At 73.5% G+C, this 57,088-nt stretch carries 49 protein-coding genes (1 of these 49 cut by a window edge); 20 read left to right on the plus strand and 29 right to left on the minus strand.

The genetic code is table 11. The annotated features are described in order from the left end of the window. Positions 1–124: 124 nt before the first annotated feature. Positions 125–514, minus strand: a complete 390-nt coding sequence (locus AVW11_RS12775) for a GntR family transcriptional regulator (protein WP_030855284.1) — start codon at positions 512–514, stop codon at positions 125–127. 81 nt (positions 515–595) lie between these two features. On the opposite strand from AVW11_RS12775, the gene AVW11_RS12780 reads away from it, so the two are divergent. The 3 genes from AVW11_RS12780 (at position 596) to AVW11_RS12790 (ending at position 3,316) form a co-directional block, all read left to right on the plus strand. Continuing rightward, positions 596–1,549: a GNAT family N-acetyltransferase gene (locus AVW11_RS12780; protein WP_076044042.1), complete on the plus strand. Its 954-nt coding sequence runs from the start codon at positions 596–598 to the stop codon at positions 1,547–1,549. Further along, positions 1,534–2,016 (plus strand): ribonuclease FAU-1 family protein, encoded by a 483-nt coding sequence (locus AVW11_RS12785; RefSeq protein WP_060179979.1) that lies wholly within the window; start codon positions 1,534–1,536, stop codon positions 2,014–2,016. The genes AVW11_RS12780 and AVW11_RS12785 overlap by 16 nt, the downstream gene beginning before the upstream one ends. A gap of 232 nt (positions 2,017–2,248) precedes the next feature. Next, positions 2,249–3,316: a lytic polysaccharide monooxygenase auxiliary activity family 9 protein gene (locus AVW11_RS12790; protein ID WP_060179978.1), complete on the plus strand. Its 1,068-nt coding sequence runs from the start codon at positions 2,249–2,251 to the stop codon at positions 3,314–3,316. 213 nt (positions 3,317–3,529) lie between these two features. On the opposite strand, the gene AVW11_RS12795 is transcribed toward AVW11_RS12790, so the two are convergent. From AVW11_RS12795 to AVW11_RS12805, 3 genes are all read right to left on the minus strand, one after another. Then, positions 3,530–4,390 (minus strand): esterase/lipase family protein, encoded by an 861-nt coding sequence (locus AVW11_RS12795; protein WP_030855279.1) that lies wholly within the window; start codon positions 4,388–4,390, stop codon positions 3,530–3,532. A gap of 156 nt (positions 4,391–4,546) precedes the next feature. Then, positions 4,547–5,551 (minus strand): DinB/UmuC family translesion DNA polymerase, encoded by a 1,005-nt coding sequence (locus AVW11_RS12800; protein ID WP_030855277.1) that lies wholly within the window; start codon positions 5,549–5,551, stop codon positions 4,547–4,549. Then, positions 5,548–9,129: a DNA polymerase III subunit alpha gene (locus AVW11_RS12805; protein ID WP_076044043.1), complete on the minus strand. Its 3,582-nt coding sequence runs from the start codon at positions 9,127–9,129 to the stop codon at positions 5,548–5,550. The genes AVW11_RS12800 and AVW11_RS12805 overlap by 4 nt, the downstream gene beginning before the upstream one ends. 163 nt (positions 9,130–9,292) lie before the next feature. Between AVW11_RS12805 and AVW11_RS12810 the strand changes: the two genes are divergently transcribed. Beyond that, the gene (locus AVW11_RS12810; protein WP_060179976.1) at positions 9,293–10,327 is read left to right on the plus strand and encodes a YhgE/Pip domain-containing protein; all 1,035 of its coding nucleotides are present in this window, start codon (positions 9,293–9,295) and stop codon (positions 10,325–10,327) included. 625 nt (positions 10,328–10,952) lie between these two features. On the opposite strand, the gene AVW11_RS12815 is transcribed toward AVW11_RS12810, so the two are convergent. The 3 genes from AVW11_RS12815 to AVW11_RS12825 all read right to left on the minus strand — a co-directional run bounded on the left by AVW11_RS12815 (position 10,953) and on the right by AVW11_RS12825 (position 14,509). After that, positions 10,953–11,375, minus strand: coding sequence for a hypothetical protein (locus tag AVW11_RS12815; protein ID WP_060179975.1), 423 nt, complete (start codon positions 11,373–11,375; stop codon positions 10,953–10,955). 69 nt (positions 11,376–11,444) lie between these two features. Further along, positions 11,445–13,094 (minus strand): amidohydrolase, encoded by a 1,650-nt coding sequence (locus AVW11_RS12820; protein WP_076044044.1) that lies wholly within the window; start codon positions 13,092–13,094, stop codon positions 11,445–11,447. Between the two features lie 32 nt (positions 13,095–13,126). Next, positions 13,127–14,509, minus strand: coding sequence for a purine-cytosine permease family protein (locus AVW11_RS12825; RefSeq protein WP_030855271.1), 1,383 nt, complete (start codon positions 14,507–14,509; stop codon positions 13,127–13,129). A gap of 132 nt (positions 14,510–14,641) precedes the next feature. On the opposite strand from AVW11_RS12825, the gene AVW11_RS12830 reads away from it, so the two are divergent. The 8 genes from AVW11_RS12830 to AVW11_RS12860 all read left to right on the plus strand — a co-directional run bounded on the left by AVW11_RS12830 (position 14,642) and on the right by AVW11_RS12860 (position 26,786). Next, the gene (locus AVW11_RS12830) at positions 14,642–15,244 is read left to right on the plus strand and encodes a TetR/AcrR family transcriptional regulator (protein WP_030855269.1); all 603 of its coding nucleotides are present in this window, start codon (positions 14,642–14,644) and stop codon (positions 15,242–15,244) included. 172 nt (positions 15,245–15,416) lie between these two features. Continuing rightward, the gene (locus AVW11_RS12835; protein ID WP_076044045.1) at positions 15,417–16,319 is read left to right on the plus strand and encodes an alpha/beta fold hydrolase; all 903 of its coding nucleotides are present in this window, start codon (positions 15,417–15,419) and stop codon (positions 16,317–16,319) included. A gap of 777 nt (positions 16,320–17,096) precedes the next feature. Continuing rightward, positions 17,097–17,261 carry an FXSXX-COOH protein gene (locus AVW11_RS36530; RefSeq protein WP_107277716.1) on the plus strand — a complete coding sequence of 55 codons (165 nt, stop codon included), beginning with the start codon at positions 17,097–17,099 and terminating at the stop codon, positions 17,259–17,261. Between the two features lie 28 nt (positions 17,262–17,289). Beyond that, the gene (fxsBH, locus tag AVW11_RS12840) at positions 17,290–19,542 is read left to right on the plus strand and encodes a radical SAM/SPASM protein FxsBH, inactivated beta-hydroxylase extension form (protein ID WP_206281900.1); all 2,253 of its coding nucleotides are present in this window, start codon (positions 17,290–17,292) and stop codon (positions 19,540–19,542) included. Beyond that, on the plus strand, positions 19,539–20,393 hold the full coding sequence (locus AVW11_RS12845; protein ID WP_420713486.1) for an AAC(3) family N-acetyltransferase: 855 nt from the start codon (positions 19,539–19,541) through the stop codon (positions 20,391–20,393). Before fxsBH ends, AVW11_RS12845 begins: the two co-directional genes overlap by 4 nt. A gap of 43 nt (positions 20,394–20,436) precedes the next feature. Beyond that, positions 20,437–21,828, plus strand: coding sequence for a TIR-like protein FxsC (locus tag AVW11_RS12850; protein WP_158076131.1), 1,392 nt, complete (start codon positions 20,437–20,439; stop codon positions 21,826–21,828). Then, a complete protein-coding gene (gene fxsT / locus AVW11_RS12855) occupies positions 21,812–25,813 on the plus strand; it encodes an FxSxx-COOH system tetratricopeptide repeat protein (protein WP_030855260.1) in 4,002 nt (1,333 codons plus the stop codon). The genes AVW11_RS12850 and fxsT overlap by 17 nt, the downstream gene beginning before the upstream one ends. Before the next feature lie 76 nt (positions 25,814–25,889). Beyond that, positions 25,890–26,786 carry a DUF4231 domain-containing protein gene (locus AVW11_RS12860; protein WP_060180005.1) on the plus strand — a complete coding sequence of 299 codons (897 nt, stop codon included), beginning with the start codon at positions 25,890–25,892 and terminating at the stop codon, positions 26,784–26,786. 25 nt (positions 26,787–26,811) lie between these two features. On the opposite strand, the gene AVW11_RS12865 is transcribed toward AVW11_RS12860, so the two are convergent. The 3 genes from AVW11_RS12865 to AVW11_RS37380 form a co-directional block, all read right to left on the minus strand. Next, positions 26,812–27,291 carry an OTU domain-containing protein gene (locus AVW11_RS12865; protein WP_076044047.1) on the minus strand — a complete coding sequence of 160 codons (480 nt, stop codon included), beginning with the start codon at positions 27,289–27,291 and terminating at the stop codon, positions 26,812–26,814. Positions 27,292–27,390: 99 nt separating this feature from the next. Then, positions 27,391–28,275: a S1 family peptidase gene (locus AVW11_RS12870; protein WP_030855256.1), complete on the minus strand. Its 885-nt coding sequence runs from the start codon at positions 28,273–28,275 to the stop codon at positions 27,391–27,393. Positions 28,276–29,474: 1,199 nt separating this feature from the next. Beyond that, complete coding sequence (locus AVW11_RS37380) at positions 29,475–30,881, minus strand: DUF5685 family protein (protein ID WP_076044048.1); 1,407 nt, start codon at positions 30,879–30,881, stop codon at positions 29,475–29,477. A 286-nt stretch (positions 30,882–31,167) separates the two neighbouring features. On the opposite strand from AVW11_RS37380, the gene AVW11_RS12880 reads away from it, so the two are divergent. Next, on the plus strand, positions 31,168–31,617 hold the full coding sequence (locus tag AVW11_RS12880) for a cell division protein SepF (protein WP_030030440.1): 450 nt from the start codon (positions 31,168–31,170) through the stop codon (positions 31,615–31,617). Between the two features lie 9 nt (positions 31,618–31,626). Here the strand turns inward: AVW11_RS12880 and AVW11_RS12885 are convergent, their stop codons facing one another. After that, complete coding sequence (locus tag AVW11_RS12885; RefSeq protein WP_030855291.1) at positions 31,627–32,796, minus strand: acyl-CoA dehydrogenase family protein; 1,170 nt, start codon at positions 32,794–32,796, stop codon at positions 31,627–31,629. Between the two features lie 190 nt (positions 32,797–32,986). After that, on the minus strand, positions 32,987–34,627 hold the full coding sequence (locus AVW11_RS12890; RefSeq protein ID WP_079250608.1) for an MFS transporter: 1,641 nt from the start codon (positions 34,625–34,627) through the stop codon (positions 32,987–32,989). A gap of 283 nt (positions 34,628–34,910) precedes the next feature. Here AVW11_RS12890 and AVW11_RS12895 point away from each other — a divergent pair, with 283 nt between their 5' ends. Together AVW11_RS12895 and AVW11_RS12900 are read left to right on the plus strand one after the other, a co-directional pair. Beyond that, positions 34,911–36,026 (plus strand): glycosyltransferase family 39 protein, encoded by a 1,116-nt coding sequence (locus AVW11_RS12895; RefSeq protein ID WP_060179968.1) that lies wholly within the window; start codon positions 34,911–34,913, stop codon positions 36,024–36,026. 237 nt (positions 36,027–36,263) lie between these two features. Beyond that, positions 36,264–37,349: a phosphatase PAP2 family protein gene (locus AVW11_RS12900; RefSeq protein ID WP_076044049.1), complete on the plus strand. Its 1,086-nt coding sequence runs from the start codon at positions 36,264–36,266 to the stop codon at positions 37,347–37,349. Between the two features lie 293 nt (positions 37,350–37,642). Here AVW11_RS12900 and AVW11_RS12905 read toward each other — a convergent pair whose 3' ends face one another. Then, positions 37,643–38,611 carry a helix-turn-helix transcriptional regulator gene (locus tag AVW11_RS12905; protein ID WP_076044050.1) on the minus strand — a complete coding sequence of 323 codons (969 nt, stop codon included), beginning with the start codon at positions 38,609–38,611 and terminating at the stop codon, positions 37,643–37,645. A 40-nt stretch (positions 38,612–38,651) separates the two neighbouring features. Continuing rightward, positions 38,652–39,539, minus strand: coding sequence for a LysM peptidoglycan-binding domain-containing protein (locus AVW11_RS38295; RefSeq protein ID WP_079250609.1), 888 nt, complete (start codon positions 39,537–39,539; stop codon positions 38,652–38,654). A gap of 296 nt (positions 39,540–39,835) precedes the next feature. Between AVW11_RS38295 and AVW11_RS12915 the strand changes: the two genes are divergently transcribed. Together AVW11_RS12915 and AVW11_RS12920 are read left to right on the plus strand one after the other, a co-directional pair. Then, on the plus strand, positions 39,836–40,648 hold the full coding sequence (locus AVW11_RS12915) for a hypothetical protein (protein ID WP_031154070.1): 813 nt from the start codon (positions 39,836–39,838) through the stop codon (positions 40,646–40,648). A 209-nt stretch (positions 40,649–40,857) separates the two neighbouring features. After that, a complete protein-coding gene (locus tag AVW11_RS12920) occupies positions 40,858–41,253 on the plus strand; it encodes a hypothetical protein (RefSeq protein WP_234362334.1) in 396 nt (131 codons plus the stop codon). A 13-nt stretch (positions 41,254–41,266) separates the two neighbouring features. On the opposite strand, the gene der is transcribed toward AVW11_RS12920, so the two are convergent. From der to AVW11_RS37385, 5 genes are all read right to left on the minus strand, one after another. Beyond that, on the minus strand, positions 41,267–42,730 hold the full coding sequence (gene der, locus AVW11_RS12925) for a ribosome biogenesis GTPase Der (RefSeq protein WP_030855303.1): 1,464 nt from the start codon (positions 42,728–42,730) through the stop codon (positions 41,267–41,269). Positions 42,731–42,805: 75 nt separating this feature from the next. Continuing rightward, a complete protein-coding gene (locus AVW11_RS12930) occupies positions 42,806–43,495 on the minus strand; it encodes a lysophospholipid acyltransferase family protein (RefSeq protein WP_076044051.1) in 690 nt (229 codons plus the stop codon). Continuing rightward, a complete protein-coding gene (gene cmk / locus AVW11_RS12935) occupies positions 43,450–44,157 on the minus strand; it encodes a (d)CMP kinase (protein WP_030855306.1) in 708 nt (235 codons plus the stop codon). The genes AVW11_RS12930 and cmk overlap by 46 nt, the downstream gene beginning before the upstream one ends. 117 nt (positions 44,158–44,274) lie before the next feature. Then, a complete protein-coding gene (locus tag AVW11_RS12940) occupies positions 44,275–45,363 on the minus strand; it encodes a prephenate dehydrogenase (RefSeq protein WP_060179963.1) in 1,089 nt (362 codons plus the stop codon). A gap of 115 nt (positions 45,364–45,478) precedes the next feature. Next, positions 45,479–45,655, minus strand: a complete 177-nt coding sequence (locus AVW11_RS37385) for a hypothetical protein (protein ID WP_158076130.1) — start codon at positions 45,653–45,655, stop codon at positions 45,479–45,481. A gap of 59 nt (positions 45,656–45,714) precedes the next feature. On the opposite strand from AVW11_RS37385, the gene AVW11_RS12945 reads away from it, so the two are divergent. The 3 genes from AVW11_RS12945 to AVW11_RS12955 all read left to right on the plus strand — a co-directional run bounded on the left by AVW11_RS12945 (position 45,715) and on the right by AVW11_RS12955 (position 47,378). Next, complete coding sequence (locus AVW11_RS12945; protein ID WP_060179962.1) at positions 45,715–46,056, plus strand: DUF952 domain-containing protein; 342 nt, start codon at positions 45,715–45,717, stop codon at positions 46,054–46,056. 82 nt (positions 46,057–46,138) lie between these two features. Beyond that, entirely contained in the window at positions 46,139–46,621 is a 483-nt protein-coding gene (locus AVW11_RS12950; RefSeq protein ID WP_076044052.1) for a Rieske (2Fe-2S) protein, read from the plus strand. 73 nt (positions 46,622–46,694) lie between these two features. Beyond that, complete coding sequence (locus AVW11_RS12955) at positions 46,695–47,378, plus strand: nucleotidyltransferase domain-containing protein (protein ID WP_030855312.1); 684 nt, start codon at positions 46,695–46,697, stop codon at positions 47,376–47,378. 36 nt (positions 47,379–47,414) lie between these two features. Here the strand turns inward: AVW11_RS12955 and AVW11_RS12960 are convergent, their stop codons facing one another. The 10 genes from AVW11_RS12960 to ald all read right to left on the minus strand — a co-directional run. Then, positions 47,415–48,425, minus strand: coding sequence for an ADP-ribosylglycohydrolase family protein (locus AVW11_RS12960; RefSeq protein ID WP_060179959.1), 1,011 nt, complete (start codon positions 48,423–48,425; stop codon positions 47,415–47,417). After that, complete coding sequence (locus AVW11_RS12965; protein ID WP_060179958.1) at positions 48,422–49,162, minus strand: NUDIX hydrolase; 741 nt, start codon at positions 49,160–49,162, stop codon at positions 48,422–48,424. The genes AVW11_RS12960 and AVW11_RS12965 overlap by 4 nt, the downstream gene beginning before the upstream one ends. Then, positions 49,159–50,238 carry an AAA family ATPase gene (locus tag AVW11_RS12970; RefSeq protein WP_060179957.1) on the minus strand — a complete coding sequence of 360 codons (1,080 nt, stop codon included), beginning with the start codon at positions 50,236–50,238 and terminating at the stop codon, positions 49,159–49,161. The genes AVW11_RS12965 and AVW11_RS12970 overlap by 4 nt, the downstream gene beginning before the upstream one ends. After that, on the minus strand, positions 50,235–50,843 hold the full coding sequence (pnuC, locus tag AVW11_RS12975; protein WP_060179956.1) for a nicotinamide riboside transporter PnuC: 609 nt from the start codon (positions 50,841–50,843) through the stop codon (positions 50,235–50,237). The genes AVW11_RS12970 and pnuC overlap by 4 nt, the downstream gene beginning before the upstream one ends. 125 nt (positions 50,844–50,968) lie before the next feature. After that, the gene (locus tag AVW11_RS12980; protein ID WP_076044053.1) at positions 50,969–52,228 is read right to left on the minus strand and encodes a pseudouridine synthase; all 1,260 of its coding nucleotides are present in this window, start codon (positions 52,226–52,228) and stop codon (positions 50,969–50,971) included. Beyond that, positions 52,228–52,860 carry an SMC-Scp complex subunit ScpB gene (gene scpB, locus AVW11_RS12985; protein WP_030855320.1) on the minus strand — a complete coding sequence of 211 codons (633 nt, stop codon included), beginning with the start codon at positions 52,858–52,860 and terminating at the stop codon, positions 52,228–52,230. The genes AVW11_RS12980 and scpB overlap by 1 nt, the downstream gene beginning before the upstream one ends. Beyond that, the gene (locus AVW11_RS12990) at positions 52,857–53,888 is read right to left on the minus strand and encodes a segregation and condensation protein A (protein WP_076044054.1); all 1,032 of its coding nucleotides are present in this window, start codon (positions 53,886–53,888) and stop codon (positions 52,857–52,859) included. The genes scpB and AVW11_RS12990 overlap by 4 nt, the downstream gene beginning before the upstream one ends. A gap of 547 nt (positions 53,889–54,435) precedes the next feature. Next, complete coding sequence (locus tag AVW11_RS12995) at positions 54,436–54,975, minus strand: hypothetical protein (RefSeq protein ID WP_076044055.1); 540 nt, start codon at positions 54,973–54,975, stop codon at positions 54,436–54,438. Further along, positions 54,960–55,997: a ParA family protein gene (locus tag AVW11_RS13000; RefSeq protein ID WP_225884681.1), complete on the minus strand. Its 1,038-nt coding sequence runs from the start codon at positions 55,995–55,997 to the stop codon at positions 54,960–54,962. The genes AVW11_RS12995 and AVW11_RS13000 overlap by 16 nt, the downstream gene beginning before the upstream one ends. A gap of 449 nt (positions 55,998–56,446) precedes the next feature. Continuing rightward, on the minus strand, positions 56,447–57,088 hold the 3' portion of the coding sequence (ald, locus tag AVW11_RS13005; RefSeq protein ID WP_030855324.1) for an alanine dehydrogenase. The gene runs 474 nt beyond the window's last position; 642 of the gene's 1,116 nt are visible here — the last part of the coding sequence; its start codon lies beyond the right edge, outside the window; its stop codon occupies positions 56,447–56,449.

A 57,088-nucleotide genomic window follows, 5' to 3' on the forward strand; every position in this document is an offset into this window, starting at 1 on the left:
CGGAAGCCGCAGGCGGCGGGCCGCAGGACCGGAAGCCGCAGGCGAGGCCACCGGGCCCGCGGGCCGCCCCGCCAACCAGGCCGCCGGAGCCCCTGGTCGGCAGGGCCAGGGACGCAGGGGCGGGTTACTTCGCGGCGTACCTGGCCCGGAGGGCTTCGGTCGCGGCGGAGACCGCCTCGGCCTCCGTCAGCCCCAGCCGGTGCACCCGCTCCGCGAACGCCTGCGCGGCCGACGCGGCCTCGCGCGCCGCGCCTTCCCCGGCCGCGGCGACGAAGGTCCCGTTGCGGCCCCGCGTCTCGATCACCCCGTCGGCCTCCAGCGCCCGGTAGGCCTTCGCGACGGTGTTGGCGGCCAGCCCCAGGTCCTCCGCCAGCCCCCGTACCGTCGGCAGCTTGAAGCCGGCCGGCAGCTTCCCCGACCGGGCCCGGTCGGCGATCTGCGCGCGCAGTTGTTCGTACGGGGCGGCCGACCCGGCCGAGCCGTCGATGGTGATCTTCAGGTTCGTCGAGCTCACGGGGCTGATTGTCCACCATCGTCCACCATCGGCGGTTAATTGGGAGGCGCCGGGCGGGCGGGCGCGCATAGCGTCTGCCGCATGACCGTTCTGATCCGCGACCTGCGTCCGGACGACCTCCGGGACGTGGAGTCGGTGGTGCGGGTACGCCGCGCGGCCCTGCCGTTCCTGATCACCAGTGCCGGGGACGTGACCCACGAGCTCGCCCGCTCCCACCCCGACAGGCACCACCGCGTCCTCGTCGCCGAGACCCCCGACGGCGAGGTCGTCGGCAGTGCCCAGGCCGGCATCGCCCACGACAGCCCCCGGCCGGGCCAGGGGTACGCCAACACGTACGTCGACCCCGCCCGCCGGGGCCTCGGCGCCGGCCGGGGCCTCCTGCGCGCGGCCGAGGAGCACCTCGCCGCCCGGGGCGCGGTGGACTCCTACGCCTGGGTCCTCGACGAGCCCGCGCACCGCGCCTTCGCCGAACGGCACGGCTACCGCCCCGGCCGCTCGGCGCACTTCCTGCGCCTGGACCTGGCCGCGGCCGCGCTGCCCGCGCTCCCGGCGGCCCTCCCGGCCGGGGTGGAGCTGCTGCCCGCCGACGCCTTCGCCGCGGACCCCCGTCCCCTCTTCGCCATCGACGCCGAGACGACGGCCGACGAACCGGGTGACGTGGGGGCCGAGCTCGACGACTACGAGGACTGGCTGACCCACACCTGGCACAACCCCTCCCTCGACAAGGAGCTGACGACCGTCGCCCTGGTCGACGGGAAGGCGGTGGCCTTCAGCGCCGCCCGCACCGACGGCGCCACCCGCTACGCCTCGGCGATGACCGGCACGCTGCGCGCCTTCCGCGGCCGCGGCCTGGCCAAGCTCGCCAAGAACACCTCCCTGCACCGGGCCCGCGCGGCCGGCTACACGGAGGCGTTCACGGGCAACGACGCCGGCAACGACCCGATGCTCGCCATCAACCGGTGGTTCGGGTACGAGATCTGCGCGACCGAGACGCACTACACGAGGAGGCTGGGGACCCAGTGGCCGAGCAGCTGACCGTCGTCCTGACCAAGGCGGGCCGGACCAAGATCCGCTATCCGGCGACGCGGGTCGCGGACGACGGCGACCGCATCTGCGTACGGGCCCCGTGGGCCGCGGAGGGCGTGCGGGACTTCGGGTTCGTCCGCTTCGAGCCGGGCGACGTGTTCGTCGAGCACTTCTGGCGGACCCGCTGGTACGCGGTCAAGGAGGTGCGCACGGGCGACGGGGTCCTGAAGGGCTGGTACTGCGACGTGACGCGACCGGTCCACATCCAGAGCGGGGAGATCCTCGTGGAGGACCTGGACCTCGACCTGTGGGTCTCGGCGGACGGGACATCCGTACTGCGGCTGGACGAGGACGAGTTCGCCGGGAGCGGGCTCGCGGCGAGCGACCCGGAGGCGGCGGCCCAGGCCGTCCGCGCCCTGGACGCCCTGGAGGACCAGGCCCGTTCCGCGTCCGGCCTGTCCGCGCTGCTGCGGTAGGCGGCGTTCCCCCCGCGGTGCGGGGGTGGTTCCTGATGCCGCTCTTTCCCCCTCCTTAAGCGGAGCCTAAGGATCCCCTCCTGGGGCCTCCGAGCGGCGAAAAGGCGTGGTCCGGGGGCTAGCTTGGCAGGGCCAGGACAGGAAGGGCCGGTCGTGGCGCCGCCGGGGGGCGGCGCCGCCGAGCCCGGTTTCCGCAGGCGCGCCCCCGCCTTTGCCCGAAGGAGATCCACTCATGCCCGCACGCCGCCGTACCGTGACGCCGATCCGTATCGCCGCCGCCGGTCTCGCCCCGCTCGCGCTGGCCGCGTACGCCGCCGGGCCCGCGGCCGCCCACGGCTCGATGACGGACCCGGTCAGCCGGGTCGCGGCGTGCTACGCGGAGGGTCCGGAGTCGCCGAAGTCGGCGGCCTGCAAGGCGGCGGTCGCCGCGAGCGGGGCCCAGGCGTTCTACGACTGGAACGCCGTCAACATCGCCAACGCCGCCGGGAACCACCAGGCGCTGATCCCGAACGGCCAGCTGTGCTCGGCCGGCAACGACAAGTACCAGGGGCTGGACCTCGCCCGCGGCGACTGGCCGGCCAGCCCGATGTCCGCCGGCCCGCACACCTTCCGCTACAAGGGGACGGCACCGCACAAGGGCTCCTTCGAGCTGTACGTGACGAAGGACGGCTACGACCCGTCGAAGCCGCTGAAGTGGTCCGACCTGGAGCCCGCGCCGTTCGCCAAGGCCACCGACCCGGGCATGCAGAACGGCGACTACGTCTTCTCCGGGACCGTCCCGAACAAGTCCGGCCGCCACCTGATCTACAGCATCTGGCAGCGCTCCGACAGCCCGGAGGCCTTCTACACCTGCTCGGACGTGGTCTTCGGCAAGGACAACGGGGGCAACGGGGGCAACGGCGGTGCGGGGACCTCCCCCGGCACCAAGCCCACCACCGGCAGCGGCAGCGGCACCGGCAGCGGGTCGAAGCCGGCCGACAAGCCCTCCGCCCCGACCGACCGGCAGATCGCCGACGGCGCCGGCAAGTCCTCGGTGGAGCACAACGGCCACGGCGACAACGACCCGAAGACGAACGGCGCGGCCGGCGCCTCCCTGCCGTCCCCGTCCCCGTCCTCGCCCGCCTCCGCGAACCCGGCGGACCCGGGCGCGTCGGCGGGCGGCAACCTGGCGGAGACCGGCGGCAACAGCGCCACCCCGTCCATCGCGATCGCCGGGGCCGGCGCCCTGGCCGTCGGCGCCGCCGCGCTGTTCGCGACGGCCCGCCGCCGTGCGACGACGGCGGGCCGCCACGGCCGCTAGTGCTGTGGCCGGAGAGGTTTGCCGGGGCGCGGCGTCCGGTGCGGTGCATCGCAAGGCGGAGGGCCGCAGCTCGTACTGGACGTACGTGCGCGGTCCGACAACGCGGCGAGGTGCCGTGCCGGGCGTCGCGACCCGGTGAACCTTGCCGGTCACAGCACTAGCCACGGCCGCCAGTCGAGCGGGCCTTCCCCGGCGGACCGCCCCCGCCCGGTGTCAGTCGAAGACCGAGGCGCAGGTGGTCCGTTCGGCGTTGGCCGGGTCGAGGGCGTTGAGCGCCTCGTGCCAGGCGATCCGGTCGGTGAGCCCGATGGCCACGTGCTCCGAAAGGTCCAGGAAGCACAGGTCCTGGAGCACGACGTTGCGTACGTTCGGCCCCTCCAGGAAGCCGCTCCGGTACGGCGTCACCACCTCGTCGTACTTGGTGGCGATCACCGTGTACTTCACCCCGGGCACGGTGTCCCCGCCCTCGTTGAGCTTCTGCAGGAAGGCCGAGCCGGCGATCTGGTCGGCGAGGCCCGGGGTCGCGCTGCTGATCAGGTGCTCCGCCCCGGGGAAGTACGGGAGGAGCTTGGTGAACCCGAGCAGGGTGGTGCCGTGGTTGTCGGGGGCGAGTCCGACCAGCGCGTTCACCTTCTGCGCGCCCCCGAGGAACTTCAGGTAGTAGCGCGGCATCATGCCGCCCTGGGAGTGCCCGATGATGTCGGTCTTGGACGCACCGGTCGAGGCGAGCACCTTGTCGACGAAGACGTCGAGCTGTTCGGCGGACTTGTCGATGGGGCCGAGCCCGTTGAAGAAGGGCACGCCGGGCAGTTGGCCGTAGTCGAGCGAGTAGACGCAGTACCCGCGGTGCACGAGGTACGGGGCGAGGCCGAGCCAGTTGTCCCAGGAGTTGCCGAAGGTTCCGTGGACGAGGACGACGGGGCGCGGGTGGGCGGCGGAGGGCTTGCAGGACCAGTTGTTCCAGCCGCTGCTGGGGGCGGACGCGGCCTGCGCCGCCCCGGTGGGGGCGACGAGTGCGGCGGCGGTGAGGGTGAGGACGGCCAGCGGGCGGAGCAGGCGTCTCCAGGGCAGCATCGTGTGATCTCCTTGCGGTCGACTCAAGGGGATGAGCGGGGGGATTCGTCCCGTGATCCGGATCACAAGGGGGCGCTGCTGCCGCTAAATTACGTGTGAGTAGCAACACAGGGAAGTTACGCGTCGGTAAAAACTCGCGTGTCGTCCGATCGACCGTCAGGCGGCCAGCGTGCCACGGGCGATGGCGTGCGGGCCGAAGCGCGAACGGACCCGGTCCGTGACGGCCTCCAGGCGGCGGGCCTTCTCGTCCTCGGGGTCGAAACTGAGCTGCCGCACGGCCCGTTCGGCCGGGATCAGGTCCTCGGCCCGCAGGGACAGCGCGCGGACGCGGGCCCGCTGGAGGCCGAGGCCGCCGTACAGGGCGTAGGCCGTGGCGGTCAGGGCCGCCGAGTGCGCGGTGGGTTCGGCCAGGGTGCGGGTCCGGGTGAGCGTGGTGCGGTCGGCGCAGCGGACGGTGAGCGTCAGGGCGCGGCACACCTGCCCGCCCTCTTGTGTACGAAGCTTCGCGCCGAGCTCCTCCGTCAGCGAGAGCAGGGCCCGCCGGTGTCGTACGGGATCCAGCTCGTCCCGGTCGAAGAGCCGCTCGGCGGCGAGGGCGCGGGCGGCGGCGCCCGGCCGGACGGGGGTCCGGTCGATCCCGAGGGCGCGCTCGTGCACCTCGCGGCCGAGCCGGGCGCCGAGGATCCGCCGCAGGGCGGCGGGCGGGGCGGCGGCGACCCGGCCGACGGAGTCGAGGCCGTAGGAGCACAGGGTGCGGGCGGCCTTCGCGCCGACCCCGTCGAGTGCGGTGACGGGCTTGTCCGCCAGGAAGTCCCTGACGGCGTCGGGGTCTTCGGGGAGCACCAGGGTCCCGCCGGGCCGGGCCTCGCGGGCCGCCGCCCGGGCCAGCATCGGATTGCCGGCCACGCCGACGGCGGCGTCCACGCCGTACAGGGCGAGGGCCCGGACCCGGATCACGGCGGCCAGCCTGCGGGCGTCGCAGCCGAAGTAGCGCAGCGCGCCGCGGACATCGGCGAGGGCGGCGTCCGGCGGCAGGGCCTGCACGGCCGGGGTGATCCCGCCGAGCAGCGCGAGCACCCCGGCGTACTCGTGCGCGCCGAGCGGCCCTCCGCCGGCGGGGTGCAGGCGCAGGCACATCACGGCCTTCCCGGTGGTGCTCATCCCGCGCTCCCCGGGCTGGAGTGCCACAGCTTGCGTCCGGTGGCGGGGCCGGTGCCCGGCGGCTGGAGGTCGGCCCAGGGGTTCATCTCGTACCCCGTGGACATGCGGATCGTGCGGCCGGGCCCCTTCGCCGCCGGCTCCTCGCCGGCCGCGTCCCCGTCTGCGGCGGCCGGGCCGCCGGAGCCGTTGCCGGAGCCGTTATAGGAGCCGGAGCCGTTGCCGTTGCCGGAGCCGTTGCCGGCCGGCTCGGCGAGGCGGGCCGCGACCGCGTCCAGGCCGCCCGCCGCCCGCAGTTCCACCAGCTCCGCCAGGTTCCACACCGCCGCCCCGACCACGCTCAGGCTCTGCGGGCCCCTGCGCTGCACGACACCGCGCACCAGCAGCAGGAAGGAGTGGAAGACGGTGTGCGCGCACCGCTCGTGGCTGTCGTCGAAGAAGGCCAGGTCGACCAGGCCCGTACCGTCGTCCAGCGTCGTGAAGATGACCCGCCTCCCGGACCGGATCGGCGGGGTCTGGGTGGCCGCCTTGGCGCCCGCGACGAGCACGGTCTGCCCGTGCCCGGTCTCCCGCAGCCGGCGCGCCGGGATCACACCCAGCTCGGCCAGGAAGGCGTGGTGGTCGCCCATCAGGTGCCGCGAGGCGTCCATGCCGAGGACGCCCAGCTCGGCGCTGAGCCGTTCCGCGTCGCTCAGGTCGGGCAGCCCGACCGACGCCGTGGACCGGCCGCCCTCCAGCGGGAGTTGGGGGCCGCGTACACCGGCCGCCCGCTGTGCGCCGTGCAGCTCGGTCAAGTGCAGCATCAGGTCACGCCGGTTGGCGCCGAACGAGTCCAGGGCGCCGACCTGCGCGAGCCGTTCGGCGACCGGCCGTCCCGGATGCGCCCGGTCCCAGAAGTCGCGCAGGGAGGCGTACGGCTGCCCGGACTCGATCCGGTCCGCCTCCGCCCCGCTGATGCCGTGGACGTCGCCGAGCCCCAGCCGCAGCCCCCACACACCATCCGTATCGGACACCAGTTCGATGCGGTGGGCGACCGCCGACCGGTTCACGTCCAGCGGCAGCACCGGCACGCCCCGCCGCCGGGCGTCCGCCAGCAGCAGCCGCTTCGGGTACATCCCCGGATCGTGGGTCAGCAGCCCGGCGTAGAAGGCCGCGGGGTGGTGCGCCTTCAGCCAGGCCGACTGGTAGGTGGGCACGGCGAAGGCCACCGCGTGCGCCTTGCAGAAGCCGTACGACCCGAAGGCCTCCACGATCTCCCAGGTACGGGCGACCACCTCCACCGGATAGCCCCGCTCGGCCGCCTTGGCCGCGAACCAGACCTTGATCCGCGCCTGCGACGGCGGGTCGGACAGTCCGCGCCGCACGCGGTCCGCCTCGTCCCGCCCGCAGCCGGTCATGACGTCCACGATCTCGATGATCTGCTCGTGGAAGACCACCACCCCGTACGTCTCGCGCAGCGCGTCGGCGAGGTCCGGGTGCGGGAAGCGCACCGGCGCCCGCCCGTGCCGGGCCTCGATGAAGGGCCGCACCATGTCGGCGGCCACCGGGCCCGGGCGGAAGAGGGAGATGTCGACGACCAGGTCGTGGAAGGTCGACGGCTGGAGCCGCCCCACCAGGTCCCGCTGGCCCGGCGATTCGATCTGGAAGCAGCCCAGCGTCTCGGCCGAGCGGATCAGCTCGTACGTGGCCCGGTCGCCCGGCGGCACCTGCGCCGGGTCGTCCAGGTCGAGCTCCTCCCCCGTGCCGCGCCGGATCTCCGCGACCGCGTGCGCCATCGCGGACTGCATCCGCACGCCCAGCACGTCCAGCTTGAGCAGCCCGAGCTCCTCCACGTCGTCCTTGTCGAACTGGGACATGGGGAAGCCCTCGCCACTGGTGGGGACCACCGGCGTACGGGCGAGCAGCGAGGCGTCGGACAGGAGCACCCCGCACGGGTGCATGGCGATCCCGCGCGGCAGCGCGTCCAGCGATTCGACGAGCTCCCACAGCCGCCCGTGCGACTGCCCGCGTACGTCCCGCAGTTCCGGCAGCTCCTCCAGCGCGGCCCGGGCGTCGCGGGCCCGGATGTGCGGGAAGGCCTTGGCGAGCCGGTCGACGACGGCCGGGTCCATCGACAGGGCGGCGCCGACGTCCCGGATGGCGTGCCGGACCCGGTAGGTCTCGGGCATGGAGACGGTGGCGACGCGCTCGGCGCCGAACCGGTCGATGATCCGCCGGTAGACCTCCAGCCTGCGCGCGGACTCCACGTCGATGTCGATGTCGGGCAGGACACGCCGGCGCTTGGACAGGAAGCGCTCCATCAGCAGGCCGTGCTCGACGGGGTCGGCGTGCGCGATCCCGAGCAGGTGGTTGACGAGGGAGCCGGCGCCGGAGCCGCGGGCCGCCACCCGGATGCCCATCTCCCGTACGTCGTCGACCACCTGGGCGACGGTCAGGAAGTACGAGGCGAAGCCGTGGTGGGCGATGATGTCGAGTTCGTGGTGCATCCGCTCCCAGTAGGCGGGGTCGCCCGCGTAGCCGCGCAGCACCATCCCGGCGGAGGCCCTGGAGGTGAGGACCCGCTGGGCGCTGCGGTGGGCGGCGCCGACGAGCCGGGCCTCGGGGAAGTGCACGGAGCCGATGCCGAGGTCGTCCTCGGGGTCCACGGAGCAGGCCTCGGCGGTGTGCCGGGTCTGTGCGAGCAGGCGGCGGGCGTCGGCGGGGCCGAGGCCGGCCGCCCGGGCGATCAGGTCGGCCGTCTCGGCCATGGCGGCGGGGGCCTTGAGCCAGCGCTCGCCGGTGTCGAGGGGGCCGCGGCGGTCGATGGGGACCAGGCGGCGGGCCGCGTCGAGGATGTCGGCGACCGGGCCCTGGCCGGGGTCGGCGTAGCGGACGGCGTTGGTGAGCACGGCCGGGACGCCCTGCTCGGCGGCGAAGCCGACGGTACGGGCGGCCAGCCGCAGCGAGCCGGGGCCGGTGCCGGTGCGGCCGTGGTGGACGGCCTCCAGGCGCAGGGAGTCGCCGTAGACCTCGCGCCAGGGCGCGAGCAGCCGGGCGGCCCGGTCGGGTCGGCCCGCCGCGAGCGCCCGCCCCACCTCGGAGCCGGGCCCGAGGAGGACGAAGACGCCCTCCCCGCGCAGCGCGTCCCAGGGGACGACCGGGACCTCGGCGGCCGTCGCGTGGGCGGCGGTGACCATCCGGCACAGCTCGGACCAGCCGGCGGCCCCGTCCCGGGCCAGGAAGACGGCCCGGGCGGCGGACTCGTCCAGGAAGGCCCCTCCCTTGACGGGGGTGCGCCGCCGGTACGAGGCCCCGGCCGGACCGCCGCCCGCGGCGGAAGCGGTCGAGCCCCCCGGCCCGGCCGAGCCCGCCGCGGGGGAACCTGCGGGAGACACCGCCATGTCCACGCCGAACAGCGGCCGGATGCCCGCGTCGGCACACGCCTTCGCGAACCGGACCGCGCCCGCCAGGGTGTCGCGGTCGGTCAGGGCGAGGGCGTCCATGCCCCGCTCGGCGGCACGCTCCGCCAGCCGTTCCGGGTGCGAGCCTCCGTAGCGCATGGAGAACCCCGAAACGGTGTGCAGATGCGTAAAACCAGGCACCCGCGGCCTCCTGCTTCGCTCGTTGAACACCACCCCCGCTCTCCACCATAGAGCAATTCGAATACCCGTGCGAAACACTTGTTCGATCACCTGAAGGGTCGGGAGTCATCCGTTCGGCCCGCCCCTGCTGCGGCCCGCCCCCCGCACGCCGAGCGTGTGAGACATGACCCCGTCCCAAGGTTTCCTCGCCGAGATCAAGGACGCCGTGACCACCCGGGCGGCGCTGCTCGTCCTGGGGGTACTGGCGCTCCAGCTCGCCTTCATCACCTCGTACATCGGGGCCTTCCACCATCCGAAGCCCAGCGAGATCCCGATCGCCGTGACCGCGCCGGCCGCGCCGGCGGCCGAGCGGTCCGCGCAGCAGCTCGGCGCCCTGCCCGGTGACCCGCTCGACCCCCGCGTCGTCGAGGACGAGGCAGCGGCGCTCGCGCAGGTACGGGACCGGGACGTCGACGGCGCGCTGATCATCGACCCGGCCGGCCGGACCGACCGGCTGCTGGTCGCCTCGGGCGCCGGAGCCTCGCTGTCCCAGGCCCTGGAGGAGGTCGTGGGCGCCGCCGAACGGGCCCAGGGGCGGACCGTGCGGGTCACCGACGTGGCACCGGCCGCCAAGGGCGACAGCCGCGGGCTGAGCTCCTTCTACCTCGTCATCGGATGGTGCGTCGGCGGCTACCTGTGCGCAGCGATCCTCGCGATCAGCGCCGGCGCGCGGCCCGCCAACGGGCACCGCGCCGTCATCCGGCTGGGCGCGCTGCTCGTGTACGCGCTCGCCGCCGGACTGCTCGGCGCGGTCATCGCCGGGCCGGTCCTGGACGCGCTGCCCGGCAGCGTCTGGGGCCTGTGGGGGCTGGGCACCCTGGTCGTCTTCGCGGTCGGCGCGATCACCCTCGCCTTCCAGGGCCTGGCGGGGGTGATCGGCATCGGCCTCGCGATCCTGCTGGTCGTGGTGCTCGGCAACCCGAGCGCGGGCGGCGCCTACCCGTACCCGCTGCTGCCGCCGTTCTGGAGCACCATCGGGCCGGCCCTGCCACCGGGCGCCGGTACGTACGCCGCGCGCTCCATCACGTACTTCGACGGCAACGGCGCCGGCGGGCCGCTGCTGGTGCTGGCCGCCTGGGCGCTGGTCGGCGCCGCGGTCACCCTGGCCTGCGCAACCCTCCGCCGCCCCCGCCCCGACGCCCCGGCGGGCACGACCTGACCCGGCCCCGACGCGCGGAGCGCGGGCCCGGCGGGCGGGATACGGGCCCCTACGCGGGGAGCAGGACGGAATCCGCGCCGCCGGGCGGGATACGGGCCCCCTCGCGGGAAGCAGGACAGAATCCGGGCCGCCGGGCGGGATACGGGCTCGGTGCGGGCGGGTCGCGGTGCCGGGCAGGGGTATCTCCTCGGCTCGGCGCGCGCGAGGTGTCTCGGCCATGAGCGGTGGCAGCGCGCTCGTCCTGCGGGGACACCCCTCCCCGTCCCCACTCCAGCAGTACGAGCCCGGTTCCCCGAAGGGCGTCCCCGGCCGGGCCGTGGCCTCGCCGTACGGGCGGGATACGGGCACGGCGCGGGCCGGTCGCGGTGCCGGGCAGGGGTATCTCCTCGGCTCGGCGCGTGCGGGGTGTCTCGGCCGTGAGCGGTGGTCGCGCGCTCGTCCTGCGGGGACACCCCTCCCCGTCCCCGCTCCAGCAGGCGCGAGCCCGGTCCCCGAAGGGCATCCCCGGCCGGGCCGTGGCCGCGCCGGCCGCCTGCGCCGATGGTCCTCAACAGACCGGCCTCTGCTGACCCGGACGGTGGTCGCCACGCACGGAGCCCTCCCCGAAGGCCGAACCCCCGCCCGGTCACCGGTCCACCGGATCCGGCACCCCCAGCAGCCGCACCGCGCGGTCGGCCTCGGCGTCGTAGACCTGGAAGTCGATGCGCCGCCCGTCCGGGGCCCGGTACTCCAGAACCCGCATGCCCGGCCGCCAGCTCTCGCGTACGACCGCCCGGCCGCCCGTGGGCAGCCGGACCGCCGGGCGCAGCGGGGCCTTGAAGACGGCGCCGGCCCCGTCCGGGCCCGCGCCCAGCTTGCCGTAGCCGAAGAACCGCCGCCGCAGGCCCTGCCGCCACCGCGCCTGGCAGGGCACGTCCACGGCGGCTCCGCCGGAGGCCGCCGCCGTGCGTCCGGCGGCCCGGCGGGCGACGGTCCGGCGCGTCAGCGTCCCGGCGAGGGCGGCGACGAGCGCGAGCACCGCGTATTCGACGATCGTGGTCATCTCCATGTCCCCCGCCCCTCCCCGGGGCACGGCGCCCCCGGCGGGGATCACCTTAGGCACGGGGGCCGGCCGGGGTCAGCGCGCCCGGTGGACGATTTCGCCCGCCACCACCACCGTTTCGGCCACCGTGCCCGGGATCTCGTCCACCGGGACGGCGAAGATGTCGCGGGAGAGGACCACGAAGTCCGCCACCTTGCCCACGGTGAGCGAACCGCGTTCCCGTTCCAGGAAGTTGGCGTGGGCGGAGCCCATCGTGTAGCCGTGCACCGCCGTGGCGACGTCCACCGTCTCGGCGGGCTGCCAGGCCGGGCCGTCGCCGGACAGCGGGCGGCGCGTCACGGCCGTGTAGATGCCGATCATCGGGTCCATCTCCGCCACGTTCCAGTCGCTGGAGAACGCCAGTACCGCTCCCGCCTCGTGCAGGCTGCGCATGGGCCAGGCCTTGTGCCAGCGGTCCTCGCCGACGTTCTGCGCCCAGTCCTTGCCCGGGCCGGCGATCTCCGGGGCGCAGTGCCTGGGCTGCATGCAGGCGACGACGCCGAGCTCCTCGAAGCGCGGTACGTCCGCGGGGTCCAGGCACTCCACGTGGACCACCTGGTGGCGGGCGTCGCGCGGGCCGTTCACGGACCGCGCGTGCTCGACGGCGTCCAGGACGGTGCGGATGCCCCGGTCGCCGGTGGCGTGCACGAAGCACTGGAAGCCCCGCGCGTCCAGGCCGGCCAGCAGTTCCGCGAATTCCTCGGCCGGGTAGAAGGTCTCGCCGCGGTGCGTGCCGCATCCGGTGTACGGCTCCAGCAGCGCGGCGGTGCGCGGCTCCACGACGTCGTCGATGTAGAGCTTGAGGGGGCCGACGCGCAGCCGGTCCCCCGCGTAGGAGCGGGCGGCCGCCTCGAAGTCGTCGAGGTCCTGCGGTGTGGTGCCGCGCGGGTGGAAGAGCGCGGCGACGATCCGCGGTCGCAGCCGGCCCTCCGCCCTGGCCCGCTCGAAGAGGGCGAGGTCGTCGAGGGAGTTCTGCGGTTCCACGACGGTGGTGATGCCGAATCCGATCGCGTCGTCGAGGCTCTTGGCGAGGCGCCCGTACTGCCGGTCCGGGGAGGCCCACGGGACGCCGAGGCGGCGCAGTGCGCGGTGGCCTTCGCGGGAGAGGCCCTTGACGGCGAAGTCCTTGACGAATCCGGTGGGTTCGCCGGTGGCGGGGTCCAGGGCCGCTGTGCCGAAGGGGAGGTCGGTGCGGTCGCGGGTGACGCCGAGCCGGCGCATGGCGGCGGTGTTGAGCCAGGCCGTGTGCACGTCGTACGAGAGCACGATGGCCGGGGTGTCGCCGGTGGCGGGGTCGAGGTCCGCGGCGCACGGCATCCGCCCGTCGGGGATCGCGGAGTAGTCGAAGGCCTCGGCCTCGATCCACTCGGCGTCGGGGTTGGCCCCCCGCCAGGCGAGGATCCGCTCGTGGATGCCCTCCAGGGTCCGTACTCCGGCGAGCTGGACGCAGGCGTCGTCGGAGCCGAGGCGGACGTGGTTGTGCGCGTCGATGAAGCCGGGGAGGACGAGGCGGCCGGCGGCTTCGATGTGTTCGGTGTGGGGGCCGGCCCAGGCGGCGGCCTCGTGGTCGGGGCCGATCCACACGATGCGGCCGTCGTGGACGGCGAGGGCCTCCGCCTCGGGCAGGTCCGGGTCCACGGTGTGGATGCGGGCGCCGGTGAGCAGCAGGTGGGCGGGATGGTTCACAGGTGGTGCTCCAGTTGCGGTGGTGGGAGGGGTCAGGCGGCGGCCGGGACGTCGGCGGGCGCGGGGGTCCTGCGCTGCAGCGCCGTGTAGACGAGGCCGGAGACGACCGCGCCGAGGAGGGTGAGGTCGGCGCCGCCCAGGGGTGCCACGAGCGGGCCGGTCCACAGTTCGGAGTCGCAGGTCAGGGCGGCGAAGGTGATGCCGGCGAGGAGCGCGGCGAGGCCGGCCGGGTGGTAGCCGGAGCGGTACCAGTAGGCGCCGCCGGGGCCGGTGGTGTGCAGGGCGTGGCCGTCGTAGCGGCAGCGGCGCAGCAGCATGTCGGCGAGGAAGACTCCGCCCCAGGGCGCGAACACGATGATCAGGAGGGAGAGGAAGGAGGTCAGCGCGCTCGTGAAGTCGGTGAGGAAGAGCGCGGCGAGGGAGCCGAGGCCGGTGATGGCGGCGCTGACGACGATGGCCTGGGAGCGGGTCCACGGGATGCCGAGGACCTGGAGGTTCAGGCTGGAGGAGTACAGCGTGATGATCGAGTTGGTGACGGAGCCGCCGAGGACCAGGGCCAGGAAGACGGGCTGGAACCAGCCGGGGAGCAGGCTCTCGGTGCCGGCGACGGCGTCGGTCATGTCGGTGCGGGTGGCCGCGGCGACGCCCGCGATGCCGAGGGCGACGGAGGAGAGGAAGCCGCCGAGGGCGCCGTACCAGGTGATCGACTTCAGCGAGGTGGTGCGGGGCAGGTAGCGGGTGTAGTCGGCGGGCATCGGCAGGTACGAGAAGGGGGCGGCCAGCATGATCACGAAGGCCAGGCTCCAGCCGGAGGCGCCGGGCACGCCGGTCGCGGGGGCGGTGGTGTCGGCGCCGGGCAGCAGGAAGGCGAGCAGGGCGGCGAAGCCGGCGGCGAGGGCGTAGGCCATCCAGCGTTCGGCGAACTGGACGGTGGCGTGCCCCCACAGGGCGACGACGAAGGTCAGCGCGAGGGTGGCGAAGAGGGCGGCGGCCCGGGCGGGGGTGCCGTGCAGGAGGCCCACTTCTTCGAGGAAGACCTCGAGGGCGAGCGTGCCGACGACGGTGTTGAGGATGGTGTAGCCGATGCCGACGAGCCAGTTGAGGACTCCGGCGGGCAGGTTGCCGCGGACGCCGAAGGCGGCGCGGGAGATGACCAGGGTGGCGGTGCCGGTGCGGATGCCGGACAGGCCGGCGGCGCTGATGGCGAAGAAGGCCAGTCCGCTGACCACGACCACGGTGGTGGCCTGCCAGAAGGTGAGGCCGAAGGCGACGGCGAGGGCTCCGTTGATCACGTAGGTGAAGGTCAGGTTGGAGCCGAACCAGAGCCAGAAGAGGTCGCGTGCCCTGCCGTGCCGCTCGCTGTCCGGGATCGGATCGATGCCGCGCGTCTCGACTCTGAAGATCTCGTCACTCATCGCTGCACGCACCCTTGATCTTGAATGGCGTTCTAAGTTCTTGAATGGCATTCAAGATGAGGGGTGGAGCGGACGCCCGTCAAGACCCTGTCCGGGATAAGGTCGGCCCACGAAGATCGGGAGGCGGCAGCGGTGGCAGGAGCGGCACGGCGGCGCGACGGGCAGGTCGCCCAGGAGCGGATGCTGGAAGAGGCCATGGCGGCGATCGCCGAGGACGGGCTCGCGGCGCTGACCATGTCCAAGCTCGCCGACCGGCTCGGCACCAGCGGCGGCCACATCCTGTACTACTTCGGCAGCAAGGACCGGCTGCTGCTGGAGGCACTGCGCTGGAGCGAGGAGCAGCTCGCGGTCGAGCGCGCGGCCCTGCTGCGCCGCCGCGTCCCGGCCGCCCGCAAGCTGGAGCTCTTCCTGGAGCTGTACCTGCCGCGCGGCCCGCGCGACCCGCGCTGGACCCTGTGGATCGAGCTGTGGGCCCGTACGCCGTCCAACACGGACCTGCGCGCGGCCCAGGAGGAGCTCGACGCGGGCTGGCACGAGGACCTGCGGGCGCTGCTGGCGAAGGGCGTCGAGCAGGGCCGGTTCGCCCCGATGGACACGGCCGAGCGGGCCGCGGAGCTGCTCGCGCTGCTGGACGGACTGAGCACCCGGGTGGTGCTGGGACAGCGGGACACGGACCGGGGGCGGGCGCTGGAGCGGGCGCGGTCGGCGACGGCCCTGCTGGTCGAGCACCTCTGAGCCCGCCCGCCCCTTCGGCCGCGGCACTCCCGCCTCCCGAACCCCACCGGTCGGCGGCGCGCGCTCGCGGGCACCTTCGCGAGAATCGCCCCCGGAGTGCGCCCTACCGCACTCCTCCCCCAGCGAGCACAATCGCCGTGACGACCCACACCGAACGTGAGGGAGGGAGCGCGTGCGCCATCAGGTGCGCACAGCGGACGGGCGCGCTCTGACCGTGGAGCGCTGGGGCGATCCGGACGGCAAGCCCGTCTTCCTGCTCCACGGCATGCCCGGAAGCCGCCTGGGCCCGGCCCCCCGGGGCATGGTCCTCTACCAGCGCCGGATGCAGCTCATCGCCTACGACAGACCCGGCTACGGCGGCTCCGACCGCCACCCGGGCCGCACCGTCGCCGACGTGGCCCACGACGTGGCCGCCGTGGCCGACTCCCTCGGCCTGGACAGGTTCGCCGTGGCGGGCCGTTCCGGAGGCGCCGCGGGCGCCCTGGCCTGCGCCGCCCTGCTGCCCGAGCGGGTCACCCGCACCGCGGCGATGGTGGGACTGGCCCCCCGGGACGCGGAGGACCTGGACTGGTTCGCCGGGATGGCCGCCTCGAACGTCCGGGAGTACACCACCGCCTCCACCGACCCCGAGGAACTGGCCGCCCGGCTCATCCCGCGGGCCGCCGGCATCCGCAAGGACCCCGGCCGGCTGCTGGACGAGCTGCGCCGGGAACTGACCGACAACGACCGCATGATCGTCTCGGACGCCGGCCTGCGGTCGATGCTGCTGCGGAACTACCGCGAGGGGCTGCGCCATTCGGCCTACGGCTGGATCGACGACGTCCTCGCCTTCAGCCGCCCCTGGGGCTTCGACCCGGCCGACATCCGCTGCCCGGTGCTGATCTGGCACGGGGAGCTCGACGTGTTCTCCCCCGTGGGCCACTCCCGCTGGCTGGCGCGCCGGATCCCGGGGGCCACCACCGCGATCGAGCCGGCCGCCGCGCACTTCGCGGCGCTGCGCGCGCTGCCCGACGTGCTGAACTGGCTGCTGCGCGACCTCCCGATCCCCCCGCTCAGCGAACAGCAGTCCGCGTAGGGGCCGTTCGGCCGCGGGCGGGCCGCCACGGAGGTTTCGTACCGGCTTTCGACCGCGTGCTCGACCAGGTGTCACACCTCGCTTGCCCAGCGGGTGTTGCCGGGCGGAGGTCCGCGCCCGACAGCAGGCCCAGCCCGAAGGGCCGGCCGGCGCGAGCCCGGAGAGGCCGCCTCCGCGGCCCTTGGCGCGGACGGCATCGGCATGGCCGCACTCGGCGTCGGACTCCTCGCGGGGTACGCCGTCCGCCAGCGCACGCGGTCCGCCGCCGGCCCCGACCCGGCGCGGCGATGGGCGCCGGCACCGCGGTCGCCGCCGCCCCTTCCCGCTGTTCGGCGGGGGCGCCCGGGAAGTCGGCCGCGCCCGAACCCGGGCCCTCGGGCCGGGCGCCTTCCGCAGCCGCGGCCGGCACCCCGGCGAGCCGCGGCCCGGCCTCGGGGCCGATGATCATCCCGTACCGGCCGGCCAGGACGTCGGCCTTCCTCCGAGACGCCCAGGTCACGGGTGGTTCGCGCCGCTCACCGACCCCGCCCGCGATCCCTGTCCGGCCCGGCGTGGACCCCGGCCGGTTCCCCCGCCGGGAGAAATGGATCTTGCCGTCCGGCGAACGGCCGAATAAGCCGCCTCGGGAAATGCGCCGCACTCGCTATAGAACGGTTGACCAGGCGTCATGTCTCGGTTGCCATTGGGGTGTGGCCGAGTAAAGTCCACGCTTGACGGCAGCGCGTCGCTGTTGTCATTCACATGCCCATTCCATATGGCTTCCCCGAGGACGGTGTCGTGAACACTTCCGCAACCCCCGCGACCAGCACGGTCAAGGCCCGCCGGGTCCCGCTCGCCAAGATCGACGTCGAGACCGCGTCCGCGGCCGTGACGCTCGGCCGCGTGCTCCCGGCCGAATCCGGCCGTCCGGTTCAGGCGCCGATCTTCAACTCCGCACTCTGAGGCGGAGCGAGAGCTCTAGACTGGCGGAATGACCGGCCTGATCGCATTTCGCGAGATCGTCCTGAAAGTTCACAGCAGATGCGATCTTGCTTGTGATCATTGCTACGTCTACGAACACGCAGATCAGAGCTGGCGGGCCCGGCCGAAAGTGATCTCCCCCGAGGTTATTTCACGGACCGCGTCCAGGCTCGCCGAACATGCCCGTGACCATGCACTCCCCTCCGTCACGGTGATTCTCCACGGAGGGGAACCCCTGTTGGCGGGCACGGCCCGGCTCCGCCTCGTCTGCGAGGAGTTCAGCCGGGCGCTCACCGGGATCGCCGCCCTCGACCTGCGGATCCACACCAACGGGCTCCAGCTCAGCACCCGTTACCTCGACCTCTTCGCCGAGTTCGGCGTCCGGGTCGGGATCTCCCTCGACGGGGACCGCGCCGCCAACGACCGCCACCGCCGCTTCGCGGACGGCCGTACGAGCCATCCGCTGGTCCTCGCGGCCGTCGCGCTGCTGCGCTCCGCGCCCTACCGCCACCTCTACCAGGGTCTGCTGTGCACCGTGGACGTGGCCAACGACCCCGTCGCCGTGCTCGACGCGCTCGTCGAACTCGAGCCCCCGCGCGTGGACTTCCTCCTCCCGCACGCCACCTGGGAAACTCCGCCCGTCCGACCCGACGGCGCCCCGGACGCGTACGCCCGCTGGCTCCTGCGGATCTTCGACCACTGGGAGCGGCTGGGCCGCCCGGTGCCCGTCCGGCTCTTCGAGTCCCTCCTGTCGACGCTGCGCGGCGGACCCAGCCTCACCGAGTCGCTGGGCCTCGCGCCCACCGACCTCGTCGTCGTCGAGACCGACGGCACCCTGGAACAGGTGGACTCCCTCAAGAGCGCCTTCGAGGGGGCGGCTGCCACCGGCTTCAACGTCTTCGACCACGCCTTCGACCGGGTCGCGGCCCACCCCGGGGTCAGGGCCCGGCAACTGGGCCTGGCCGGCGTCAGCGACTCGTGCCGGCGCTGCCCCGTCGTACGCTCGTGCGGGGGCGGGCTCTACACCCACCGCTACCGCGACCGCAACGGCTTCGACAACCCCTCCGTGTACTGCACCGACCTGCGCGAACTGGTGGACGGGGTGGAGGGGCGCACCGCGCCCCGGGAGACCGCTCGGCAGCTGTCCGACCCGGCCGAACTGGCCCGCTCCCAGGAGGAGCTGACCCGGATCCTGCTGGCCCGGCTGAACGCCGACCTGGCCGGCGACCCCGGCTGGGCGCACGCCTGGGAGCTGGTGGCCGCGGTGGAGCGGGCCGGTCCGGCGGGCGCGGACGCGCTGGACGCCGTACTGGACCACCCGTTCACCCGGACCTGGGTGCTGGCGGCCCTGGACGCCGCGCGCGACGGCCGGCCCGGCGCCGCCGAGGCGGCCCGCAGGCTCACCGCGCTGGCGGCCGCGGCCGTGCTGCGCGGCGGGCTGGACCTGCCGGCCGAGGTGGCCTACCGGGACGGCGAGGTGTACCTGCCGACGCTCGGGCTGCTGCGGCTCGGCGAGCCGGGCACCCAGGGCCGGGCCTCGCTGCACGTCACCGACGACGGCTACGCGGCCCGGGACGGCCGCTCCGAGCACCGCTTCGGGCCGGCGGCGGGCGACGCCCGGTGGCAGCCCGTACGCACCTGGTCGCCCGGCCCGGACGCGGCGCCGGTGGCGCTGGAGGACCTCGACCCGTACCGCAACTGCTTCCCCCGCCCGCCCAGGCTCCGGCTCGGCGCCGGCGAGACCGAGGAGTGGCGGGGACGGCTCGACCGGGCCTGGGCCCTGCTGCACAAGGCGGTGCCCGGCTTCGCCCGGGCGGCGGCGGCCGGGCTGACGACGCTGACCCCGCTCGCGGGCGGCCCGCGGGCCGGCGGCTGGGGCGAGGCGGGCCGGCACGGGCCGGGGGCGCTCGGGGTGCCGTACGCGGCGGGCGTACGGGAGACGGCGCTCGCGCTGCTGACCGGGCGGCGGCGGACCCGGCTGCGGGCCCTGGCCGAGGTGACCGACCTGTACGCGCTGGACGGGCAGTGGCAGCACCCGTCGCCGTGGCGGTCACGCCCGGTGCCGGTGTCGCGGCTGCTGGCCGACGTGCACGAGCGGGTGGCGGTGGAGGCGTACCGGCGGGCGACGGCGGGCCCCGAGCCGGGCGGCTCGGACCGCATCCACGAGGCCCTGGACCGGCTCTCGACCGCTGCCGAGCTGACGGTCACCGGCAAGCGGCTGGTGGCGGAGCTGCGCTACGAACTGAAGGCGGTCGACGCGTGAGCGCCCACTCCCCGTCTCCGGCCCCCTCCCCGGCCGGCCCGGGCCGGGGCCGCCGGGCCGCGGGCACCCTCCGGCTCGCGGTGCAGCTGCGGCTGCTCGGCGTACGGCCGGGGATGCGGCTGCTGGTCCACGCCTCGCTGCGCGGGACCGGGCTGCGCGCGGAGCAGCTGCGCGACGCCCTGACGGGTGTCCTGGGCCCGCGCGGGACCCTGGTGGTGCCCGCGTTCACCCCGGAGAACTCCAGGACTTCCAGCGCCCACCTGGAGCGGATCGCCGGTATGGACGAGGCCGAGGTGCGGGCCTTTCGTGACCGGATGCCGGCGTTCGACCCGGCGAGCACCCCCAGCCAGGGCATGGGCTCCCTGGCGGAGGTCGTGCGCACCGCGCCGGGCGCTGCGCGCAGTTCCCACCCGCAGACCTCGTTCGCCGCGCTCGGCGCGGACGCGGAGCGGCTCTGCGGCGGGCACCGCCTCGAAAGTCACCTGGGTGAGGAGTCGCCTCTGGGAAAGCTGTGCTGGGAGGGGGGACAGGTACTCATGATCAATGTGGGGTTTTCCGTCTGCACCGCTTTCCATCTCGCGGAGTATCGAATTCCGAAGCCCCCCTTGCGCATGTACGAGTGTGTGGTGAAGGTGAATCCTCCGGAGGGGCACCAGGGGTCCCGCCAGGAGGGGGCGTGGACCGCATACGAGGACGTCGCGCTGGACGACGGCGATTTCGCGGAGATCGGCAGGGCGTTCCCGGATTCGCGGGTGCGCAGGGGGCGGGTCGCAGGGGCGTCGGCCATGCTCTTCTCCGTCCCGGAAGCCGTCGACCACGCCCTTGAGTGGATGACCGAAAACCGATGCTGATTGACTGAACGATGAGGGGATGTGGCGAAGCAGCTCCGGAATGATGTTTCTTCGCTCGCATCTTCGGGACGGGGGGCGTGTGCCCGCATCAGTGCAGCCGTATTTTTTTCTCAGTTATGCGCATACACCGAGGTTCGGGGCCGGGGGGCCCGACCCCGACATGTGGGTGGAGCGCCTGTTCCGCGATCTGTGCAGCCATGTCATGGCGCTGACGGATCTGCCCGCCGGCGCCGAGGCCGGCTTCATGGACCGGGAGATACGCAGCGGCGAGGGCTGGTCGGAGCGGCTGGGGGCGGCGCTCGCCACCTGCCGGGTCTTCGTCCCCCTGTTCTCGCCGCGGTACTTCGCCAGTGAGATGTGCGGCAAGGAGTGGTACGCCTTCGCCCAGCGGGCGATCCACCAGGGGGCCCTGAGCAACCAGCCCGCCGAGGCCATCGTGCCGGCGCTGTGGGTGCCGGTCCCCCCGTCGCAACTGCCCGGCCCCGCGGAGCGGTTGCAGTTCAACCACAACACCTTCGGGGAGCGCTACGTCACCGACGGACTGTACGGGCTGATCAAACTGCGCGGCTACGCCGAGCAGTACGAGCGGGCGGTGTACGAGCTCGCCAAGCGCATCGTGCGGGTCGCCGAGACCGTCCGGCTCGAACCCGTCCGCCCGCTGGACTACCGCGGGGTGCCGAGCGCCTTCGGCCCTGCGGGCGGCAGCAGCCCCGCCCGCACCCTGCACGTGAGCGTGGCCGCCGCCTCCCGGCACGACCTGCCCGACGGGCGCAGCCCCGAGTACTACGGGGACAACGCGCTGGAGTGGAACCCGTACCACCCGGTGGCCCAGCGGCCCATCGCCTACGTCGCCGAGGACCTGGTCAAGAACCTCAACTACCGGACGAGCGTGGGGTCCTTCGACGACGAGGCCGGGCACTACGACAGCAAGCAGCCGCCGACCCGGCCGGAGATCCTGATCGTCGACCGCTGGGCGGTGGAGGACGAGCACCGGCGCCAGCGCCTGGCCGCCTTCGACCAGGAGTCCCGCCCGTGGGTCAACGTGGTCGTGCCGTGGAACCGCTACGACCACCAGAGCCGTGCGAAGGAGATCGAGCTGGCGCAGCGGCTGGAGGAGACCCTGCCCGTCAAGATGGGGCAGGGCCGGGCCGCCTGCCGGGCCGCCGCCAACGGGGTGGCCAACATGGAGACCCTCGGGCAGATCCTGCCGCAGGTGGTCGAGGCGGCGGCGCAGCAGTTCCTCAGACACGCCCAGGTGTACCTGCCGGCCGGCAACACCCGCACCGAACGCCCGCGGCTGCTCGGGCCGATGGGGATGAGCGGGCCCGCGGCCCCGCCGCGGGCGCCCTTCCCGCCCGACACGTTCGGCGGCCACAACGACGGCAACGACAGCAACGACACCGACCGGGGGGACGCGGATGACAGCGAGTCGTGACAGCAGGGACGGCCGTGACGGGCGCATCGTCACCTTCTACTCGTACAAGGGCGGTACGGGCCGCACGATGGCGCTGGCCAACACCGCGTGGATCCTGGCGGCCAACGGCAAGCGGGTCCTGGCGGTGGACTGGGACCTGGAGGCGCCGGGCCTGCACCGTTTCTTCCACCCGTTCCTGGACCCGTCCACGCTCGGGGCCACCACCGGGGTCATCGACCTGATCAGCGAGTACGCGTGGGCCGCCACCAGTCCGGTGGCGCGCGCCGACGACTGGCACAAGGACTACGCGCGGATACAGCCGCACGCGGTCTCGCTGACCCCGGAGACCCTGGGCTGGGAGTTCCCGGACGGGGGCACCCTGGACTTCGTCTCGGCGGGCCGGCAGAACCGCGAGTACTCCGCGACGGTGTCCACCTTCGACTGGGACAACTTCTACGACCGGCTCGGCGGCGGCCTGTTCTTCGACGCCCTGCGCGCCGACATGAAGCAGAACTACGACTACGTCCTGATCGACAGCCGCACCGGCCTGTCCGACATCGCGGATATCTGCACCGTGCACCTCCCGGACGTCCTCGTCGACTGCTTCACCCTGTCCGACCAGTCCATCGACGGTGCCGCCTCGGTGGCCCGCCAGATCGACGAGCGGTTCAACGACCGCGGCATCAAGATCTACCCGGTCCCGATGCGGATCGACGAGGGCGAGAAGGAGAAGGCCGACGCGGGCCGGGCGCTGGCCCGGATCAAGTTCGACCGGTTCCCGGGCGGCCTGGTCGGGGACGAGCTGACCTCCTACTGGGGCGCGGTGGAGATCCCCTACCGGCCGTACTACGCCTACGAGGAGACGCTGGCCACCTTCGGCGACGAGGCCGGGCTGACGAACTCCCTGCTCTCGGCGTTCGAGCGGCTGACCGCCGTGGTCACCGAGGGGGAGATCACCTCCATGCCGGCGATCGGCGAGGAGGTCCGCCTGCGCATCCGGGACGCCTTCACGCGGCGCCGTCCGGCGCTGCCGGCCGACCTGTTCCTGTCGTATGTGGCCGAGAACCGGATGTGGGCCGACTGGATCGAGTCGGTGCTCACGCGGGCCGGTTTCCGGGTGGTGCCCAAGGACGTCTCGGCCGAGCGGCCGCCGGCCGCGGCCGCGTCGGGCTCCGCCGGGGACACGCTGGGCGGCGGCACGGGCATCAGCATCGACACCGCCGCGCGCACGGTGGTGCTGCTCTCCACGGCCTACCTGAAGTCGGCGCGGGCCGTGGACGTGTGGGAGCGGGCGGCCGCCGAGGACCCGACCGGGGGCCGGCGCCAGCTGGTGCCGCTGAGGGTGGGCGACGTGCGGCTGTCGACGCCGTACATCGACCGCAACCCGGTGGACCTGTTCCGGCTCGACGAGGTGCACGCCACCGCCGCCCTGCTGCGCGCGGTGGAGCGGCCGATGGCCCTGCCCGACAGCGTGGCGAGCGCCTCGCAGCCCGGTCCCCGCTTCCCGGGGACCGTGCCCAAGATCTGGAACGCCCCGCCCCGCAACCCCGGGTTCACCGGCCGCAGCATCGTGCTGGAGCGGATGCGCGACCAGCTCGGCGGCGGCATGGCCGTGGTGCTGCCGCAGCCGCAGACCCTGTTCGGCCTCGGGGGCGTCGGCAAGACCCAGGTGGCGCTGGAGTACGTGCACCGGTTCATGGCCGACTACGACCTGGTGTGGTGGATCTCCTCGGAGCAGACCGACGACGTGGTCGCCGCGCTCGCGGAGCTGGCGGTCCGGCTGGGCGCGCAGACCGGCGAGGACATGGCGGCCGCCTCCCAGGAGGCGATCGACCTGCTGCGGCGCGGGGTGCCGTCGTCGCGCTGGCTGCTCGTCTTCGACAACGCGGACGATCCCGAGACCCTCAAGCGGTTCTTCCCGCCGGGCGGTCCGGGCCATGTGCTGGTGACCTCGCGCAACCAGTCCTGGTCGCAGTACGGTGACGCGCTGCCGGTGGACGTGTTCCTGCGCGAGGAGTCCATCGAGCACCTCCAGCGCCGGGCCCCCGGGCTCACCAAGGAGGACGCGGAGCAGGTGGCGATCGCGGTGGGCGACCTGCCGCTGGCCGTGGAGCAGGCGGGCGCCTGGATCGCGGAGACCGCGACGCCGGTGGCCGCGTACATCGAGCAGCTGGCGCAGCAGGCGGCGAGCGTGCTGGGCCTGAACCAGCCGCCCGGATATCCGGAGCCGGTGGCCGCGACCTGGAACATCTCCATAGAGCGGCTCCAGTCGCGTTCGCCGGCCGCCGTGCGGCTGCTCCAGCTGTGCGCCTTCCTGGCTCCCGAGCCGATCTCGGCGAACCTGCTGTACAGCAAGGAGATGATCGACGCCCTCAAGCCGTACGACGCCTCGCTCCAGGAGAAGCTGGTGCTGGGCCGGGTGATCCGGGAGATCGGCCGGTTCGCTCTGGCCAAGGTGGACCAGGTCAGCAACAGCATCCAGGTGCACCGGCTGGTGCAGGCCGTGATCCGGTCGCAGATGAGCGAGGAGGACCAGCGGGAGGCCCGCCACGCCGTCCACCGGATCCTGGCGGGTGCCCGGCCGGACGACGACGAGCCGATCGACAACCCGGAGACGTGGCCGCGGTTCAACACCATCTGGTCGCACCTCACCCCGTCAGAGGCCCGGTACTGCAAGGAGCCGGAGACGCGCCGGCTGCTGATCGACCGGGTCCGCTACCTGTGGAAGCGGGGTGACTTCAAGGCCGCCTACCAGCTCGGCGAGGAACTGCGCGAGGCCTGGAAGGAGATGCTGGGCAACGACGACCTGCAGTACCTGTACCTGCGCTTCCACCTGTCGAACATCCTGCGTTCGCAGGGCCGGTTCGTGGAGGCGAAGGAGCTGGACGAGGTCACGCTGGAGCGGCAGCGGGCGGTGCTCGGGCCCTCGCACCCGCACACGTACATGACCACGAGCGGCCTGGCCAACACGCTGGGCGCGCTGGGCCAGTACGGCAAGGCGATGGAGCTGGCGACCGACGCGCACGAGGGCTTCAGCCAGATCTTCCACGAGGCGCACCCGCGCACCCTGGCGGCCGCGAACAACCTGGCGCTGAACCTGCGGCTGGTGGGCCAGTACACCAGAGCCCGTGAGATCGACCAGGAGGTGTACGACCTGCGCACGGAGGTGCTCGGCCCGGAGCACCCGTACACCCTGTCGTCGGCGCAGAACCTCGCACGCGACCTGCGGGAGGTGGGCCGGTACGAGGATTCGGTGCAGCTGCTCAGCCGGACGTACGAGATCTACAAGCGGACGCTGGGGCGGGCGTTCCCGGGCACCCTGTCGGCCGCGAAGAACCTGGCGGTGTCGCTGCGCCGGGCAGGCCAGCTGGAGGACGCGGTGCGGCTGACGACGGCCACCCGGGCCCGCTACCGGGCCAAGTACACCTCCGTCAACCCGGACCTGCTGTCCTGTGAACTGAACCTGGCGTCGGACCTGTTCGCGACCGGGGACCCGGGCGGGGCGCGGGACCTGGCGCAGGAGGTGGTGGACGAGTACATGAAGGTCCCGGGCGAGCGGCACCCGTACACGCTGGCGGCCGTGAACAACCTGGCGGTCTTCCACTGGGGCACGGGCTCGGCGGAGGTGGCGGAGGCCATGCTGCGGCAGACGATCCGGGGGATGCGGGACGTCCTGGGCGACAACCATCCGCACACGGTCTTCGCCCACCTCAACCTGGCCAACGCCCGGGCGGACCTGGGCGATCCGGAAGGGGCGCTGGAGCTGGAGCGGCCGGCCGTGCTGCGGCTGCGCGAGGCGCTCGGGGCGCACCATCCGGAGACCCTGGCGAGCAGCTCCAACATGGCGATCAGCCTGGACTCGATGGGCCGCAAGGAGGAGGCGGCGAGGCTGCGCGCCGAGGTGGTGTCCGAGCTGACCCGGCTGCTCGGCGAGGACCACAGCCTGCCCCGGTACGCGCGGGACGAGCGGCGGATCCACCGGGACCTGGAGCCGCTCGCCGTGTGATCCGACGGAGGGCGGCGGGGGCCGAGGGTCCCCGCCGCCCGCCACCCGACTCGAGGGGGGCGTTGTGACCGACAGCATGACCTTTCGAAACGAGGACCTGCCGGCCCTCTTCCACCACACGGACCAGGCGGCGATCTCCCGGCAGCGGGAGTCGGTCCAGGCCACGCGGGCCCAGCTGCTGCTGCTCGTCGTGGCAGCGGGGGCCGCCGCGTTGCCGCCGGGGCCGGAGCTGGGCCCGCTGCACCTGTTCGGGCTGCTCAGCGTGCTCGGTTACGCGGGGGTGCTGGCCGTCGGCATGCGGGCGACGCGGCGCCGGGCCCGCCCGCAGTGGCAGCTCAACCGCAGTGCCGCGGAGTTCATCAAGTCGCTCGCCTGGCGGTACGCGGTGCACGGGGCGCCGTTCGGCAGTGACGTGGCCGATCCCGGGGAGGCGTACCGGGCACGGCTGGAGGCGGGGCTGGCCGAGCTGCGGAAGATGGGGTGGGAGGATCCGCGGTCGGCGGGCTCGGTGCCGGAGGGCGCGGAGATCACCGGTGCGATGCACCGGCTGCGCGGCAGGGACTACCACGTGCGGCGGGAGACGTACGTCCGGGACCGGCTGATCGAGCAGCGCAACTGGTACCGGCGGCGGGCGGAGGTGTCGCGGCGGGCGACGCGCCTGTGGTCGTGGACGATCGTCCTGCTGACCTGTCTGGCGCTGCTGTTCGCCCTGCTGAGGGCGTTCGGTTCGGGTCCGGGCGCGGGCCTGACGGGGCTGCTGAGCACGGCGGCGGCGGCCGGCATCGCCTGGAACGAGGTGCGCCGCCACCATCCGCTGATCGAGGCGCACACCCTGATCGAGCAGGACCTGGCGGCGATGATGGTCGTGATGCAGACGACGATCACCGAGTCCCAGTGGCCCTCGTCGGTGTACGAGACCGAGCGGTACGTCTCGCCGCAGCACACGGACTGGCTGGCCCGGCACAGCAGTTGAGGCGCCCCGGGGCGGTGGGCGTGGCTCAGTCCCGGGCCACGCCCTCGCACCACAGGACGGTGACCGGCTTGCCCAGGGCACGGGCGTAGGCCACGATCTCGGCGGTGCCGCCGTGCCCGCGGGCGGGCCGGCCGTCCCAGACGGCGACGAGCCGGTCGCAGGAGTCGGCGATGTAGGCGCCCGCGGCGTAGTACGCCTCGTCCGTGGAGTGGGCGAAGTCCATGCGGATCTCCTGGGCGGCCCGGAGCCTGAGGCTGTGGTAGCGGTCCAGCGCCTCGGCGCCCTCGAAGGACTCTTCGTAGTCCTCGCTGGGGATCACCACGGTGAGGTCGGCGCCGCATTCGAGGGCGATGGCCGCGAACAGCTGGTCCGCTCCGTCGGCGAGGCTGGAGAGGGCCTCCAGCGGCCCTTCGTGGCCGCCCAGTACGGCCCGCAGGCCGCTCTCCACATGGCCGAGCACCGAGTCCGGGATGGACCGGTGCCCGGTCACGCCGATGCGTTTCATGCAGGAACCTGCTTCCCCCCGGGGACACGGCCGCCCTGGACATCCTCCCAGAAGCCGGGAGGACGTCCAGGGTGCCGACAGGGGCGCGCGGGGCACGGGTCAGTAGACGCTGACCCCGTAGGCGTTGAGCGCCTCGACCACGGGCTGGAAGAAGGTCGTGCCGCCCGAGGAGCAGTTGCCGCTGCCGCCGGAGGTGAGGCCGACCGCGCGGGTGCCCGAGTAGAGCGGGCCGCCGCTGTCGCCGGGCTCGGCGCACACGTTGGTGCGGATCATGCCGTAGACGATGTCGCCGCCGCCGTAGTTGACGGTGGCGTTGAGGCCGGTGACGCGGCCGCTGTGGGTGCCGGTGGTGGAGCCGCGCCGGGTCACGGACATGTTGACCGTGGCGTTGACGGCGCTGGTGATGTCCTGGCTGCCGACGGTCCCGGGCGGTACGGGGGTGTTGCTGGCGTACTTGATGAGGCCGTAGTCGTTGTTCGGGAAGCTGGAACCGGTCGTGGAGCCGAGGACGTTCGTGCGGGCGGAGTTGGTCCACCAGGTGCCCGCGCCGTCGGTGCAGTGTCCGGCGGTCAGGGCGTAGTAGTTGCTTCCGCTGCGGACGTTGAAGCCGAGCGAACAGCGCCAGCTGTTGGCGTAGATGGCGTCGCCGCCCGAGGCGAGCTTGGTGAGCCTGCCCGGGATGCGCTCGATGCGCAGCGCCCCCGCGTCGGTTCCGGCCTCGCGCTTGATTTTCGCGATGGCGGCTGCGGAGACGGTGGAGTCGGCGGAGACCACGAGGGTTCCGGTGGCGGGGTCGGCGTGCCAGGCGGTGCCCGCTACGTCGGCCCGCAGGACGGAGGCGCCGGCGGAGGCGAGCCGGTCGGCGCTGAAACCGCCGTCCTGGGGGTCCGCGCTCGCCGCGGTCGGTGCGGCGAGCGCTGCGGCGGCGGCCAGGCCGGTGGCCACCGCGAGCAGCCTGTTACGGGTGGTGCGCTTGATCCTCACTTCTCGTCCTCCTGGAGAGGGTCGGGGGCCCGGCGGTCGTGGGGGTGCCAGAGCCCGTGAGGCGCAGCCGGGGGCACGGCGAACACATGAGCTTTGGCCGTGTCCCTGACAAGCGCTGTCGGGAGTGTCCTGTCGTCGGATACCGGTCGCAAGAGCGGCTTTCGGCCTCCGCGCGCCGCCCGTCGCCGTGCGGGGTGATGTGTTCCGGGGCGGTGCGGGAGGGCCGGGGCGGGGTCTACGAGGGCGCGGTCGGGCGGCGCGGCGGAGCCCGGCGGGGCTCCGGGGTGATCGCGCCCCGCGCGCCGGGTATGCCGGTCTGCGGGCGGTGGACGCGGCGCCTGCCGCGCCGGCGCGGGGCGTCTTGGGCGACGGCCCCCAGGGGGTGTCCGCACAGGAGCGCCGTGCGCGCGGAGGGCGGCCGCCGCGCGCGTCGGGCCTTGCGGGCCCGACGCGGGACGCGCGCCGTGCCCTCGAAGGGGATGGCGGGCTGCCGGCCGGGACCGGGTCGGCGCGGGTGCCGGCCGTGGTGTCCCGTCCGGCCGTTCCGGTCGTGCGCGCACGCAGGAGAAGGCCCCGGCAGTGCGGACGCGGGGGTGCCCTGCCGGGCCGCGGCGCCCTCGGCGGCAAGGCCGAGGGTGTGTGCGGCCCGGCGCCCTGCGGGCCGGATCACGACGGCCCGGGCGGTCACGGCCGCAGGCCGGGAGCGGGCCGGCGGGCAGGCTGCGGCGGCCGCAGCGGCCCCGCCCGCGGCGGCCGCGCGGCCTCGGCGTGCGCGGTGCCCGGGACGGGTCCGCGCAGCAGCGCCCGCCGGCCGTGGCCCGGCCCCCGCGGCGTCCGGCGCCTTGAGGTCTCCTCCGGCCCGCCGGGCCGGACGCGGCAGGCGCGCCGGACGCGCCCGGGCACACCCGGGAACGCGGCGGAGCGCGATGCCGGGAGCCTCGGGGCGGGCCGGGCCGTGCGGGCCCGGAACGGCCGGAATTCGACCTTCCGGGTGGTCGGCGGGGCGGGGGCCGGCCCACGGTGCGCGAGGGCCGCGCGGGGCGCACACGGCGGCCCGCGCCACGGCCCCGTGCCCGCGCCGTGCCCGCCGGGCCGCGTGCGGATCGTCTGCGTCAACGCTCATCCCGCTCAGCCCTTCCACGCGCGTCCGGCCGGGAATCCCCGCATACGCCGTCCGGGCGCGTGGAACTGACGCGAACTCAGTCGCAGCAGCAGCCGCAGTTGCAGTCGCAGCAGCCGCCGTCGCCACCGCCGCCGGAGCCGCCCTCGGAACCGCCGGCCGCCGAGGGGTTCGACCGGCAGCAGGTGCAGCACTCGCAGGCGTCGCACCACGGGTCCCGCTTCTTGCGCGACCAGGGGCCCTCGTGCTCGGTGCAGCAGATCTGGCAGGTGCAGAAGAGCCCGATGGCCACCGCGCAGCCGGCCAGCAGACCCCGGGGCGTCCGCTGCGGATGCCGCCCGCCGCCACCGAAGCCCCCGCCCCCGAAGCCGCCGCCGCCGAAGCCGTCGCCGCCCCCGAAGCCGCCCCCGCCGCCGAGGCCGCCGCCACCGCCGCCGGACCCGCCCGACCTCGCGGGCGGCGGGCCGCCCGGCGCCTGCGGGGTGTTCGGGCCGTAGGGGCTCGCGCCGTACGGAGCGCCGCCGTAGGGGTTGCTGCCGCCGTTCCCGTCGTACGGGTTGGATCCGTACGGGTTGGATCCGTGCGGGTTCGGGCCCTGCCCGGCCGAGGCGGTGGCGGTGTGGCCGCAGCTCATGGTCCCGAAGGCCCGGTCCACCGAGGTGCGCAGCTCGTGCACGAGGAGCCGGTGGGCGAGTCCGGCGTCGGCGAACTCGACCTCGGCCAGCGCCAGCCTGATGCCGTGCAGGGCGTCGTCGCAGAGCCTGCGGGCCTCGGCGAGCGGGGTCCCGGTGGCGGTGAGGGGGTTCCAGGCGCCCGCCTGCGCGTCGGCGCCCTGGTCCTCCACCGCGTCCAGCAGGTGCGCGAGCCGCCCGAAGTACCGGCCGGCCTCGGCCAGCGCGGGGGCGTTGCCCGGCCGTCCCGCCAGCTGCGCGGTATGCGCGAACGCGGCGGCCGTCGCGGTCTCCGTCGGCTCGGTCACCACGAGCACGGGAGTGCCGGGGCCGGCCAGGGTCTCGATGCCCGCCTGCCGGTCCACCGCGTCCACGAGCACCGCGGTGTCGAAGCCGAGCGAGGCGCCGGTGCGCGCACCGGCCCGGTCCCAGCCGCGGGCCACCTTGCGGGCGGCGGCGGCGATCGGGGCGCGGGCCAACAGCCCGTCCCCGTCGGCCACGTGGTCGCGCACCTTGGCGGAGGCCAGGACGAGCGAGACGGCGGCCGCCAGCCGGGCGCCCTCGCCCTTGGCGACGGCGGCGGTGCGCATGCCGCGCAGCGGGCAGGGGCCGGCGGTGCGCCGGGACCCGGGGGCCGGACCGGACTGAGCCTCCGTCAGAACGGAGACAAGCAAACCGTCGTAGTTCGTGACGATGCGGGCGAACTGTCCGTGGTCGCCCCGAAGTGCCAGGCACAGCCCGCACAGATGGGCCATCCACTCCGCCTTGAGCCGCTCCCCGAGCCGGTGCGTGCAAGGCCTGACTATGCCGAACAAGCTGCTTCCCCCGTGTGTCGTACGCGTGCCTGCCGGGCATCGTATCGACCCGCGTCTTTCACCCGTACGTCCCCGTCGCCCACCCGTACGGCGGCGCCGGTCGTATTTTCACTCAGTCAGCAGCGGTAGCGGCCAGGATCCTTGACCGTGCAACGGATGTTCTGCACCAGTACCGTCACGAAACCCCTGCGCGGCGACTATCCACTTGGCGCGTTGTCAGCATCATGGACGAGCATAGGGGCAGCGGAGAGAAAGACAGAGTGACCGCGGTGAAAGGAGGCAGTCCATGGGTTCGGTGCGCAAGGCGAGTGCCTGGCTGGGTCTCGTGGAGGACAGCGACGACGAGCGCTACTACGACGACGACTACGCGGAGGCCGCCCACGGTTCCGTCGCGGGCCCGGGTGACCAGTGGGTGACCGACCCCCGCGTCAAGGTGGCCTCCGAGTCGGCCGTGGAGCACGGCCGCCGGATCGCGACCGTCACCCCGGACGGATTCCGTGACGCGCGCGGCATCGGCGAGCTGTTCCGCGACGGGGTCCCGGTGATCGTGAACCTGTCGTCGATGGACCCGACCGACGCGAAGCGCGTCGTCGACTTCGCGGCCGGACTGACCTTCGGTCTGCGCGGTTCGATCGAGCGGGTGGCGACCAGGGTCTTCCTGCTGACCCCGGCCGACACCCAGATCGTGAGCGGCGAGCCCGGCGGCCGCTCGCGCGACTTCTTCAACCAGAGCTGAGCGGGGCTCTCACCGGAAGGCGTCCAGCCCGGTGAGCGCCTTGCCCAGCACCAACTGGTGCATCTCGACGGTGCCCTCGTAGGTGAGGACCGATTCGAGGTTGGTGGCGTGCCGCATGACGGGGTATTCGAGCGAGATCCCGTTGGCGCCGAGGACGGTCCGCGCGGTGCGGCAGATCTCGATGGCCTCGCGGACGTTGTTGAGCTTGCCGAAACTGATCTGCTCCGGCCGCAGGGTGCCCGCGTCCATCCGCCGGCCCAGGTGGTGGGCGAGCAGGATGCCCTTGTGGAGTTCGAGGGCCATGTCCGCCAGCTTGGCCTGGGTGAGCTGGAAGCCGCCGATCGGCTTGCCGAACTGCTCCCGCGTCCGCGCGTAGTCGAGCGCGGCCTCGAAACTGGCCCGCGCCGCGCCCATGGATCCCCAGATGATCCCGTACCGCGCGTGGCTGAGGCAGCCGAGCGGCCCCTTGAGCCCGGTGACGAGCGGCAGCACCGCGTCGGCGGGCAGCCGTACGTCGTCCATGACCAGCTCGCTGGTGACGCTGGCCCGCAGCGACCACTTGTGCTTGATCTCCGGAGCGGAGAAGCCGGGCGTGTCGGTGGGCACCACGAAGCCGCGGATGCCGTCGTCGGTCTGCGCCCACACCACGGCCACCGCGGCCACGGAGCCGTTGGTGATCCACATCTTGCGGCCGCCCAGCACCCAGTCGGTGCCGTCGCGCTTGGCGTACGTCCGCATCGCGGCGGGGTCGGAGCCCACGTCGGGCTCGGTCAGCCCGAAGCAGCCGATCAGCTCGCCCGCGGCCATGCCGGGCAGCCAGCGCTGCTTCTGCTCCTCGGAGCCGTACTTCCAGATCGCGTACATGGCCAGCGACCCCTGTACGGAGACCAGCGAGCGGATGCCGGAGTCGGCGGCCTCCAGCTCCAGGCAGGCCAGGCCGTACTGCACGGCGCTGGCGCCGGCGCACCCGTAGCCCTCCAGGGACATCCCGAGCGCCCCGAGGGCACCGAGCTCTCGGGCCAGCTCGCGGATCGCGGGGAGCTCGCCGCTCTCGTACCACTGGGCGATGTGCGGCAGCACCCGGTCGGCGGCCCAGCTGCGGACGGTGTCCCGGACGGCGAGGTCCTCGGGCCCGAGGAGCTCGTCGAGCCCGAGCGGATCGGTGGGTACGAAGGACACGGGGCCTCCCGGCGGCCTGAGCAGGAACCTGGCGGCGCAAGGTTTTGCGCCGACCCGAAGCTATTGGCCTCGGGCGGGCAAATCCAGCCCCGCCTTCCGGCACCGGCCGGCCGCACCACTGCGTCCCCGCCGCGGCGAGGGCGGGGGGCCGGGCGGCGGGGCCGCACCGGCGGGGCGGGATGCCCGGCGCTCAGCCGGCCTGCTCGACCGGGGTCGGCCGCGGCTCGCCCTTCGCCTGCGCGGGCAACCGCACCGGCTCGGCCTCCTCGGCCGCCCCGCACTCCATCGCCCGCGGCAGCTTCAGCGCCATCGCGGCCCCCGCGAACAGCAGCGCCGCGCTCACCAGCAGCGTCACGTGCAGGCCGTGCACGAAGGAGTGCCGTGCCGCCGCGTACAGGGCGGCTCCGGCCGGGCCTCCGAGGCCCGAGGCGATCTGGTAGGCCTCGCCCAGCGAGTTCGCCGCGCCCGCCGAGTCCGCGGCCGACACCCCGGGCACCGAGGCGAGCCCCGGCCGGTACGCCGCGTTCATCACGCTGCCCAGCAGCGCGATGCCGATGCCCGCGCCCAGCTGGTAGGAGGTCTCGCCGATCGAGGCCGCGCCGCCCGCGGTCTCGGCCGGCGCCTCGCTCAGCATCGACTCGTACGCGGCGAACAGCGTGGTCTGCAGTCCGAAGCCGAGCAGGATGAAGCCGACGGTCAGCAGCAGCGGCCGGTCCTGCTGGCCCATCAGCGTCAGCAGCAGCACGGCGAAGGCGGTCAGCAGGAAGCCCAGCGACACCATGGTGCGCGGCCCGACCCGGGCCAGGGTGTAGGAGCCGGTGGCGCCCGCGGCCATGGCCGCGAAGGTCAGCGGCAGCAGGCGCAGGCCGGTCTCCAGGGGGCTGAGGTGCAGCACCAGCTGGAGGTACTGGACGGCGATCAGTTCGAGCCCCACCAACGCGAGCATGGCGAGCACGATGCAGGCGACCGAGGTGGAGAAGGCGGCCCGCGAGAACATCCGCATGTCGATCAGCGGGTGCTCGCGCCGCTTCTGGCGCCGTACGAACAGCACGAGCAGCGTCGCGCCGAGCAGCAGCGGGAACAGCGCCTGCGCGTCGAGGAGGTGCCGTTCGGCGCCGAGCCGCTTGATCCCGAGCACCGCGCCGAGCACGCCGGCGGCGGCCATCAGCGCACCGAGCACGTCCCACGGCCCGTCCGCGGAGCCGCGCGACTCCGGCAGCAGCCAGCGGCCGAGCGGCAGGATCAGCGCCATCAGCGGGATGTTGATCAGGAAGACCGAGCCCCACCAGAAGTGCTCGATGAGGAAGCCGCCGAGGACCGGGCCGCTGGCCGCGCCGATCGCGGCGACGGCGGTCCAGATGCCGATGGCCAGGGCCCGCTCGCGCCGGTCGGGGAAGACCTGGCGCAGGATCGACAGGGTGGCCGGCATGATCATCGCGCCGCCGATGCCGAGCAGGGCGCGTGCGGCGATGAGGACCTGGGCGTTGTCGGCGAAGGCCGCTATCGCGGAGGCCGCGCCGAAGAGTCCGTAGCCGAGGAGGAGGATGCGGCGGCGGCCCACCCGGTCCCCGAGGGTGCCGAAGAGGATCAGCAGCGAGGCGCAGACCAGCGGGTAGGCGTCGACGACCCAGAGGAGCTCCATCGGGCCGGGCCGCAGGTCCTCCGTGACGGACGGAACCGCGACGTGCAGGATCGTCGCGTCGAGCGCGACGAGGACCAGGCTGACGCAGAGAACGGCCAGGACGACCCAGCGGTTGGCACCGCCGGAGGCCGCTCCCAGACGCTGCCAGGGCGAAGGGGTCCCGGCCGTGGCCGCGTTCGTCCCCGCCATGCATGTACCTCCCAGGTGATCCCTCGCGCTCGGTGGACCAGCGTCTGCGGAGCCACGGGGGGTGGTGCGCTGTGCGGCATCCAACGGGGTCCGGCATCGACACGCGAGTGAACGGTCAGCGTACGCGAGTTCGTGTGCCCGACACGTGGCCAAGCTCTCATACCGGCAGCGGCCCCCGTGTGGCGTGCGCCACTCCCCCACCCCGAAGCCTCCCCCCGCGTACACGCCCGCTCACGGTCCGTGGTTCTCGGCGCCGACCCAGGTCGGACGCCACCGGATAATCATGCCTGTGGAAGATCTTGGATTTCGCCGGGCCGCGCCCGCGCTGGCCGCCTTCGCGGCGGTCCGGCTGCTCGGGCTGGCCGTGCTCGCGGCGTGGGGGGCGGTGGCGGGCAGCAGCCCGCACACCCTGCTGTCGGCCCGCTGGGACTCGCTCTGGTACGCCCGCATCGCCGCAGAGGGGTACGGCTACGAGATCGTCCTGCCGAACGGGGACGTCCACTCGAACCTGGCGTTCTTCCCGCTGCTGCCGTGGCTGGAACGGGCGGTGTCGGCGGCGACGGGACTCTCGTACGGCTCGGCGGGCCTGGTGGTGTCGGTGGTCGCCGGGCTCGCCGCGGCGTGGGGGATCTTCGCGGTGGGCGACCTGCTGCACGGCCGCCGCACGGGGGTGTTCGCGGTCGCCGTCTGGGCGGCGCTGCCCGTCGGGATCGTCCAGTCCATGGCGTACAGCGAGTCGCTGTTCACCGCGCTCGCCGCGTGGGCGCTGTACGGAGCCCTGCGCGGCCGGTGGCTGACGGCGGGCCTGCTCGCCGCCGGGGCCGGGCTGACCCGCCCGGTCGGTGCGGCGGTCGTCGCGGCGGTGTGGGTGGCCGTGGCCCTGGCGTGGCGGCGGGGCGAGCGGTCGTGGCGGATGGCGGCGGGAGCGCTGCTGGCTCCGGCGGGAGCGGCGGCGTACGTCCTGTGGGTGGGGGCCCGCACCGGGGGCGGTCTGCTCGGGTACCTGGAGGTGCAGGGCGGCTGGGGCAACGGCTTCGACGGCGGCTGGGCCTTCGCCCGTTTCGTCGGGGCGAAACTGGCCTCGCCCGCCTTCCCGGCCGGGCTGGGGCTGATCGCGGGAGTCGCCCTGGTGCTGTGGCTGTACGCGGCGTGCGTGCGGCAGCGGCAGCCGGCGCCGCTGCTCGTGTACTGCGGGATCGTCGTGGCGCTGGCGTTGTGCGCGTCGGGGTATTTCGGTTCGAAGCCGCGGCTGTTGCTGCCCGCCTTCCCGCTGATGCTGGTGCCGGCGGTGGCGCTCGCCCGGTGGCGGACCCGGCGGGCGGTCCTGGTGGTGGGTGCGGCCGCCCTGGCCGCGGCGGTGTACGGGGCGTTCTGGCTGAACGGCTCGGGCCCTCCGTAAGGCCTCGGCCGCCGGTGGGGATGATTCCCGGACGTCCGCGGGCACGGTAATCGACCTGCGGCAATAAAGTCCGAATAAGCAGCAGGAACAATTCCCGGACGCCGGATCGAGAAGGACCCAACCCCTGCCTGAATAGCGGGAATTAAGGTCCGCGTGAGACCAACTCCACATCACATGGTCATCACAAAGCCCGCGATTCGCCCGGCCCGGCCATCGCCGGGCGGTAACGTCGATTGAGTGCGTACCGATCAAATCCTGACCCGTCTGGAGCGGGTCTTCGCCCGGCTGGACCGGGAACCAGAGCGACCGGCTCATCTGCAGACTCCGCAGATGAGCCGGCACCGCGTCGTGCTCCTGGGATCGACCCTCGCGTTCTACCTCGCCATCGTCGTGGCCGTCCTGACCACGTCCTGGCTGGTCCGCCTGGACTGGCAGATCATGTTCTTCCGGCCCTACGAGCAGTGGCCGCAGCTGCACGCCTTCCTCGACTACCTGGTCGTGCTGGGCCAGCGCGGACCCACCGCCGTCATGGTCGCCGCATGGCTCGGCTGGCGCTCCTGGCGGCAGCACACCCTGCGCCCGCTGATCACCCTCGGCGTCGCGCTGCTGCTGCTCAACGTCACCGTGGGCTCCGTGAAGCTGGGCCTCGGCCGGCTCGGCCCGCACTACGCCACCGAGATCGGCTCGGCCGAACTCTTCGCGGGCGGCGATATATTCCCTTCCGGCCACACCGCCAACGCCGTCGTGACCTGGGGAATCCTGGCCTACCTGGCTTCCACCGTGGTCACCCGGCGGGTGCTGTCCGTGGTGTCCGCGGTCGTCTCGCTGAGCGTCGGCGCCACCACCGTGTACCTCGGCACGCACTGGGTCAGCGACGTCCTGCTGGGCTGGTCCGCGGGTCTGCTGATCCTGCTGGCGCTGCCCTGGTTCGAGCCGCTCATCGCCCGGACCGAGGCCTACGTCTTCGACCTGCGGGAGCTGCTGCGCCGCCGGGCCGAGACCGGGCGGATGCCCGCCCCGGTGGTCTCCGCGCTCACCCCGCTGCTCTCCGCGGGCGGCAAGTGGCAGCTGAAGCCCGTCGCCGGGACCGTCGGGGATTCGGCCGCGGCGCCCGCCGCGGCCGCCTCGGCGGGTGCCGCCGCGGGATACTCCCCGGCGCACCGCGCGGTCGCGCACCCCGCCGGCCGGCCGCACCTGATCCGCTCCGAGCGGACTCCGGTGACGCCGGTCGGCAGCCGCCGTCCGGCCCATCCCGCGCACCCCGCGCACCCCGAGCGGGCCGGAACCCGGGGCACCGCCGCCCGTCCGGTCGCCGGCGGCTGACGGCCACGGCGGGGGCGGTACGCACCCTCCACCCCCGCAGGACGAAGGCGGGCCGGGTCATCGACCCGGCCCGCCTTCGGCGTTCGTCAGCGCCACGCCCGGACGTTCGTCCGTCCCGGGTCACGCTTGTGTCACAGAATATCTACAGTCGCCCATTGTTTTCCGGACCGCGACACGCCCGGGGTACGGGCGCATTCGAATTTCTCCCGGAAACCGGGAAATTGCCGCACACCATTTCCACGGAACCCTCGGACCGGACCAGCTGAATCTCCCTCAGGTCCGCTACATTTCCTTCACTTCTCCGGCCCGACGGCCCGGCCCAGGAGATCTCTGAGGTCCCGCATCCGATCCGTGAGGCCGGGCGGCTCGACCACTTCGAACTCACAACCGAGCAGCATGATGTGAATCACCAGAACGTCCAGGTTCACGGCGCCGGTGCGCAGCAGGCAGGTATCCGCGTCGACCCGTTCCAGGACCCCGTCGCTGGGCGCGATGATCCGCGCCGCCTCCTGCTGCGGCATCCTGAGCCGCACCACCGCGTGGCTGGCGTAGACCCGCTGCGAGACGCCTTCGGAGACGTATGCGGCGAGGTCCTCGGCGGGTGGCGGACGCGGGGTGAAGCGCGGCCCGTGGGGCGGCCTGGGTTCGATCCGGTCGGCGCGGAAGGTCCGCCACGCCTCGCGGTCGAGGTCCCAGGCGACCAGGTACCAGCGGCGCTCCGTGCAGACGAGCCGGTGCGGTTCGACGGTGCGGCGGCTGACATTGCCCTCGTGGTCGCGGTACCCGAAGCGGAGCCGCTCGGTGTCCCGGCAGACCGAGGCCAGTTCGGTCAGCACCGAGGCGTCCACGGTGGAGCGCTGGGAGCCGCGCAGCATCGGCACGGTGAACTCGTTGAGGGCCGACACCCGCCGGCGCAGGCGCGACGGCAGGACCTGCTCCAGCTTCGCGAGGGCCCGTACGGAGGCCTCCCCGATCCCCTCGACACCGTGGCCCGCGGCGGTCCGCAGCCCGACGGCGACGGCCACGGCCTCGTCGTCGTCCAGCAGCAGCGGCGGCAGCTCGGCGCCGGCCCCCAGCTGGTAGCCGCCGCCGGTCCCGGGGGTGGCGTTCACCGGGTACCCCAGCTCCCGCAGCCGGTCCACATCGCGCCGGACGGTGCGGGCGGTGACGCCGAGGCGGTCGGCGAGGCCGGCGCCGGTCCATTCGCGGTGGGCCTGGAGCAGGGAGAGCAGGCGCAGCAGGCGGGCGGAGGTCTCGAGCATCCCCCGAGTCTGCCAGTGGCGCTACCGCGCCCGGCCGGGATCAGCTCGCCCCGAAGTCAGCCCCAGGCACCGGCCCCGCCCCCGACAGGGGGTTCAGCTTCGCCGCAGGCACCGACTTCGCCCCCGACGCAGGGACCGGCTTCGCCACAGGCACCGGCTTCGCCCCCGACGCAGGACTCGGCTTCGCCCCCGGCACAGGGCTCGGCTTCGCCCCCGGCACGGGACTTGGCTTCGGCACAGGGACCGGCTTCGCCCCCGGCACGGGACTTGGCTTCGCCCCCGGCACGGGACTTGGCTTCTCCCCCGGCACAGGGCTCGGCTTCGCCCCCGGCACAGGGATGGGCTCCGGGAGGGTCAGCAGGGTGCCCACCGCGATCGCCTCCGGCTTCGGCCCGATCGTGTCCCGGTTGGCCTCGTACAGCGCCTGCCATCCGCCCTCCACCCGGCGCTCGCGGGCGATCGTGACCAGCGTGTCCCCGGCTCGTACGGTGTGCATCCGCCCGGCGAGCCCGTAGCGCTTCGAGCAGACCGGCCACGCGTTCCATCCCTGCGCGGCGAGGACCTCCTGCGCCACCCGGATCTGCTGCACGCGGTGCGCGAGGTCGGCGCGCGGGGCGAACGCCAGGCCGCCGTACTCCTCCCACGTCGGCTGCCAGAACTGCAGCCCGCCGTAGAAGCCGTTGCCGGTGTTGACCGCCCACCGCCCGCCGCTCTCGCAGTCGGCGACGCAGTCCCAGGGCCATTCCCCGCCGGGCCCGCAGTCCCCCGGTCCGCTCCCGATCACCCCCGGCGAGCCGGGGTGCGCGGCCCCGGCCGGGCCCGGGGCGGGCGGCGGCGGTGCCGCGTCCGCCGCCCCCTGGAACGGTACGAGCGCCAGCACGGCGGCGGCGACGGCGCGGGCGGCCCGGGGGATCCGGAGGTTGGGCATCGGGTCACGCTACGCAGCGCCCCACGGTGCTCCACGGCCCGCCACGCGGCGGGACGCGCCACCCCACCCGGTCGGCCGACCTCCCCGTCCCGCCGAAACGACCGGATCCGGCCACCAACTGCGCACAAGCAGATAACAGTTGAAGCAAAAGCGAAGCCCTGGTCGCACGGTTCACCCTTCCGGGCGCCCGGTTCGAATCCGTTCCCTCAAATGGCGTGACCCCGACCGTCGCTCCTGCGTTGTGCCCGGCGAGCCGGGAGCCTCCCGGACCCGCACCTATGCCGAGGAGCCACCCCGTGCCGCGCATGCTCGACGTCAGTGATGAGGTACGTGCCGAGATCGGCGACGAAGAAGCCGACAGGCTGCTCGTCGGCGACGACGCGCCGCGCAGTTACGACTGCACCTCCTGCCGCACTCCGGGCGACCCCGAGAACGACCGCACCAGCACGGTGCTGTTCGTCGGCGAGGAGACCGCCGTCCTCGCCTTCGCCCACGCCACCTGCATCCCCTCGCAGGTCGTCTCCGTCTCCGAGGAGCAGCTACAAGGCGCGGTCCGCAGCATCACCGGCGACAGCCCGGCCTCCGCTTCGGACACGGGCGCGCCCGCGCCGCAGAACGTCCCCGGCGGACAGGCCGTGCTGGGCATCACCAGCGGCCTCGTACTCATCGGCGGCGAGCTGCACCCGGCCCTGGTGGTCGAGCCGACCGCGCCGATCGCCCGCCCGGGCAGCGACGGCCCCGGCGACGACTTCCTGCCGCTCCTGATCGAGCAGGGCTTCATCCCGGTGACCGACACGTCCGAACTCCCCACCCTCCTCGGCGGCTGGTCGGTGCTCCTCGCGGCCGGGCAGCTGCACGCCGTGCTCCAGCCGGGCACCGAGGGCGGCGGCCAGGTCGCCTGGTGGCAGGCGCACCAGGCGCTGTCGGTCACCGACGGCTGGCGGACCGCCGTCCAGAAGACCCAGCGCGTGCTGATCTACGCCGCCCCGGTCGGCTCCATCGGCCAGCAGCCCCGCGAGGACCTGCTGCGCGACGCGCTGGACAAGGCCGCTGCCGCGGGCAAGCTCGTGGCCGCGGCGATGCCCCTCGCCGGGACGCCCGGCGCCTGATCCCAGCCGGTACCGAGAACGGCCGCCCGGCCCCCGCGGAGGGGGTCGGGCGGCGTGCGCCGGGGGTGTGCGGTCCGTCCCGCACACCCCCGGCGATCTGCGTTTCCGGCCCGTTCACCCCGCATCCGCAGCGCGCCCGTTTCGTTGGCTGATACGTGCATCCATACGACTCCTCCCGCGCCCCGTCCTATTCGGGCACCGTCCCCGCCATGCGTCCCGTACGCGACCGGGACAGCTCTCCGGCCGTCTCGCACACCCCGATCTACGACACGCTGTACTCGGAGTACCTGCGCGCCTTCCGGGCCCTGCCGGGCGACCGTACGGGCGAGGAGGACCTCGGGTTCACGTCCTTCTCCTACGGGGGCGGCTACACCGGCGGCACGTACGGCGGCGGCTGGAGCGGTTCGGCCTGGCAGCGGACCGAATGGCAGCCCTCTTCCTACGGCTCGCAGGCCCCCTCCCCGTCGCCCTCCGCGTCGCAGCCCCAGCCCCAGCCCGCCTACTCGTACGCGGGTAGCCCCGGATACGCCGACGGGCGGCACCACCAGACCGGGATGACGCACATCCCGGCGGCCCTGCCGCCCGCTCCGCGCCGGGGCTACTGACCCCGGACCGCCGCTACTTCTTCTTCTTGTACTGGGCGCCGCGCTTCTCGCGCACCCGCACCGAGATGTGGATCGGCGTGCCCTCGAAGCCGAACTCCTCGCGCAGGCGGCGCTCGATGAAGCGCCGGTAGCCGTGCTCCAGGAAGCCGGAGGCGAACAGGACGAACCGCGGCGGCTTGCTCCCCGCCTGGGTACCGAACAGGATGCGGGGCTGCTTGCCGCCGCGGATCGGGTGCGGGTGGGCGGCGACGACCTCGCCGAGGAAGGCGTTCAGCCGGCCGGTGGGGACGCGCGTCTCCCAGCCCGCGAGGGCGGTCTCGATCGCGGGGACCAGCTTCTCCATGTGACGGCCGGTGAGCGCCGAGACGTTCACCCGGGGCGCCCAGGAGACCTGCTGCATCTCGGTCTCGATCTCGCGCTCGAGGTAGTAGCGGCGCTCCTCGTCGAGCTCGTCCCACTTGTTGTAGGCGATGACGATCGCGCGGCCGGCCTCGACGGCCATGGTGATGATGCGCTGGTCCTGGACGCTGATCGTCTCGGTGGTGTCGATCAGGATGACCGCCACCTCGGCCTTCTCGACGGCCGCGGCGGTGCGCAGCGAGGCGTAGTAGTCCGCGCCCTGCTGGAGGTGGACCTTCTTGCGGATGCCCGCGGTGTCGACGAACTTCCAGGTGACGCCGCCGAGCTCGATCAGCTCGTCGACCGGGTCGCGGGTGGTGCCGGCGAGCTCGTTGACGACGACCCGGTTCTCCTTCGCGACCTTGTTCAGCAGCGAGGACTTGCCGACGTTCGGGCGGCCGATCAGGGCGATCCGGCGGGGGCCGCCGGGGGCGGCGCCGCCGAAGGTCTGCTCGGGGGCCTCGGGCAGGACGTCGAGGACGGCGTCGAGCATGTCGCCGGTGCCGCGGCCGTGCAGGGAGGAGACCGGGTGCGGCATGCCGAGGCCCAGCGACCACAGCGAGGCCGCGTCGGACTCGCCGCTCTGGCCGTCGACCTTGTTCGCGCACAGGACGACGGGCTTCTTCGCCTTGCGGAGCAGCCTGACGACGGCCTCGTCGCTGTCGGTGGCGCCGACCTTGGCGTCGACGACGAAGACGACCGCGTCGGCGGTCTCGATGGCGTATTCGGCCTGGGCGGCGACGGCCGCGTCGATGCCGAGGACGTCCTGCTCCCAGCCGCCGGTGTCGACGACCTTGAAGCGCCGGCCGGCCCACTCGGCCTCGTAGGTGACGCGGTCCCGGGTGACGCCGGGCTTGTCCTCGACGACCGCCTCGCGGCGGCCGATGATGCGGTTCACCAGGGTCGACTTGCCGACGTTGGGGCGGCCCACGACGGCGAGGACGGGCAGCGGGCCGTGGCCCGCCTCCTCGATGGCGCCTTCGACGTCTTCGAGGTCGAAACCCTCTTCCGCGGCGAGCTCCATGAACTCCGCGTACTCGGCATCGCCAAGTGCTCCGTGGTCGTGCTGGTCGTTCATGAAGTCCGTTCCTCGTCGTTCGTGGTGATCGGTGGTGCCCGCGCAGCGCGGTTCCACTACTGGTTCAAGTCTCGCTCAGCGCCCGGTCAGGCGCTTGGCGTCGGCCAGGTGGGCGGTCAGCCGGTCCTGGATGCGTACGGTGGCCCGGTCCAGCGCGGTACGGGTGCGGCGGCCACTGCCGTCCCCGGCGTCGAAGGCCGAGCCGAAGACGACGTCGACCCGGCTCTTGAAGGGCGGCAGCCCCGGGATCAGCCGGCCGCGGCCCTCGGCGCTGCCGAGGACGGCGACGGGCACGATGGGCGCGCCGCTGCGGACCGCGAAGTACGCCAGTCCCGCGCGCAGCGAGGCGAAGTCGCCCTCGCCCCTCGTGCCCTCGGGGAATATCCCCAGCGCCCCGCCCTGGTCGAGCACGGCGAGGGCGCGGCCTATCGCCGCCCGGTCGGCGCCGGAGCGGTCGACCTTGACCTGCCCGATGCCGTCCAGGAAGGGGCCGAGCGGGCCCACGTACGCTTCCTTCTTGATCAGGAAGTGCAGGGGGCGGGGCGCGGTGCCCATCACCATGGGGCCGTCTATGTTGTGCGTGTGGTTCACGGCGAGGATGACGGGGCCCGAGGCAGGCACCTTCCAGGCGCCCAGTACGCGCGGCTTCCACAGCCCGTACATGAGGCCGATGCCGATGCGCCTGCCGACCGCCGCGCCCTTGAGGGAGGGCGTTCGGCTCACCTGCGGCCCGCCCGCTTCTCCTCCACGAGCGTCACGACGCACTCGATCACCTGGTCGAGCGTGAGCTCGGTGGTGTCCACCTCGACCGCGTCGCCGGCCTTGGCCAGCGGGGAGGTCTTGCGGCCGGAGTCCGCGGCGTCGCGCTTGATCAGCGCCGCCTTGGTGGCCGCGAGGTCGGCGGCCTCCTTGCCGCGGAGCTCTCCGCTGCGCCGGGCGGCGCGCGCCTCCGCGGAGGCCGTCAGGAAGATCTTGAGGTCGGCGTCGGGCAGGACGGTGGTGCCGATGTCCCGGCCCTCGACGACGATCCCGTCCGCGTCCCGTGCCGCCTCGGCGGCGATGGAGCGCTGCAGTTCGGTGATGAGGGTGCGCACCTCGGGGACCGCGCTGACGGCGCTGACCTTGGAGGTGACCTCCTGGGTGCGGATGGGGCCGGCGGCGTCGAGGCCGTCCACCGTGATGGTGGGGGCGGCCGGGTCGGTGCCGGACACGATGGAGGGCTTGCCGGCGGCGACCGCCACGGCCTGCGCGTCGTCGGTGTCGACCCCGTTGGAGATCATCCACCAGGTGATGGCCCGGTACTGGGCACCGGTGTCCAGGTAGCGCAGCCCGAGCTTGGCGGCCACGGCCTTGGAGGTGCTGGACTTGCCCGTGCCGGAGGGACCGTCGATGGCGACGATCACGGCGGACGGAGCTGCGGTTTCCACGGTGCGGGCACCTTCCTGGTTGCGCGTGCGTGTCAGGGCGCGGCAAAACGCCCCCCTGCAAGGTTACCGGCCCGCGGCACCCCCCGGCCCCGCCCCTGGTTCGCGCACCTCGCGGGCTCAGGAGGTGCGCAGGGCCCAGCCCCGCTCCCGCAGCTCCGCGGTCAGGCCCGCCGCGGACCGCGGCTCCACCATGAGCTGCACCAGGCCGGCCTGCTGGCCCGTCGCGTGCTCGATCCGCACGTCCTCGATGTTGACCCCGGCGCGGCCGGCGTCGGCGAAGATCCGGGCCAGCTCGCCGGGCTGGTCGCTGATGAGCACGGCGACCGTCTCGTAGACCGTGGGCGCCGCTCCGTGCTTGCCCGGGACCCGTACGCGGCCCGCGTTGCCGCGGCGCAGCACGTCCTCGATGCCCGCCGCACCGCCGCGGCGCTTGTCCACGTCGGCGGACTGGAGGCTGCGCAGCGCGTCGACGGTCTCCTCCAGGTCGGCGGCGATCCCGGCGAGGACGTCGGCGACCGGGCCGGGGTTGGCCGACAGGATCTCCACCCACATCCGCGGGTCGGAGGCGGCGATCCGGGTCACGTCGCGGATGCCCTGCCCGCACAGCCGTACGGCCGTCTCGTCGGCCTCCTCCAGCCGGGCCGCGACCATGCTGGAGACGAGCTGCGGGGTGTGCGAGACGAGCGCGACGGCCCGGTCGTGGGCGTCCGCGTCCATCACCACCGGCACGGCCCGGGCGAGGGCCACCAGCTCCAGCGCGAGGTTGAGGACCTCGTGGTCGGTGTCCCGGGTCGGGGTGAGCACCCACGGGCGGCCCTCGAAGAGGTCCGCGGTGGCGGCCAGCGGCCCGGACTGCTCCTTGCCCGCCATCGGGTGCGTGCCGATGTAGGCGGTGGCGTCCACGCCGAGCGCGGCCAGTTCCCGCCGCGGTCCGCCCTTGACGCTGGCCACGTCCACGTAGGCGCGCGCCGCGCCGCGTCCTATGAGGTCGGCGAGGGTCGCGGCCACGTGGGCCGGCGGCACGGCGACGATCGCGAGGTCGACCTGCTCCTGCGGGGGCTCGTCGGTGCCGGCGCCGAGCGCGGCCGCCGTGCGCGCCCGGTCCGGGTCGTGGTCGGCGAGGTGCACGGTGATCCCGCGGGCCGTCAGGGCGAGCGCCGCGGAGGTGCCGATCAGTCCGGTTCCGATGACGACGGCGGTTCTCACGGGGCGCTCCACGGGTGCGTGACGACAGGTTCTGACTCAGGGTAGCCAGAGGTGACGCCGCGGGGCCCGGCTGCCCGCCCTGTGGGACGGCGGCCGGGCCCTCGGGACGGCGTCTTCAGGACTTCTGCTGCCTGATGATGTCCTCGATCGGACCGGAGGGGATCACTCCGCCCGGTGTCAGCCTGTCGACCGCCCGCGGCAGGCTCTGCGCGATCCGGTCCGCGGCCTGTTCCGGGCCGGGCCGCGCGGACAGCGCCGTACCCGGCTCGGAGACGTGGACAATGTCGCTCATAGCGGATGTCATCGCCAGCCGGTGCCCGCGGCGGCGGCCGCTGCGGTAGAACGATCGGCATGATCTTCCACATCGTCCCGCTCGCCGACTGGACCGCCTCCCCCGAGCTCCCGTACGCGCCGCCCTCGCTGGACTCCGAGGGATTCGTGCACTGTTCGGCGGACCGCGCGACGGTGCTGGGCATCGCCGACACGCACTACCGGGCGCAGCCGGGGACCTTGCTGGCGGTCGAGCTCGACGAGGACGCGCTGACCGCGGAGGTCCGCCGGGAGGGTGATTCCGGCGACCGTTTCCCACATGTTTTCGGTCCGCTGAACCGGGACGCCGTAGTCCACGTGTGGGAGGTCGTACGCACACCTGGCACACCCGCATCACTGGCACCGTGGCAGCGGAGCTCGTGATTCGGGCGCGGCAGGCTTCACCTGAGGCCCGCCACACGTCAGGATGCTGCACGCCGATCCGCCACACAGCGAGGAGACACTGATGAGCGACCCCACGCAGACCGCCCGGCGCAAGGTACTGGTGATCGGAGCGGCCACCCTGGCCGGCGGTGCGCTCACCGCATGCGGCAGCGGAGGTGACGGCGGCAACACCGCGTCCGCCGAACCGAACGGCGCCGCCAGCCCGCCGCCGGGCGACGCCCCCGCCAACCCCTCGGCCGGCGGCGCGCCCGCGGGGAAGGCCATCGCCAAGGCTGCGGACGTGCCCGTGGGCGGCGGCAAGGTGCTCAAGGAGCAGAAGGTCGTCGTCACCCAGCCCACCGCGGGATCCTTCCGCTGCTTCACCGCGGTCTGCCCCCACCAGGGCTGCCTGGTGACCAAGGTGGAGAACAACGCGATCAACTGTGCGTGCCACAACAGCGAGTTCAAGGCCACGGACGGCGCGGTGGTCAAGGGACCGGCCACCAAGGGCCTGGCCGAGAAGAAGATCACGGTCGCCGCGGACGGCAACATCACGCTCGCGTAGCGGTCGCTCGCAGCCCTGCCGGCCTGCGGAAAAGGCCCGGCAGGGCGGCTGCGCCCGGGCGTAGGCTCCCGGGATGGACGATCTGACACTGGTACGGGAGCACACGGTCTACCGGTGCGTGATGGGCTCCCGGGCGTTCGGGCTGGCCACGGAGGCCAGCGACACCGACCGGCGTGGTGTCTACCTCGCCCCGACACCGCTGTTCTGGCGGTTCGAGAAGCCCCCCACGCATGTGGACGGCCCGCGGGACGAGGAGTTCTCCTGGGAGCTGGAGCGTTTCTGCGAACTCGCCCTGCGGGCCAACCCGAACATCCTGGAGTGCCTGCACTCCCCCCTGGTGGAACACGTCAGTGCGGTCGGCGCGGAACTGCTCTCCCTGCGCGGGGCCTTCCTCTCCCGCCGGGCCCACACCAGCTTCGGCCGGTACGCGGCCTCCCAGCACGGCAAGCTCGTCGCGGACGTCCGCCTCCACGGCGCGCCGCGCTGGAAGCACGCCATGCACCTGCTGCGCCTGCTGCTGTCCTGCCGCGACCTGCTGCGCACCGGCCATCTGGCCATCGACGCGGGCCCGTACCGAGACCGCCTCCTCGCCGTCCGCCGCGGGGAGCTGACCTGGGACGAGGTCGACACCTGGATGACCCGGCTGCAGGAGGAGACGGAGGACGCCCTGGCCGGCACTCCCCTGCCGGAGGAGCCGGACCGGGCCCGGGTCGAGGACTTCCTCGTCCGCGCCCGGCGCGCGTCAGCCCTCCAGTGACGTCCGCCGGCGGACGACGTAGGCGTCCAGCATGGATCAGGCATCCCAGAGGGTGCCGAAGGCCAGGAGTTCGTCCCGGTACTCGATGCGGCCCTCCCACTCGCGCGGCCAGACGTCCGCCCCGAGGTGGGCTCCGGCGAAGGCGCCGGCGAGGCAGGCGAGGGAGTCGGAGTCGCCCCTGGTGCAGGCGGCGCGGCGCAGGGCGGTCAGGGGCTCGTCCGGGAAGAGCAGGAAGCACTGCAGGGCGGTGGCGAGGGCCTCCTCGGCGATCCAGCCGTCGCCGGTGGTCAGGCAGGGGTCGGTCTCCGGGGACGGGGACCGCAGGGCGGCCGCGAGCCGGTCCAGCACCTCCAGGCACTCGTCCCAGCCGCGCGCGATGAAGGACTCCGGCGTGGCGTCGGAGGCGGTCCGCATCCACAGGTCGCCGAGCCAGCGCTCGTGGTAGCGGGTGCGGTTCTCCAGGGCGTACGAGCGCAGCCGCCCGACCAGGCCGGTGACCTCGGTGCCGGTGGCCAGCAGGTGGACCGCCAGCGCCGTCAGGTCGGAGGCGGCCAGGGCCGTCGGGTGGCCGTGGGTGAGGGCGGACTGGAGCTGGGCCGCACCGGCCCGTTCCTCGTCGGTCCAGCCGGGCACCAGCCCGACGGGGGCCACCCGCATGTTGGCCCCGCAGCCCTTGGAGCCGGTCTGGCTGGCGTCGCGCCAGTCGCGCTGCGGATCGTTCAGCAGGTTGCAGGCCCGCAGGCAGGTGTTGCCGGGGGCCCGGTTGTTCTCCGGGGAGTGGTACCAGTCGACGAACTCCTCCCGGACCGGGCGGGTCAGGCGCAGCGGGCCTATGGGTCCGCGGTCGGTGGCGGTCCGGATGCCGCGGGCCAGGGCGAGGGTCATCTGGGTGTCGTCCGTGACGATCGCCGGGCGGGGCAGGCGCATCTCGCGCCACGGGCCGGTCTTGGCGAGGATCGCGGGGACGTCGTTGAACTCGGTCGGGAAGCCCAGTGCGTCGCCCAGGGCGAGGCCGACCAGCGCGCCGGTCGCGGCTCGTTTCGTCATGGGGTGGGTCCTTCCGGTCGGAGCAGTGGTGGATGGAGCGCGGTCGCCGGGCCGGCCCGGTAGAGGGCGGCCGGTTTGCCGCGGCCCCCGGTGAGCCGGGCGGCGCCCGGTACGGCCTCGACGAACCCGGGGGTCGTCAGGACCTTGCGGCGGAAGTTGGGACGGTCGAGCACGGTGTCCCAGACGGTCTCGTACACGGCCAGGAGCTCCCCGAGCGTGAACTCGGGCGGGCAGAAGGCGGTGGCCAGGCAGGTGTACTCCAGCTTCGAGCGGATCCGCATCCGTGCGTCCGCCAGGATCACCGCGTGGTCGAAGGCCAGGTCCGGGACCTCGCCCAGGGGCAGCCAGCGGGCCTGCGCCGCGTCCCCGCCGCCTTCGGCGGCCGGTTCGGGCAGGTCCGGGACGAGGGCCGTGAAGGCCACCGAGACGACCCGCATCCGGGGGTCTCGGTCCGGTTCGCTGTAGGTGCGCAACTGCTCCAGGTGCAGGGCCGCGACGACCTGCTCGGGCAGGCCGGTCTCCTCGGCCAGTTCGCGGCGGGCGGCGGTCTCGGCGGACTCCCGCGGCAGGACGAACCCGCCGGGCAGCGCCCAGGAGCCCGCGTACGGCTCCTGGCCGCGCCGGATCAGCAGCACGTGCAGGGCGCCGCCGCGCACGGTGAAGACGGCGAGGTCCACGGTCACCGCGAACGGCTCGAAGGCATGCGGGTCGTAGCCCGGGTCCACCGCCCCGCTCATCGGTTCTCCGGGAGGGGGTCGGCGAACCGCCAGCCTTCGGCGAGCAGTTCGTCCACGGCCGCCGCGGCCGTGGCGAGCCGCTCCCGGCGGTTGCCGCGTACGGAGAGGTAGCGCTTCCCGGTCGCCTCCAGTTCCTCGCGGAAGCGGCGGGTCATCCAGGGTCTGAGTTCGGGCCCGTCGCGCAGTCCGTCGTCCTCGAAGGGCACGTCGGCGTCCTCGGTCAGCAGGTACAGGTCCCGGTGGGTGAGGGCGGCGATCCGCTCGACCTCGGGGTTGCGGCCGCCCATGTACCGCTCGTGCCAGATGCCGGTGGCGAAGGAGTCGGTGTCGCAGACCAGTACCGGGGAGCCCTGGCGGGCCGCCCGCTCCTCCTCTTCGTCCTGGCGGCGGGCGATGACGGGGAACTCCTCGGAGGTGAAGGAGACGTCCGCCCAGGTGGCGGCCGGGTCGGCGGCCCGCGCCGCGGCGAGCTTCTCCTCGCTGTAGCGGCGGCCGTACTCCTCGACCCAGCCGGTGGCGGCCCAGACGCCGCCGCGCGCCCGCAGGTGCGCGGCCAGGTCCCGGGACAGGGTGGTCGTCCCGGTGGACTCGGCCCCCAGGACGACGACACGGCGCGCGAGGCGGGCCCGTACGGCCGGGCCGAGGAAGTCCCAGCAGGCGGCCGGGTCGGCCCGTACGGCGGTCCCGGAGACAGGGAAGAGGGTCCGGGCGGGATCCACGCAGACCTCCTCGGCACCGAACCTGCGGGCGAGCTCGGTGCCGTACTCCTCGGAGGTGAAGACGGCGTCGACACGGCGGCCGACGGCGGCCCGGAAGATCGCCATGTGGGCCTCCCAGATCTCCGGGTCGTGCAGGTCGACGGGGATGTCGTCGACGGCTCCGACGACGTCCGCGTCCGGGTGGGCCTCGCGCATCCAGGCGACGCGGTCGGCGAGCGGCACCGATTCCACGGAGGCGGCGCAGACCAGGACGGTCAGCCTCTCGCAGCGGTCCTGGGCGGTGCGCACCAGGTGGTGGTGGCCGGCGTGCGGCGGGTAGAACTTGCCGAGCACCAGTCCGTGGCCGAAGCGCCTCATGCCGTCGCCTCCAGGGCGGTACGGGCGCCGCGCTGCGGGAGCGAGCGCCGCCAGCCGAGCAGGCCTGCGACGCAGAGGGCGAGGAAGCCGACGTAGAGCAGGGCGGTGAGGTGGAGCCCCTTGTGGACGTACAGGGGGATGTAGAGGAGGTCGGCGGCGATCCACAGCCACCAGGACTCGACCAGCTTGCGGCACTGGCCGTAGGTCGCCGCGAGGGAGAGCGCCGTCGTGGCCGCGTCCCAGACGGGGACGGTGGAGTCGGTGGCGCGGGCGAGGAGCAGGGTCAGGCCGAGGGTCCCCGCCGCCCCCGCCGCGGCGAGCCAGACCCATTCGGTGCGCGTGGTGCGGCGCACCGGCAGGGCTGCGGCGGTTCCTGGTCCACCCCCGTGGGTCCAGGACCACCAGCCGTACGCGGCGAGGGCGATGAAGACGATCTGGAGCCCGGCGTCGGCGTAGAGGCCGGCCTGGGCGAAGAGCACGATGAAGAAGACGTTGTTGGCGATGCCGATCGGCCAGTTGGCGATGTGCTGTCGGGCCACCAGCCAGACGCACAGGGCGCCCGTGGCGAACCCGAGCACCTCGGTCCAGCTCAAGGTCCAGTTCATGCCCGACCCGCCTTCCTTTAATAGTCACTGTGACTATAAACAGGGATGCGGGGCTCGGGCAAGGGAGAAGCCCGCAGTGCCGTGGGCACTGCGGGCTTCTCGTGGAGCGGGGTCGGGCGGAGGGACTACAGGCCGACCTCGCGCATCAGCATGCCGACCTCGGTGTTGGTCAGGCGGCGCAGCCAGCCGGACTTCTGGTCGCCCAGCTCGATCGGGCCGAAGGAGGTCCGGACGAGCTTGTCGACGGGGAAGCCCGCCTCGGAGAGCATGCGGCGCACGATGTGCTTGCGGCCCTCGTGGAGGGTCACCTCGACCATGTAGTTCTTGCCGACCTGGTCCAGGACGCGGAAGTTGTCGGCGCGGGCCCAGCCGTCCTCGAGCTCGATGCCGTCCTTGAGGCGCTTGCCGATGTCGCGCGGCAGCGAGCCGGTGATCGCGGCGACGTAGGTCTTCTTCACGCCGTACTTCGGGTGCGTCAGGCGGTGGGCCAGCTCACCGTGGTTGGTGAGCAGGATGATGCCCTCGGTCTCGGTGTCCAGCCGGCCGACGTGGAAGAGGCGCGTCTCGCGGTTGTTGACGTAGTCGCCCAGGCACTGGCGGCCGTCCGGGTCCTCCATGGTGGAGACGACACCGGCCGGCTTGTTCAGCGCGAAGAACAGGTACGACTGGGTGGCGACGGTCAGGCCGTCCACCTTGATCTCGTCCTTCGGCTGGACGCGCTTGCCCTGCTCGGTGACGATCTCGCCGTTGACCTCGACGCGGGCCTGCTCGATGAGCTCCTCGCAGGCGCGGCGCGAGCCCATGCCGGCGCGGGCGAGGACCTTCTGCAGCCGCTCACCCTCCTGCTCGGCCCCGGGGAAGGTCTTCGGAGTCTTGATCACGGGCTTGTCGGCGTACCGGTCGCGCACGCGCTCCTCGATGCGCGCGTCCAGCTCGCGCGGGCGGGACTGGCCGCTGCGGCTGCCCGGACCGCGGCGCGGGCCGCCGGCGCCGCCGATGCCGGGGGTCTTGGAGGCCTTGGGGCTGCCCTTGGCACCACCGCGCGCGGCCGCACCGCGGGCGCCGCGGGTGCGCTCACCCTCGGGGCCCACGTCGTAGCGGCGCTCCTCGGGGCGCGGGTTGCGGGGGCGCTGGGGAGCCTGGTCGCGGTCACGGTCCCGCGAGCCGCCCTGGCCGCCTTGGCCACCCTGGCCGCCCTGGCCGCCGCGGTAGCCGCCGCCACCGCCGGAGCCGGAGCCGCCGCGGTAGCCACCGCCGCTGCCCGAGCCGGAGCCGCGGTAGCCACCGCCGCCGCCGGAGCCGCCGCCACGGGCGCTACCGCGCCCGCCGCCGCCGGAGCCGCCGCTGTTCCTGTTGCCACCGTTGCCGTTGCCGCTGCTTCGCATCAAAGTTCCGTCGTCTTGTCGTCTTCATCGGTGTCCGGTGCGTCCGGATCGAACGACGGCACACCTTCTTGCGTCTCGGCTTCGATCGCGTCCGCCTCGGGGAGGAAGGGCGCGAGCTCCGGGAGCTCGTCCAGGCCGCGCAGGCCCATCCGCTCCAGAAAGTAGTTCGTCGTCCTGTATAGGATCGCACCTGTTTCGGGTTCCGTCCCCGCCTCCTCCACCAGACCGCGCTGGAGGAGGGTCCGCATGACCCCGTCGCAGTTGACTCCGCGCACGGCGGAGACCCGCGACCGGCTCACCGGCTGGCGGTACGCGACGACCGCCAGGGTCTCCAGCGCCGCCTGCGTCAGCCGGGCCTGCTGGCCGTCCAGGACGAAGGCCTCGACGGCCGGGGCGTACTGCGCGCGGGTGTAGAACCGCCACCCGCCCGCGACGAGCCGCAGCTCGAAGCCCCTGCGCGCGGCCGTGTACTCGTCGGCGAGCTCCCGCAGCGCGTCCGCCACCTCGCGCGGGGTGCGCTCCAGCACCTTGGCGAGGTGCGCCTCGGTCGCGGGCTCGTCCACGACCATCAGGACGGCCTCCAGGGCCGGCTTCAGTTCCAGTGCGGCCACCGCGCCGCCGTCGCCGCTCAATCCTTCGCCTCCACGATCTGGTCGAACTCGTCGGTCACGGTCGGCATGCCGTCGCCGTCCCCGCCGCTCCAGCGCACGGTGAGGGTCCGCAGGGCCTCCTCCTGGTCGAGGGCGACCGCCTTCTCCCGGTAGAGCTCCAGGAGCGCCAGGAAGCGCGCCACGACGGTGAGGGTGTCCTCGGCGTCCTCGGTGAGCTCCTGGAAGGTGGCCTCGCCGCGAGCCTTCAGCATCCGCACGACGACGCCGGCCTGCTCGCGCACGCTGACGAGGGGCGCGTGGATGTGGTCCACGTACACCTCGGGCTTGGCCTTCGGCTGCATGGCCTTGACGGCGAGCCGGGCGAACCCCTCGGCGCCGATGCTGATGACGACGTCGGGCAGCAGGTCGGCGTGGTGCGGCTCCAGGCCGACCGTGCGGGGGTAGCGCCGGCCCTCGATCTGCGCCCGCCGCTCGAAGATCTCGGCGATCTGCTTGTAGGCGCGGTATTGCAGCAGGCGCGCGAAAAGCAGGTCGCGGGCCTCCAGGAGGGCGAGGTCGGCCTCGTCCTCGACCTCGGCCACCGGCAGCAGCCGGGCGGCCTTCAGGTCGAGCAGGGTGGCGGCGACGACGAGGAACTCGGTGGTCTGGTCGAGGTCCCAGTCGGGCCCCATGGCCCGGATGTGCGCCATGAACTCGTCGGTGACCTTGGACAGCGCCACCTCGGTGACGTCGAGCTTGTGCCGGGAGATCAGCTGGAGCAGCAGGTCGAAGGGCCCCTCGAAGTTGTCGAGCCGCAGCGTGAACCGCCCGTCGCCCCCGGGGGCGGTGGCGCTCCCGCCCTGGCCCGGCCCCGCCCCCTCGGCACGCCCTGCCGCGTCCGCGGCCCCGGCGCCGTCGGCCGGCCCGGCCGGATCCCCGGTCTCGGCGGCCTGGCCCGTGGCGGGGGCCTCGGCGGCCGCCGGTTCGGACACCGGGGCCTCGGCGGCGGCACCCGGCCCGCGTCCCAGGCTCCGGCGGGCCGGGCGGGCGGCGTGGTGATCGGGGGGCATGGCGGTCCAGGTGGCTACGGAAAGGAAAGAACGGCAGGTCGAACACGGGAAGCCTAAGGGCTGTCCCGTGATCCCCGGTGGATCAGCGCACGGCGTCAGATGCGGTGCATCGCAAGGCGGAGGAGCGTCCTCGTACTGGGCGTATGCGGGCGTTCCGACAACGCAGCGAGGTGCCGCGGCTGTCGTCGCGCGCCCGCCGGGGATTACGGGACAGCCCTTGGGCCCCGGCCGAACGATTCCCCGCCCGGCGGGCCGGGACGGTGGGCCCGCCGCCCCCGCACCGCGCGGCGAGCCGCCGGCGCCCAGGCGTCCCGGTGCGGCCGGGAGCCGCCACCGGTACCACCGGGCGTCCCCGGCAGGCTGCTCCGCGCGTACGGTGCCCCCACCGGCGGTCCGGCTGCGTGAGCGGACCGGCGGCAGCCCCGCACGCGGCGAGAGGCCGCCGACGGCAGGTCGGCGGCCTCTCGGCGAAGCATCGGGCGCGGCAGCGGCGCCGGCCACCACCTGCGCGGCACCCGGGGTCCGGCCGAGCGGCGCCGCAGGGGGTTCAGCGGCCGCGGAGGCGGCGGACCAGGATGCTGGCGTCCCCCCGGGACTCCAGGTCGGCCAGGACGACCGCCACCGCCTCGCGGACGATGCGGCCGCGGTCGACGGCCAGGCCGTGCTCCCCGCGCAGCACCAGGCGCGCGTGCTCGAGGTCCATCAGTTCCTCGGCGGAGACGTAGACGGTGATCTTCTCGTCGTGCCGTTCGCGGCCGCTGGGCCGCCGGTTCGCACCGCGGCCCTGGCCCTTGCCCCGCCGGGTCGCCCCGGCCGGGGCGGAAGCCGCCCCGGCGGCCGGGCCGGCCTGGCTGACAGAACCTTCCTGCGGTCGCCGCGGCTGCCCCACCACGGGGCCGTCCGCCTGCGTACCGGCCTCAGCCTCCCGGCTGCGGCCCTCTCCCGCCGTGCCACCGGCCGGAGCGGCCGAGTGTTCCGCGGCGGATGCCTCGTCGGCCCCGCGGCGCGGCGAGGACGACTGGAGCGCCATCCCCCCGGTCGTACGGAACAGTTCGTCGGCGCCGGGCAGACTCACTCGGCGTGACACCGGGCGAGCACCTCCCTGGCCAGCTGGCGGTAGGCGGCGGCGCCGACGGAGTTGGACGCGTACGTCGTGATCGGCTCACCGGCGACCGTGGTCTCCGGGAAGCGCACCGTCCGGCCGATGACCGTGTGGTAGACGTGGTCGTCGAAGGCCTCGACGACACGCGCCAGCACCTCGCGGCTGTGCACCGTACGGGAGTCGTACATGGTGGCGAGGATGCCGTCGAGCTCCAGCTCGGGGTTGAGCCGCTCCTGCACCTTCTCGATGGTCTCGGTCAGCAGCGCCACGCCGCGCAGTGCGAAGAACTCGCACTCCAGCGGGACGATGACCTTGTGAGCCGCCGTCAGGGCGTTCACGGTCAGCAGACCGAGCGAGGGCTGACAGTCGATCACGATGTAGTCGTAGTCGGCCATCAGGGGCTTCAGCGCCCGTTGCAGGGTGGACTCGCGCGCGACCTCGCTGACCAACTGCACTTCCGCAGCGGACAGGTCGATGTTGCTCGGCAGCAGGTCCATGTTGGGGACCGCCGTCTTGAGCAGCACCTCGTCGGCCGACATGCCCCGCTCCATGAGCAGGTTGTAGACCGTCAGGTCGAGTTCCATCGGGTTCACGCCGAGGCCCACGGACAGTGCGCCCTGCGGGTCGAAGTCGACGAGCAACACGCGGCGCCCGTACTCGGCGAGCGCGGCACCCAGGTTGATCGTCGACGTGGTCTTGCCCACGCCGCCCTTCTGGTTGCACATCGCGATGATCTTCGCCGGACCGTGGTCGGTCAGCGGACCCGGGATCGGGAAGTACGGCAGCGGGCGTCCGGTCGGGCCGATCCGCTCACGGCGCTGGCGGGCAGCGTCGGGGGCGAGGGTGGCCGCGTACTCGGGGTCCGGTTCGTACTCCGCGTCGGGGTCGTAGAAGTGCCCCTCGGGCACATTGTCGTAGTCGGCGAATCCCGTGGGCGTATCGCCGCTCAGGTCGCCGGCCCTGGAGTTCACGTCTAGGCCGTCCATGCTCTTTTGGGGCGTCGTCATGTGCTGGTGGTTTGCGAAGGTGCGTACTGCGACGGAGCCGACAGCTTCGAGCCCGGCAGGACTCTGGCCCCGCTCAGGGACGCCTGCTCCACCACCCCCAGGAGTAAATGTCGACTTATTCACAAGTCGTCTTACCTCCTCGGACGTGACCAGGACACTTATCGATAGGTCAGCGTGGCACCATGCCGACGGTTGGCGACTCTATGGCGTGTCACCACCCAGCGGCAACACAATCCGCCGGACCCGGCACGATGTGTCGGCAACCGAACACCACTCTGTCAAGGGCGTCCGCGCCGTCACCGCGAAGTTTCGCGGGTGCGCGAAAGGGTTAAAGGGTTACGTTCGAGGCGAGTTGAGCGGGCTCTCGGGGCCGTCGGCAAACGCGTCCGGCCGGACCTTGCGGGCAAGGTCCGGCCGGATACGTGAGATTGACGTCAGTCGTTGACGGGTCAGCCGAGCAGCGTGCCGAGCTCGAGGGTCTCGAGGCCGTGGGCCTCGGCGACCGGACCGTAAACGACCTGGCCGTCATGGGTGTTGAGGCCCAGCGCGAGCGCGGGGTCACGGCGCAGCGCCTCGACCCAGCCGAGGTTCGCGAGCTGCACGATGTAGGGCAGCGTGGCGTTGGTCAGCGCGTAGGTGGAGGTGTTCGGCACCGCGCCCGGCATGTTGGCGACGCAGTAGAAGACCGAGTTGTGGACCTGGAAGGTCGGCTCGGCGTGGGTGGTCGGACGGGAGTCCTCGAAGCAGCCGCCCTGGTCGATCGCGATGTCGACAAGTACACTTCCGGGCTTCATCTTGGCGACGAGCTCGTTGGTGACCAGCTTCGGGGCCTTCGCACCCGGGATCAGGACGGCGCCGATGACGAGGTCGGCCTCGACGACGGCCTTCTCCAGCTCGTAGGCGTTGGAGACGATCGTCTTGATCTTCGTGCCGAAGATCTTGTCGGCCTCGCGGAGCTTGTTGATGTCGCGGTCGAGCAGGGTCACGTGGAAGCCCATGCCGATGGCGATCTGCGCCGCGTTCCAGCCGGAGACGCCGCCGCCGATGACGACGCACTCGCCGGCGTGGGTGCCGGGGACACCGCCCGGGAG

Origin of the sequence: Streptomyces amritsarensis (assembly GCF_001953875.1) — a bacterium.
Classification (GTDB): domain Bacteria; phylum Actinomycetota; class Actinomycetes; order Streptomycetales; family Streptomycetaceae; genus Streptomyces; species Streptomyces amritsarensis.

What these genes read in the sequence shown, in the direction of transcription:
- AVW11_RS12860 (WP_060180005.1), top strand. Translation starts at nt 25,890, where the DNA reads ATGACCTTTCGAAACGAGGACCTGCCGGCCCTCTTCCACCACACGGAC.
- AVW11_RS37385 (WP_158076130.1), bottom strand. Translation starts at nt 45,655, where the DNA reads ATGAGCGACATTGTCCACGTCTCCGAGCCGGGTACGGCGCTGTCCGCG.
- AVW11_RS12815 (WP_060179975.1), bottom strand. Translation starts at nt 11,375, where the DNA reads ATGGAGATGACCACGATCGTCGAATACGCGGTGCTCGCGCTCGTCGCC.
- pnuC (WP_060179956.1), bottom strand. Translation starts at nt 50,843, where the DNA reads ATGAACTGGACCTTGAGCTGGACCGAGGTGCTCGGGTTCGCCACGGGC.
- AVW11_RS12790 (WP_060179978.1), top strand. Translation starts at nt 2,249, where the DNA reads ATGCCCGCACGCCGCCGTACCGTGACGCCGATCCGTATCGCCGCCGCC.
- AVW11_RS12865 (WP_076044047.1), bottom strand. Translation starts at nt 27,291, where the DNA reads ATGAAACGCATCGGCGTGACCGGGCACCGGTCCATCCCGGACTCGGTG.
- der (WP_030855303.1), bottom strand. Translation starts at nt 42,730, where the DNA reads ATGAACGACCAGCACGACCACGGAGCACTTGGCGATGCCGAGTACGCG.
- AVW11_RS12810 (WP_060179976.1), top strand. Translation starts at nt 9,293, where the DNA reads ATGACCCCGTCCCAAGGTTTCCTCGCCGAGATCAAGGACGCCGTGACC.
- AVW11_RS12890 (WP_079250608.1), bottom strand. Translation starts at nt 34,627, where the DNA reads ATGGCGGGGACGAACGCGGCCACGGCCGGGACCCCTTCGCCCTGGCAG.
- fxsBH (WP_206281900.1), top strand. Translation starts at nt 17,290, where the DNA reads ATGACCGGCCTGATCGCATTTCGCGAGATCGTCCTGAAAGTTCACAGC.
- AVW11_RS12905 (WP_076044050.1), bottom strand. Translation starts at nt 38,611, where the DNA reads ATGCTCGAGACCTCCGCCCGCCTGCTGCGCCTGCTCTCCCTGCTCCAG.
- AVW11_RS12965 (WP_060179958.1), bottom strand. Translation starts at nt 49,162, where the DNA reads ATGAGCGGGGCGGTGGACCCGGGCTACGACCCGCATGCCTTCGAGCCG.
- AVW11_RS12880 (WP_030030440.1), top strand. Translation starts at nt 31,168, where the DNA reads ATGGGTTCGGTGCGCAAGGCGAGTGCCTGGCTGGGTCTCGTGGAGGAC.
- AVW11_RS12895 (WP_060179968.1), top strand. Translation starts at nt 34,911, where the DNA reads ATGCCTGTGGAAGATCTTGGATTTCGCCGGGCCGCGCCCGCGCTGGCC.
- AVW11_RS12960 (WP_060179959.1), bottom strand. Translation starts at nt 48,425, where the DNA reads ATGACGAAACGAGCCGCGACCGGCGCGCTGGTCGGCCTCGCCCTGGGC.
- AVW11_RS12780 (WP_076044042.1), top strand. Translation starts at nt 596, where the DNA reads ATGACCGTTCTGATCCGCGACCTGCGTCCGGACGACCTCCGGGACGTG.
- AVW11_RS12980 (WP_076044053.1), bottom strand. Translation starts at nt 52,228, where the DNA reads ATGCGAAGCAGCGGCAACGGCAACGGTGGCAACAGGAACAGCGGCGGC.
- AVW11_RS12800 (WP_030855277.1), bottom strand. Translation starts at nt 5,551, where the DNA reads ATGAGCACCACCGGGAAGGCCGTGATGTGCCTGCGCCTGCACCCCGCC.
- fxsT (WP_030855260.1), top strand. Translation starts at nt 21,812, where the DNA reads ATGACAGCGAGTCGTGACAGCAGGGACGGCCGTGACGGGCGCATCGTC.
- AVW11_RS12990 (WP_076044054.1), bottom strand. Translation starts at nt 53,888, where the DNA reads ATGCCCCCCGATCACCACGCCGCCCGCCCGGCCCGCCGGAGCCTGGGA.
- AVW11_RS12795 (WP_030855279.1), bottom strand. Translation starts at nt 4,390, where the DNA reads ATGCTGCCCTGGAGACGCCTGCTCCGCCCGCTGGCCGTCCTCACCCTC.
- AVW11_RS12920 (WP_234362334.1), top strand. Translation starts at nt 40,858, where the DNA reads ATGCGTCCCGTACGCGACCGGGACAGCTCTCCGGCCGTCTCGCACACC.
- AVW11_RS12825 (WP_030855271.1), bottom strand. Translation starts at nt 14,509, where the DNA reads ATGAGTGACGAGATCTTCAGAGTCGAGACGCGCGGCATCGATCCGATC.
- AVW11_RS13000 (WP_225884681.1), bottom strand. Translation starts at nt 55,997, where the DNA reads ATGACGACGCCCCAAAAGAGCATGGACGGCCTAGACGTGAACTCCAGG.
- AVW11_RS38295 (WP_079250609.1), bottom strand. Translation starts at nt 39,539, where the DNA reads ATGCCCAACCTCCGGATCCCCCGGGCCGCCCGCGCCGTCGCCGCCGCC.
- AVW11_RS12970 (WP_060179957.1), bottom strand. Translation starts at nt 50,238, where the DNA reads ATGAGGCGCTTCGGCCACGGACTGGTGCTCGGCAAGTTCTACCCGCCG.
- AVW11_RS12955 (WP_030855312.1), top strand. Translation starts at nt 46,695, where the DNA reads ATGGACGATCTGACACTGGTACGGGAGCACACGGTCTACCGGTGCGTG.
- AVW11_RS12950 (WP_076044052.1), top strand. Translation starts at nt 46,139, where the DNA reads ATGAGCGACCCCACGCAGACCGCCCGGCGCAAGGTACTGGTGATCGGA.
- AVW11_RS12945 (WP_060179962.1), top strand. Translation starts at nt 45,715, where the DNA reads ATGATCTTCCACATCGTCCCGCTCGCCGACTGGACCGCCTCCCCCGAG.
- AVW11_RS12850 (WP_158076131.1), top strand. Translation starts at nt 20,437, where the DNA reads ATGTTTCTTCGCTCGCATCTTCGGGACGGGGGGCGTGTGCCCGCATCA.